49 protein-coding genes and 1 pseudogene (1 of these 50 cut by a window edge) are annotated in these 47,937 nt (G+C 41.0%); 17 read left to right on the top strand and 33 right to left on the bottom strand.

What is annotated here, in order from left to right; all coding sequences use genetic code 11:
* Positions 1-21 precede the first annotated feature (21 nt).
* From AC1DVK_RS11210 to AC1DVK_RS11195, 4 genes are all read right to left on the bottom strand, one after another.
* The gene (locus AC1DVK_RS11210) at positions 22-153 is read right to left on the bottom strand and encodes a hypothetical protein (protein ID WP_284149542.1); all 132 of its coding nucleotides are present in this window, start codon (positions 151-153) and stop codon (positions 22-24) included.
* Between the two features lie 54 nt (positions 154-207).
* Complete coding sequence (locus tag AC1DVK_RS11205; protein WP_284149542.1) at positions 208-339, bottom strand: hypothetical protein; 132 nt, start codon at positions 337-339, stop codon at positions 208-210.
* Positions 340-411: 72 nt separating this feature from the next.
* Positions 412-1,803, bottom strand: coding sequence for an MFS transporter (locus tag AC1DVK_RS11200; protein ID WP_477626499.1), 1,392 nt, complete (start codon positions 1,801-1,803; stop codon positions 412-414).
* A 70-nt stretch (positions 1,804-1,873) separates the two neighbouring features.
* Positions 1,874-2,011 carry a hypothetical protein gene (locus AC1DVK_RS11195; RefSeq protein WP_176431983.1) on the bottom strand — a complete coding sequence of 46 codons (138 nt, stop codon included), beginning with the start codon at positions 2,009-2,011 and terminating at the stop codon, positions 1,874-1,876.
* Positions 2,012-2,179: 168 nt separating this feature from the next.
* Here AC1DVK_RS11195 and AC1DVK_RS11190 point away from each other — a divergent pair, with 168 nt between their 5' ends.
* Positions 2,180-3,070: a helix-turn-helix domain-containing protein gene (locus tag AC1DVK_RS11190; protein WP_410864044.1), complete on the top strand. Its 891-nt coding sequence runs from the start codon at positions 2,180-2,182 to the stop codon at positions 3,068-3,070.
* 569 nt (positions 3,071-3,639) lie between these two features.
* Positions 3,640-4,803 carry an MFS transporter gene (locus tag AC1DVK_RS11185; RefSeq protein WP_410864046.1) on the top strand — a complete coding sequence of 388 codons (1,164 nt, stop codon included), beginning with the start codon at positions 3,640-3,642 and terminating at the stop codon, positions 4,801-4,803.
* Between the two features lie 62 nt (positions 4,804-4,865).
* Here the strand turns inward: AC1DVK_RS11185 and AC1DVK_RS11180 are convergent, their stop codons facing one another.
* The 6 genes from AC1DVK_RS11180 to AC1DVK_RS11155 form a co-directional block, all read right to left on the bottom strand.
* Positions 4,866-5,183, bottom strand: a complete 318-nt coding sequence (locus AC1DVK_RS11180; protein ID WP_477626498.1) for a hypothetical protein — start codon at positions 5,181-5,183, stop codon at positions 4,866-4,868.
* A gap of 117 nt (positions 5,184-5,300) precedes the next feature.
* Positions 5,301-5,942, bottom strand: coding sequence for a response regulator transcription factor (locus tag AC1DVK_RS11175; RefSeq protein WP_477626497.1), 642 nt, complete (start codon positions 5,940-5,942; stop codon positions 5,301-5,303).
* Positions 5,935-6,981, bottom strand: a complete 1,047-nt coding sequence (locus tag AC1DVK_RS11170) for a sensor histidine kinase (protein WP_061464569.1) — start codon at positions 6,979-6,981, stop codon at positions 5,935-5,937. The genes AC1DVK_RS11175 and AC1DVK_RS11170 overlap by 8 nt, the downstream gene beginning before the upstream one ends.
* Positions 6,978-7,724, bottom strand: coding sequence for a cell wall-active antibiotics response protein LiaF (gene liaF, locus AC1DVK_RS11165; RefSeq protein WP_477626496.1), 747 nt, complete (start codon positions 7,722-7,724; stop codon positions 6,978-6,980). The genes AC1DVK_RS11170 and liaF overlap by 4 nt, the downstream gene beginning before the upstream one ends.
* A gap of 157 nt (positions 7,725-7,881) precedes the next feature.
* Complete coding sequence (locus AC1DVK_RS11160; RefSeq protein ID WP_317778071.1) at positions 7,882-8,517, bottom strand: PspA/IM30 family protein; 636 nt, start codon at positions 8,515-8,517, stop codon at positions 7,882-7,884.
* Between the two features lie 19 nt (positions 8,518-8,536).
* A complete protein-coding gene (locus tag AC1DVK_RS11155) occupies positions 8,537-8,881 on the bottom strand; it encodes a lmo0954 family membrane protein (protein WP_061464572.1) in 345 nt (114 codons plus the stop codon).
* 172 nt (positions 8,882-9,053) lie between these two features.
* On the opposite strand from AC1DVK_RS11155, the gene AC1DVK_RS11150 reads away from it, so the two are divergent.
* Positions 9,054-9,278: a hypothetical protein gene (locus AC1DVK_RS11150; RefSeq protein WP_477626495.1), complete on the top strand. Its 225-nt coding sequence runs from the start codon at positions 9,054-9,056 to the stop codon at positions 9,276-9,278.
* Positions 9,279-9,392: 114 nt separating this feature from the next.
* Here AC1DVK_RS11150 and AC1DVK_RS11145 read toward each other — a convergent pair whose 3' ends face one another.
* Positions 9,393-10,007, bottom strand: a complete 615-nt coding sequence (locus AC1DVK_RS11145; protein WP_061464573.1) for a TetR/AcrR family transcriptional regulator — start codon at positions 10,005-10,007, stop codon at positions 9,393-9,395.
* Positions 10,008-10,183: 176 nt separating this feature from the next.
* Between AC1DVK_RS11145 and kynU the strand changes: the two genes are divergently transcribed.
* From kynU to AC1DVK_RS11120, 5 genes are all read left to right on the top strand, one after another.
* Positions 10,184-11,461, top strand: a complete 1,278-nt coding sequence (gene kynU, locus AC1DVK_RS11140) for a kynureninase (RefSeq protein ID WP_477626494.1) — start codon at positions 10,184-10,186, stop codon at positions 11,459-11,461.
* A gap of 123 nt (positions 11,462-11,584) precedes the next feature.
* Positions 11,585-13,006 carry an amino acid permease gene (locus tag AC1DVK_RS11135; RefSeq protein WP_410864057.1) on the top strand — a complete coding sequence of 474 codons (1,422 nt, stop codon included), beginning with the start codon at positions 11,585-11,587 and terminating at the stop codon, positions 13,004-13,006.
* Positions 13,007-13,061: 55 nt separating this feature from the next.
* Positions 13,062-13,907 carry a tryptophan 2,3-dioxygenase gene (gene kynA, locus AC1DVK_RS11130; RefSeq protein WP_410864060.1) on the top strand — a complete coding sequence of 282 codons (846 nt, stop codon included), beginning with the start codon at positions 13,062-13,064 and terminating at the stop codon, positions 13,905-13,907.
* A 17-nt stretch (positions 13,908-13,924) separates the two neighbouring features.
* Positions 13,925-14,551, top strand: coding sequence for an arylformamidase (gene kynB, locus AC1DVK_RS11125; RefSeq protein WP_061464576.1), 627 nt, complete (start codon positions 13,925-13,927; stop codon positions 14,549-14,551).
* A 201-nt stretch (positions 14,552-14,752) separates the two neighbouring features.
* Positions 14,753-15,385, top strand: a complete 633-nt coding sequence (locus tag AC1DVK_RS11120; protein WP_289337150.1) for a LysE family translocator — start codon at positions 14,753-14,755, stop codon at positions 15,383-15,385.
* A 69-nt stretch (positions 15,386-15,454) separates the two neighbouring features.
* Here AC1DVK_RS11120 and AC1DVK_RS11115 read toward each other — a convergent pair whose 3' ends face one another.
* Positions 15,455-15,661 carry a hypothetical protein gene (locus AC1DVK_RS11115; protein ID WP_477626493.1) on the bottom strand — a complete coding sequence of 69 codons (207 nt, stop codon included), beginning with the start codon at positions 15,659-15,661 and terminating at the stop codon, positions 15,455-15,457.
* Between the two features lie 160 nt (positions 15,662-15,821).
* Between AC1DVK_RS11115 and AC1DVK_RS11110 the strand changes: the two genes are divergently transcribed.
* The gene (locus AC1DVK_RS11110) at positions 15,822-16,157 is read left to right on the top strand and encodes a hypothetical protein (protein ID WP_410862037.1); all 336 of its coding nucleotides are present in this window, start codon (positions 15,822-15,824) and stop codon (positions 16,155-16,157) included.
* Positions 16,158-16,294: 137 nt separating this feature from the next.
* Here AC1DVK_RS11110 and AC1DVK_RS11105 read toward each other — a convergent pair whose 3' ends face one another.
* Positions 16,295-17,146 carry an MBL fold metallo-hydrolase gene (locus tag AC1DVK_RS11105; protein WP_477626492.1) on the bottom strand — a complete coding sequence of 284 codons (852 nt, stop codon included), beginning with the start codon at positions 17,144-17,146 and terminating at the stop codon, positions 16,295-16,297.
* A gap of 161 nt (positions 17,147-17,307) precedes the next feature.
* Entirely contained in the window at positions 17,308-18,744 is a 1,437-nt protein-coding gene (locus tag AC1DVK_RS11100; protein WP_477626491.1) for a phospholipase D-like domain-containing protein, read from the bottom strand.
* Positions 18,745-19,017: 273 nt separating this feature from the next.
* Between AC1DVK_RS11100 and AC1DVK_RS11095 the strand changes: the two genes are divergently transcribed.
* On the top strand, positions 19,018-19,464 hold the full coding sequence (locus AC1DVK_RS11095) for a hypothetical protein (protein ID WP_477626490.1): 447 nt from the start codon (positions 19,018-19,020) through the stop codon (positions 19,462-19,464).
* A gap of 613 nt (positions 19,465-20,077) precedes the next feature.
* Here the strand turns inward: AC1DVK_RS11095 and AC1DVK_RS11090 are convergent.
* From AC1DVK_RS11090 to AC1DVK_RS11065, 6 genes are all read right to left on the bottom strand, one after another.
* The gene (locus tag AC1DVK_RS11090; RefSeq protein ID WP_410862042.1) at positions 20,078-20,641 is read right to left on the bottom strand and encodes a peptidoglycan-binding domain-containing protein; all 564 of its coding nucleotides are present in this window, start codon (positions 20,639-20,641) and stop codon (positions 20,078-20,080) included.
* 545 nt (positions 20,642-21,186) lie between these two features.
* Complete coding sequence (locus AC1DVK_RS11085) at positions 21,187-21,336, bottom strand: FbpB family small basic protein (protein WP_377384702.1); 150 nt, start codon at positions 21,334-21,336, stop codon at positions 21,187-21,189.
* Entirely contained in the window at positions 21,329-21,496 is a 168-nt protein-coding gene (locus tag AC1DVK_RS11080; RefSeq protein WP_081108896.1) for a Fur-regulated basic protein FbpA, read from the bottom strand. The genes AC1DVK_RS11085 and AC1DVK_RS11080 overlap by 8 nt, the downstream gene beginning before the upstream one ends.
* A gap of 480 nt (positions 21,497-21,976) precedes the next feature.
* Positions 21,977-22,579, bottom strand: coding sequence for a nitroreductase family protein (locus AC1DVK_RS11075; RefSeq protein ID WP_477626489.1), 603 nt, complete (start codon positions 22,577-22,579; stop codon positions 21,977-21,979).
* Between the two features lie 69 nt (positions 22,580-22,648).
* Entirely contained in the window at positions 22,649-23,299 is a 651-nt protein-coding gene (locus tag AC1DVK_RS11070; protein ID WP_477626488.1) for a DsbA family oxidoreductase, read from the bottom strand.
* 275 nt (positions 23,300-23,574) lie between these two features.
* On the bottom strand, positions 23,575-26,610 hold the full coding sequence (locus AC1DVK_RS11065; RefSeq protein WP_477626487.1) for an efflux RND transporter permease subunit: 3,036 nt from the start codon (positions 26,608-26,610) through the stop codon (positions 23,575-23,577).
* Between the two features lie 796 nt (positions 26,611-27,406).
* On the opposite strand from AC1DVK_RS11065, the pseudogene AC1DVK_RS11060 reads away from it, so the two are divergent.
* Positions 27,407-27,585, top strand: a pseudogene (locus AC1DVK_RS11060) (IS5/IS1182 family transposase); the annotation flags it as partial.
* Between the two features lie 61 nt (positions 27,586-27,646).
* Here AC1DVK_RS11060 and AC1DVK_RS11055 read toward each other — a convergent pair.
* Positions 27,647-28,345 (bottom strand): polysaccharide deacetylase family protein, encoded by a 699-nt coding sequence (locus AC1DVK_RS11055; protein WP_477626486.1) that lies wholly within the window; start codon positions 28,343-28,345, stop codon positions 27,647-27,649.
* Positions 28,346-28,447: 102 nt separating this feature from the next.
* Positions 28,448-28,897: an ASCH domain-containing protein gene (locus tag AC1DVK_RS11050; protein ID WP_477626485.1), complete on the bottom strand. Its 450-nt coding sequence runs from the start codon at positions 28,895-28,897 to the stop codon at positions 28,448-28,450.
* Positions 28,898-29,307: 410 nt separating this feature from the next.
* Here AC1DVK_RS11050 and AC1DVK_RS11045 point away from each other — a divergent pair, with 410 nt between their 5' ends.
* Positions 29,308-31,314 carry a serine hydrolase gene (locus AC1DVK_RS11045; RefSeq protein ID WP_477626484.1) on the top strand — a complete coding sequence of 669 codons (2,007 nt, stop codon included), beginning with the start codon at positions 29,308-29,310 and terminating at the stop codon, positions 31,312-31,314.
* 155 nt (positions 31,315-31,469) lie between these two features.
* Here AC1DVK_RS11045 and AC1DVK_RS11040 read toward each other — a convergent pair whose 3' ends face one another.
* The 6 genes from AC1DVK_RS11040 to kdgD all read right to left on the bottom strand — a co-directional run bounded on the left by AC1DVK_RS11040 (position 31,470) and on the right by kdgD (position 37,144).
* A complete protein-coding gene (locus AC1DVK_RS11040) occupies positions 31,470-31,949 on the bottom strand; it encodes a VOC family protein (RefSeq protein ID WP_410862028.1) in 480 nt (159 codons plus the stop codon).
* Between the two features lie 63 nt (positions 31,950-32,012).
* Complete coding sequence (locus AC1DVK_RS11035) at positions 32,013-32,324, bottom strand: hypothetical protein (protein ID WP_477626483.1); 312 nt, start codon at positions 32,322-32,324, stop codon at positions 32,013-32,015.
* A gap of 149 nt (positions 32,325-32,473) precedes the next feature.
* Positions 32,474-32,926 (bottom strand): GNAT family N-acetyltransferase, encoded by a 453-nt coding sequence (locus AC1DVK_RS11030; protein WP_410862026.1) that lies wholly within the window; start codon positions 32,924-32,926, stop codon positions 32,474-32,476.
* A gap of 180 nt (positions 32,927-33,106) precedes the next feature.
* Positions 33,107-34,642, bottom strand: a complete 1,536-nt coding sequence (garD, locus tag AC1DVK_RS11025; protein ID WP_477626482.1) for a galactarate dehydratase — start codon at positions 34,640-34,642, stop codon at positions 33,107-33,109.
* Positions 34,643-34,730: 88 nt separating this feature from the next.
* Positions 34,731-36,194, bottom strand: coding sequence for an alpha-ketoglutaric semialdehyde dehydrogenase GucD (gucD, locus tag AC1DVK_RS11020; RefSeq protein ID WP_477626481.1), 1,464 nt, complete (start codon positions 36,192-36,194; stop codon positions 34,731-34,733).
* 17 nt (positions 36,195-36,211) lie between these two features.
* The gene (gene kdgD / locus AC1DVK_RS11015; protein ID WP_477626480.1) at positions 36,212-37,144 is read right to left on the bottom strand and encodes a 5-dehydro-4-deoxyglucarate dehydratase; all 933 of its coding nucleotides are present in this window, start codon (positions 37,142-37,144) and stop codon (positions 36,212-36,214) included.
* A gap of 314 nt (positions 37,145-37,458) precedes the next feature.
* Here kdgD and AC1DVK_RS11010 point away from each other — a divergent pair, with 314 nt between their 5' ends.
* The 3 genes from AC1DVK_RS11010 (at position 37,459) to AC1DVK_RS11000 (ending at position 41,073) form a co-directional block, all read left to right on the top strand.
* On the top strand, positions 37,459-38,820 hold the full coding sequence (locus AC1DVK_RS11010) for an MFS transporter (protein WP_477626479.1): 1,362 nt from the start codon (positions 37,459-37,461) through the stop codon (positions 38,818-38,820).
* A 31-nt stretch (positions 38,821-38,851) separates the two neighbouring features.
* On the top strand, positions 38,852-40,210 hold the full coding sequence (gene gudD / locus AC1DVK_RS11005) for a glucarate dehydratase (RefSeq protein ID WP_477626478.1): 1,359 nt from the start codon (positions 38,852-38,854) through the stop codon (positions 40,208-40,210).
* A gap of 161 nt (positions 40,211-40,371) precedes the next feature.
* A complete protein-coding gene (locus AC1DVK_RS11000; RefSeq protein WP_089364082.1) occupies positions 40,372-41,073 on the top strand; it encodes a FadR/GntR family transcriptional regulator in 702 nt (233 codons plus the stop codon).
* 122 nt (positions 41,074-41,195) lie between these two features.
* On the opposite strand, the gene AC1DVK_RS10995 is transcribed toward AC1DVK_RS11000, so the two are convergent.
* The gene (locus AC1DVK_RS10995; protein WP_477626477.1) at positions 41,196-41,420 is read right to left on the bottom strand and encodes a hypothetical protein; all 225 of its coding nucleotides are present in this window, start codon (positions 41,418-41,420) and stop codon (positions 41,196-41,198) included.
* Positions 41,421-41,450: 30 nt separating this feature from the next.
* The gene (locus AC1DVK_RS10990) at positions 41,451-42,209 is read right to left on the bottom strand and encodes an SDR family oxidoreductase (protein ID WP_410862021.1); all 759 of its coding nucleotides are present in this window, start codon (positions 42,207-42,209) and stop codon (positions 41,451-41,453) included.
* A gap of 194 nt (positions 42,210-42,403) precedes the next feature.
* Here AC1DVK_RS10990 and AC1DVK_RS10985 point away from each other — a divergent pair, with 194 nt between their 5' ends.
* Positions 42,404-43,027: a TetR/AcrR family transcriptional regulator gene (locus AC1DVK_RS10985; protein ID WP_284469857.1), complete on the top strand. Its 624-nt coding sequence runs from the start codon at positions 42,404-42,406 to the stop codon at positions 43,025-43,027.
* A gap of 99 nt (positions 43,028-43,126) precedes the next feature.
* Here the strand turns inward: AC1DVK_RS10985 and AC1DVK_RS10980 are convergent, their stop codons facing one another.
* On the bottom strand, positions 43,127-43,816 hold the full coding sequence (locus AC1DVK_RS10980; RefSeq protein ID WP_477626476.1) for an alpha/beta fold hydrolase: 690 nt from the start codon (positions 43,814-43,816) through the stop codon (positions 43,127-43,129).
* A 194-nt stretch (positions 43,817-44,010) separates the two neighbouring features.
* A complete protein-coding gene (locus AC1DVK_RS10975) occupies positions 44,011-44,913 on the bottom strand; it encodes a LysR family transcriptional regulator (RefSeq protein ID WP_089364087.1) in 903 nt (300 codons plus the stop codon).
* A 122-nt stretch (positions 44,914-45,035) separates the two neighbouring features.
* On the opposite strand from AC1DVK_RS10975, the gene AC1DVK_RS10970 reads away from it, so the two are divergent.
* Positions 45,036-47,039, top strand: coding sequence for a YhgE/Pip family protein (locus AC1DVK_RS10970; protein ID WP_477626475.1), 2,004 nt, complete (start codon positions 45,036-45,038; stop codon positions 47,037-47,039).
* A 267-nt stretch (positions 47,040-47,306) separates the two neighbouring features.
* Here the strand turns inward: AC1DVK_RS10970 and AC1DVK_RS10965 are convergent, their stop codons facing one another.
* Positions 47,307-47,937, bottom strand: the end of a protein-coding gene (locus AC1DVK_RS10965; protein ID WP_477626503.1) for a DHA2 family efflux MFS transporter permease subunit. It continues 818 nt past the right edge of the window; the window shows 631 of its 1,449 coding nt (coding positions 819-1,449); its start codon lies beyond the right edge, outside the window; it ends in the stop codon at positions 47,307-47,309.

Below are 47,937 nucleotides of genomic sequence, written 5' to 3'. Positions count from 1 at the left end.
CTGTAACTCCCAGGCTCCCATCTATTTTTCTGTGTCCAACGTATTGAAACGGAACGCATGAAATGCACTCCCCACTTCCAGTTCTTTAGCTTCGATTACTTCCAGGTTTTCCACTAGCTTTTCCGCTTCTGTTTTTTCCACTTGCTTTGTCATATGTTCACCTCCTTAACATGTATGATGGATGGCCTGTAACTCCCAGGCTCTTATCTATTTTTCTGTGTCTAACGTATTGAAACGGAACGCATGAAATGCACTCCCCACTTCCAGCTCTTTAGCTTCGATTACTTCCAGGTTTTCCACTAGCTTTTCCGCTTCTGTTTTTTCCACTTGCTTTGTCATATGTTTCACCTCCTTAAAATCACTTCAAAGCTGACTCTTCTAAGGTATATTTCACTTTCAGATAAACGGGAATTAGACTTCTTCTTTCAAAGACAATTTTATATTGTTTTTTAGAAGCCTTTTATCATAAACGACTGTTCCTATAGCCACCAAATATAACCCTATACAAATGATCAACACGTATGAAAATCCAACCTGGGAAAAGTCACCTTTGTCAGTTCCATAGTCCAGAAAAGTGTTGAATACCCCCGCAGCGAAAGCTCCGGTTCCAAACTGTACCATCTGGAATAACCCCATATAAACCCCTGTTTCTTCCTCGGGAACGGACAACATAGCAATTTTATTTTGTGTGGGCATGGAAATGACACCAGCCAATCCAAAAAGGAGAAAAGCAAATATAAAGAAAATTAAGCTGCCATTAAACATTGTCAATGTAAGATTTACCATTCCAATTATGGAAATCGAAATAGATAAAAGTAAAAGGTTTCTATTGTCTTTTAAATCTGCAAGTTTACCAGCATACCCAGATAATAAAACCGCCAGTATCGAATCTGCCATAATGATATAGCCAACAATATCTGGTTGAATATTGTGTATATCCCGCATGTAACTTGGAATGTAAAGCACTATTACATTTGTGATCATAAATAGAACGAATATTCTCACAATCGAAGAGATAAAAATGGTGTTTTTTATTGCCTTTCTTGGAAGCAAAGAAGTATTTCCTTGGTTTGCCCGTTCATAAAATACAAATAAAATTAAACTCAATATTGTAACAGCAATAGAAAGCGACCGTTTCACTACACCAATATCATCATTGAATATAAATTGAAAACTGATTACCATAACTAGTAAAGCCAAACTGTTTTTTAAAGGTAAATGAAGGTTTGCCGTGATTCTTTTTTTGGATTTGGGAGTTACCATTAGTACAAGAATTAAGGATATGCAGCTTATGATAATCAATATTCCAAATATCATTTGCCAAGGGTAATATTTTATTACCAAACCACCAACAGCTGGTCCAATAAGTGAGGCGGTCGCTAAAACTCCGGAAAACCATCCAAAAGCCCAGCCTAATTTATTATCCTTAAAACTTTGCCTGATCAATAATACCTGGGCAGGTACTACCATTGCATCTGCAATTGCCTGAAGTGTCTGATACAGCAAAAACAAATTCCAATTATTTGTGGTTCCACTAAGAATGGTAGATGTGATAAATAGCGACAGGCCAAATATCAACAATTTTCTTGCGCCTAAAACATCGGCCACTTTACCAAAAAGCGGAATGAGAAATGCGAAAAAAGAGAAGAAAAGAATATTTCTAATTTGAAGTGTGGAATAAGAAATATCAAAAAAGTCTACAAGATTAGGGAATGCAATCGTCAGCATGGACGTAGACATCACACTAGCTATAACACATGAAGAAATGGTTATAATCAATAATTGATCCTTATTTAATTTCATATATATAATCCTTTTTTATTTATTTTATTTAAATTCCCCTTTAGTCATCTTCCTTTTTTGATATTGATATTTAACCTTTTTCATGCTGATTCGGTAGATCATTTATTGCAGGCAGATCATCTACAGCCAATTTGACGCCTGAATCGAATTGTAAAACAAATGCTAGCACTAATAGAATGGAGAACCCAGATACTAATATTTTTTTCATATACCTTAACCTCCTGATATTGATTGATACAGCTAGTATAAACCATCCAAATATGGTACATTTTTCTTGTATAGCCACTACAGAGTATTTTTTTCGATATTTAGTTGGTGTTTCCAATGAAATACATAAAAAAATATAAAAGTATTTATATTTTTAGGAGTTGATAAAATGGATGCAAGCATTCCTTTTAAACTTGGAAATGTACTCTACAATTTAAGAAAAAGATCAGGTATAACACAAAAAGTTATGGCAGAGGGTATCATTACTCAAGCACAACTAAGCAACATAGAGAAGGGGAAGGTCATTCCATTAGCGACTACTTTATATGAACTCTCATTACGTTTAGGCATCAGCATTGAAGATATCCTTTTAGAAACTTATTCAGACCGAATGGAATATAGTGAGGAAGTGAAATCTCAAGTCAGGGTTTCCATTAGAAATAGAGAGTATCGGCAGGTAAAACGGATTCTCGAAGCAGAACAGTACCATGCAGATTTCCAGTCACCTATCAATAAACAATTCATCCTCTGGCATTTGGGGATAGTAGCCTATTATTGTGATAATGATATATTGAAATCCCTGGATTTTTTAGATCGAGCATTAGACTTATCTACCCATTTTCAAATTTTATCTGCTCAAAAAATAGAAATTTTGAATAGCAAAGCCATTATTTATAACGAAATAACTGAATATAAAAAGTCAATTGCCTCTTATATAGATGCCCTTAAGCAATTTCAACAACTTCCAAAAACTTCAATGAATTATAGAATTAAAGTCCGGATTCATTACGGATTGACAAAATCCTTACATAAGGACGCACAATATTATGAATCTATAAAAATTTGCTCTGACGCCATTCAAATTTTAACGCGGGAAGAATCTATGTACCTATTGGGAGAAGTATTATATCAACGTGCCCAATCCTTTCAGTCATTGAACAACATGGAAAGTGCCACAAAAGGGTATGAAGAAGCAAGGAATATATTCTTATTGCAGCAGAATTACGAGTTTGAAAAAGTCGTTCAGGAAAGACTGCATGAGATAAAGAAATCTCTATAATGACTGAAGAATTTACACAGCAAAACAATGCTGTACTTTTTTGGTTAGTATAATGTTCATGTGTTCGGCTTGGAACGTAAAAAAAGAGTCCGTAACATTATTACCGATAATCAAGCACGAGAGCTAGGGAAAGCGGTTATGGCATAACGAAAGGAAAGCATTCCATCCAAACTGGAAATTCATATCATAAAAAGGACTTTTATATTTTCAATCCAAAATAGCCAAGATTTATCGAGGTAGATAAAAATCAATGACCCGAATTAAAAAATCACCAGAAACCACCTTCTTCAAACCATTCAAATAGGCCTCATGAACAAGACTAGCAGAAACCTACCTTATTCAAGCTGGAAAGCGAAGGATAGCATAGGGGGTTCCCTATCTAAATTCCTCGATGTCACGAATTTTGAAACGCATCATACCCACATGGTTCCAGAACCTCTCAGAACGAACCCTATCTGTCTATTTCCATCCATAAAGTTGAAACTTTTTTTTCAAATTCTGTCATCAATGTTACAATAACAAGGTTGAAATCAATCAATCTATAGAACATGTGAGGTATCATTCAATTTATGAAAGCATTACGATTATTAAAAAGTTTTAACTTTTTATATTTTGGACTGCTTGCCATTTTCATTCCGTTTCTCCCAGTCTACCTGGCTGATCAAGGTTTGCGTCCAGCCCAAATCGGATTCATCATCGGTACAGGAGGTTTTGTCACCCTCATCACCCAGCCTTTATGGGGAATGATCAGCGATAAAACGAGGACAATACGAAAAGTCCTGTTGTTACTCATCTTTTTCTCGAGCGTAATCGGTTATTTTCTCTATGACTCAAGCAGCTATCTGCAGCTTATCCTGTTTGCCATGCTCCTATATTTCTTTTTGATGCCGATCGATCCCCTGACGGAAAGCCTCAACTTCACGATTGCAGAGAAATCTGGGATCAGTTACGGTTCCATCCGGACATATGGTGCATTGGGCTATGCGGTCATATCGCTGATCACAGGCTACGTTATGTCCTATTTCGGAGCAAACAGCCTGGCTTTCCTTTTTGCCGGCATAGGTTTGATCAGTTTCATCATCAGCTGGATGATGCCTGATGCACCCGTTTCGGGGAAACCTGTCACCTTAAGCAGCCTTAAGCATTTTTTCAGCAATAAAGAGACGCTTCTCTTCCTGTTATTGGTCTTTATCTGTGCTGTTCCAGCAAGGATGAACGATACTTTCCTCGGGGTGTACATCAGGGAACTTGGAGGGAGTGCCAAGCTTGTAGGCTTGACCTGGTTCTTAGCGGCAGGAAGTGAAATCGTCGTATTCGCCCTAAGCTTCTGGTGGCTGCGCAAAGGTAAGGAAATCATCATCATTTCGTTTGCAGCAGCGTTTTTCTTTATCCGTTATTTCGTCTCTGCGTGGATAACCGATCCACATCTATTAGCTTATTTGCAAGTCATGCAGCTATTGACTTTCCCGATCTTCTACTCGGCTGCCATCCAATATCTTTATCGGATCGTTCCCGTTGAGTGGCGTGCCACAGGCCAAACCGTACTGGCACTGTTATTCTTCGGGGTTTCGGGAATCATTGCTTCTTATATAGGCGGAGCCATATATGGGGCTTTTGGGGGCAAGACCCTTTACCTGTTCATCTCCTCCATCTCCTTTATAGGAATGATATTTGCCTTCGTTCTTTATCGGATATATGGCAAGAGGCTCGATACTGCAGAGGAAGCTGTATAATCTTGAAAAACTGCATAAAAAAGAGCATGTTTTGATCAAAACATGCTCTTTTTTATATTCCGTTAGCGAAATAAGGGGGCAACCGTTAACATTAGCACCGAGAAGCAAAGCAGGATTGTCGTTGTCCTGTTTGAGAGTTTTACTTGTTTGCCATTTTTATAGAACCCTGAAAATTGAAGCCGGTCTTTATAGAGTACATAAAGTAATGGGAAAATTGCCATAGCAACAATCCATCCGCCTGCGGTATTCTCAACGGTTATACCAAAAATCGCATAGATTGAATTAATGATGAGCCCCATTATCATTCCAATCACGAAAATAATGGTGATTATACGCAATAATTCTAAGATCACTCTTAACATCATTTCACCTGCTTTCATCCTGCTTTTCCGTTATCCGTAAAAAAAGGCTGCAATCAGCAACCTTGAAAAAACTTTATAGGATGGGACACTTCCCTAAATATAACAAACTCTCATCTTTTGGTAAATAGACGCTCTTTACTCTTCTTCTTGAACGAGCGAATGCTTAAATGCGTAAATCACCGCTTGCGTACGGTCCTGTACCGCAAGCTTGCTTAATATATTGCTGACATGCACTTTGGCTGTTTTTAGGGCTATGTATAGTTCATCGGCAATTTCCTGATTCGTTTTCCCTTGTGTCATCAGCAGCAAAATTTCCATTTCGCGGTTTGTCAATTGATCATGAAGCTGGGTGATCTTTGGGCGACGCAGCTTTTCCATCATTTTTCCCGTCACTTCCGGTTCAAGTACGCTTTGCCCTTGGAACGTTGAACGGACGGCTCTCGCAATCTCGCTGGCCTTTGATGTTTTTAACATATAGCTCGTCGCTCCGGCTTCCAATGCCGGGTACACTTTTTCATCATCAAGAAAACTTGTCACAATGATGATCTTTGCTTCTGGCCAACTCTCAATAATTCGTTTCGTCGCTTCTATGCCATCCATTTCCGGCATGACCAAATCCATCAAAATGATATCCGGGCGCAATTCCATTGCCAGTTCGACTGCTTTCAAGCCGTTGTCCGCTTCCCCGATCACTTCGATATCCGGCTGTGCGGATAAATAAGCCGATACCCCTATCCTTACCATTTCATGGTCATCGACAAATAATACTTTAATCATCATGATCACCTCCAGCATTTAATAATGGGATTTTCACTTCAAGTTTCGTTCCTTTATTCGGAACGCTTACAAGTTGCATCGTTCCGCCTAATTCCACAGCCCGTTCATGCATGTTTTGCAGACCATATGATCCCGTTTTCGACTCCTCTACGTTAAAACCGATGCCATCATCCGTTATCCGTAAAATGATCAGCCCGTCACGAACGATCAATAGCACTTCAAGCGAATTCGCTTTTGCATGTCTTAGTGTATTGGAAATCGATTCTTGTAAAATCCTAAACAGATGGTCTTCAATCCCCTTATCCAGAGTGACAGTTTCCATCTTCCAATTTATGTCCATCGTCACTTTTTGGGCCAATTCCTCCAGGAGCTCCTTCATCCCCGCCTGTAAAGATTTTCCCTTTAATGCAACGGGTCTCAAATGAAGTAATAAAGCCCTCATCTCAAGCTGGGATTGATGGATCATCTCTTCCACTATCTTGAATTGTTTCATTTCCGTTTTTTCCATATCTGATTGTGACTCGGTAATGGCCGACATGAACATCGAAGCGGCAAACAATTGCTGGCTTACCGAATCATGCAGTTCCCGCGCCAAACGGTTTCGTTCCTGGGAAACGATTTCCTGGATCTGTTTCTCCTGATCAATGGCCTTTTCATTCGCCATTTTTTGTGATAATTTGGTCTGCTCATTGATTTGCTTATGAATCAGTTGCATCCGTTCCACCATTTTAGCCATCTCTTGGACCGGATACGCCTCCTGTTGCGAAGGTAAGCGACCCTGTTCAAGTAAATATAGACCTTCATCCACCCTTTCCAGCTGCCTCTTCCAAAACAACCCCGAAACGACACCATAGAAAAGCCCTACCGTAATGACCAGACTTGGCAGGAATATGACGAAAGGCAATCCCATGACCACTTTCTCCCACAATACGCTCCAGTCGGATAAAGGAAAGATAAAGAAAACAGCCGCCGGCAAGGCAAGGGAAAGTACGAAAGAAACACCAAGGGCAGTCAATATCTGCCGTGTCATTATGCTCATACCCGCTTCACCTCTAAATCCCCAACTAAAATTGAAGTGATGATATGAACCTTGTGATCCGTTCCATTGAACCCTTCCGTTTGGTAGGAATAAATCTGATTAAAGACCTTGGATTCAGGCTTATTTTCAAAGATCCTCGCTCTGCCTGCAATGACCGAATGATGGACCCTGATTTCGATGCCATACGGTACAAGCACGGTAATATTGCCAATGATATTCCTGATGGAAATGACAGCATCGCCTTTCGGTAAAATCGTTTTGCTTAAATCGATAACCGTATCACCGACCCCGCCCTGAACATTCACCGAATTCCATTCATATACATGCTCGGCCGTTTGTTGATGACCGAAAAACTTATTTTTAAAAAGGTAATCTGTTTTCAGCAATTGTTCCTTATTGATCTTTTCTTCGTCCGAATCATCATTGGTTAAAATGGGACTGACCCAATCAGGATTCTTTTTGGACTGATAATATAAAAGCAAAAGATAAATGAGGATCGCCATAAGAAAAAATCTAAAGACGATCATATTCAAGACAGTGATGATAAGGGAAATCAGCCCTATAAAAAATAGGATTTTCCCGATTGACCGTTTTGTGAATTTCCTGCCTATATAGATACAACCTATTGAAAAAGCGAGGGAAAAAAGGAGACCCCCACCCGTAAATGAAATCTCTAAAAAAAGCAGGACGACTCCGATGAGAAGTATCCATCCCATATAGTCCGTCTTCATCTTGTTCAACATCGGTTCGCCTCCCCTGTATATGATCATGATATTCTTAAAAGGCACAGGAATCCGTGCCTTTTAAGAATACCATGAAATTATCACGTTCTGACAGCCTGTTTTCCCCCGCCCTCATTTCCTGGAAGTCAGGGGATAACGGCAATACTTTAAAATACCTTTACGCTTCTTTCTGTTCCAGTTCCTTTTCAAGCTGGACAATCCTGGCATCGATTGTATGCCGATTATAATCTGTATGGACTTGATGCTCGATGCGATCGATATAATGCTCCATTTCTTCAAACATCGCTACCGGTTTGGCGTCGGAAATGCCTCCGTCTAAAACCCGATTGATCCGGTTGTTTGCCCGGGCAATATTCTCCCTGCCCATCAGTTCCATCCGCTTTAGATGCATATCCTTGAGCTTATGCTTCATTTCTTCATACTTCCGCTCCAGTTCAGCCAACTGAACTTCTGCACTTTTATGCGCCTCCTTCAAACTTAGCGCACGATCTTCATAGTGCAGGCTTTCCTTGAAAGCAAATTCCATTAAATCGGTTTCTCCTGACTGCTTAGCAATTTCAGCCTGATGCTTACGTTTTTCAGCCAGATTTTGCGCTTGATTATATTCACGCGTAAACTCTTCTTTCAAAAGATATTGACGTTCAAGCAGCTTACCGACCTTTTCTGTCTCCTGCTCGCATTGACGTAAATATTGATTCAACATTCCAATTGGATTCTTTTGCTCCTTTTTATCCAACAAGTCGTGAAAATCCGCTGAAATCGTTTGTTTCATTCTTGAAAATAAATTACCCATTCCAATTCCATCCCTTCTATTAGTTCTTATTCAACTCTTTCCACTCTCTTTCAAAATTTGAGAATGGGTCCGTTTCTTTCGATACATTTTCATCATTTTCATTCCACTTTTTATAAACCAGGTAAAGAACATAAGCTGCAACCAGTCCTAATATCGCTGGGATATGGGAAATAGCAACTACAAGCACGATAAGGGAGATTGATCCCCAGGCAATCTTGGCTCCTGTGGATTCGGACTTCATGAACTGTTTGAACCCAAAGTATAGGATCGCCAAGCAAATCGCCAAGCTGATTAGTGGACCAACATTCGCTAGCAACATGAATAATGCGATCAGTCCTACAATAAATAAACCAAATTTCTTCATTGTTTTCGTCCTCCTTTCCATGTTTATATCTTATCTAGTTTTACGAGTTCGTATAATGAGCCTTAGCTATATTTTCTATTAAGACTTAAGGCGTAGTTGCTATAAGCCCACACTAACGAGAGTGTTTTGTTCCTGAATTTGAGAGATTTACTCGTGTTTGGGCGTTTTACCCGTGAGTTTGAGCGTTTTACTCATGAGTTTTGGCCTTTTACTCGTGAATTCAGCTAGTTTACTCGTGAGTTTTGGTGTTTTACTCGTGAGTTCAGCTAGTTTACTCGTGAGTTTTGGCCTTTTACTCGTGAATTCAGCTAGTTTACTCGTGAGTTTGGGTGTTTTACTCGTGAATTCAGCTAGTTTACTCGTGAGTTCGGACGGCTTAAAAGTGGTGGGAAGATGAAGTTTTCCGATAGGGGGTGTGCAGCGGGCGAGCCTTTAATATAAAATTAAATCTTCCGATTGTGGTAAAACCGGAAGATTGTTCGAACTGCCAAATATAGCATCATTAATATAATTACAAATACAAACCTTCGACGTAAACTGACGTGATGGTTTGAGCAATCTCGTCGACAGAACTTTGATGTTCGTTTCGGACAATTTCCCAAAGATACATTTCATTTGTGAAAAACCATCCTCTTGCCACAAGCTCATGGTTTAGTTCAGCCCTTGCCAGCCCATTTTGCTGTGCATATGCGACGTCCTTTGAAATTCGCTGAATGAACTTCATGCGGATCGCCTTCCATTTATTTGAGATGACAGTTGAAATCCCAATGGCCTGTTCGAAAACTTGCATCATATTGCGTTCAGCCTCTGCCATTTTCAAAAAAGCATTAGCTTGTTTATTTATGATATGTTTTGCTTCGTCCTTCGATTTTGGAAAGAAAGAGGTCTCCGCAATTTCATAAAATTGCTCCATGACATTCTCCATTAATACAATTAAAAGATCCTCTTTCCCTTTAAAATGAACATAGGCAGTTCCGTACCCCACGTTTGCCTTTTTGATCATTTGGGAAATAACTGCAGCTTGAAAACCTTCTTGAAGAAATACCTCCTTTGCCGCTTCTAATAACTTTTGACGTGTCATGATTGAGCGCAAATGTCGTTTATCCCCTACATTACCATTATCCATCCCGATTCCTCCCCTTATCTTCTAGCATAATGGATTTCTTTAAAAATAAAAAATATTTGCTGGAAATGTTTTTTTGACGTTTTTAATATTTTTAATTTTCTGAATTATGTTATTGACACTGTGTCATATTCTTTGGTACGATTCTCCTAGGATCAAACTAATATAGGAGGATGATTATGAATTCAAAATACACGTTGGATTACGCAAAACAAATGGATGAGAAAGATTCCCTTAAAGGTTTTCGAGAAGAATTTTATTTAAAGCCGAATTCCATCTATATGGATGGCAACTCATTGGGGCTTCTTTCTAAAAGAGCTGAACGCACTCTTTTGGAATCTTTGGAAGATTGGAAGGAACATGGGATTGATGGATGGACACAAGGGAATCACCCATGGTTTTTCATGGCAGAGGAATTGGGCGCCAAGATTGCCCAATTAGTGGGAGCTTCTCCTGAGGAAGTTATTGTAACCGGATCCACAACTGTTAACCTGCATCAACTTGTAGCTACTTTTTATAAGCCGGAAGGGAAACGCACAAAAATTTTAGCGGATGAACTAACCTTTCCGACTGATATTTATGCTCTTCAAAGTCAGCTGCGTACACATGGATACAATCCGGAAACCGATCTCATCCGCGTGAAAAGCCGCGATGGAAGATTCCTTGAAGAGGATGACATTATCGAAGCAATGACCGATGACATTGCTTTAATCATCTTGCCAACGGTCCTGTATCGCAGCGGTCAAATATTGGATATGAAACGATTAACTGATGAAGCTCATAAAAGAGGAATAGTAATCGGATTTGACGGCTGTCATTCCATCGGTGCCATCCCGCATTCATTCAGCGAATGGGATGTGGACTTTGCGTATTGGTGCAATTATAAGCATTTAAATGGCGGTCCTGGCGGTGTTGGCGGCCTATATGTAAATCGAAAACATTTTGGAACGATGCCTGGATTGGCTGGATGGTTCGGGTCCAAAAAAGATAAACAATTCGATATGGAACATACATTAACACCAGCTGAATCAGCAGGCGCGTATCAAATTGGAACGCCACATGTATTAAGTTGTGCACCATTGATTGGGTCTTTAGAAATTTTTATCGAAGCTGGCATTGAGAATATCCGGGAAAAATCCCTTAAAATTAATCAATATTTAATAGACTTAATTGAACACGAGCTGGAAGACATGGGATTTTTCATTGGAACCCCTAGAGAAGACATACGCCGCGGGGGTCATGTAAGCCTTGAGCATAAAGTAGCTGCACGGATTTGTAAGGCATTGAAAGAAAACGGTGTCATTCCGGATTTCCGAGCGCCAAACATCATTCGTCTTGCACCAGTTGCACTATATACTTCCTACGCAGAAGTTTGGGAAGTGGTACAAATACTCAAGAAAATCATGGCGGAAAAACAATATGAAAAATTCAAGAATGAACGAGAAGTGGTTGCATAACGCTAATACCCGCTTCCCTCGAATTTGTTAGTCGGTTAATATGGGCGGTCAGTCTACGCTTAAAGAGGTGTGAACTAACTGCCCGGGTAAGATAAAGTCTTTTGGGATAAAAGGGGATGAACTATGGAGAATAAACATACTCAATTGAATCTTAAAGATGATCCTGAGAAAGGATTAAAACGTAATCTGGAAACAAACCAGCTTTCCATGATCGCGATGGGCTGTGCCATCGGGACGGGACTATTCCTTGGCAGCGGGCTTGCCATTCAAGCGGCAGGGCCAAGTGTATTGCTCAGCTATGCACTCGGGGCGTTCATTGTCTTACTATTGATGGGCTGTTTAGCCGAAATGACGGTTGCCCATCCCACTTCCGGATCTTTTGGGGCCATTGCTGAAAAGTACATGACTCCAATGGCAGGCTATCTTGTCCGCTATTCTTATTGGATTGCCAATGTTTTGGCTGTTGGGGTTGAGGTAAGTGCAGTCAGCGTTTATATGAAGTATTGGTTTCCGACTGTGCCGGGAATCGTATGGATTTTATTGTTTGCAGGTATCCTGATTTATGTAAATGCTACTAGCGTGAATACATTCGCTACATTCGAGTATTGGTTCTCCTTCATTAAAATAAGTGCCATTGTTGGTTTTATCCTTCTTGGATCCTATGTACTATTCGGTTCATCCGAACGGCCGCATATAGGACCTGAGAACTTTGTAAATGAAGGCGGTTTTTTCCCATTCGGCGGGTGGGGAATGTGGGTAGCCGTATTTATTTCTTTATTCAGCTTTCTTGGAACTGAAATGATAGCGGTTACATCAGGGGAAGCAAAAGATCCGGATGCAGCTGTTCCAAAAGCATTAAAAGCGACGGTCTTCCGTTTATCGACTTTCTATGTGTTGACAATTGGGATCATGTTGATGATCGTTCCATGGAAAACAGCTGGAATCGAGGAAAGTCCATTCGTAAAAGTAATGGAAATCCTGAACATTCCAGGTGCATCCGGGATTATGAACTTTATTATTTTAACGGCTGCTTTATCTGCCATGAATGCTCAGCTCTATGCTTCGACACGTATGATGTTTTCATTAGCGCGCGGGAAACATGCACCTGGCTTTTTAGGAAAGCTAAACAAAAGGGGTGTTCCTGCAAAAGCACTTGCTGTCTCTACCACTGGGATTTTCATTGCTGCAGGCGTACATTCGTTACTTCCTGGTTCTTCCTATGCCTTGATGATGGGGATTTCCATGTTCGGTGCTATGTTCACATGGCTTATGATCTTCATTTCTCATTTGTTTTTCAGGGTGAAATGGGAGAAAACAGGCGGACGCAAGTTACCGGTAAGGATGATGGGTTTTCCCTATTTAACGATACTAGGAGCCGTTCTTCTATTTAGCTTAATGATTACGACATGGTTTACAGATTTCAAAATCATGCTTCAATTCGGGATACCTTGGTTACTATTTTTAACTGTTGCTTATTTTGTTTCAAAAAGAAGAAATATTAACCATAATGTAATGGAAGAATCTCTGGAAAAGAAGATAGAATAGTATGACGGAATAAATAGTTTTTTGCGAAAAGTGAGGAGATTGCGGAATGAAAAATATGGATAACAATGAACAAACAATAACGGGAATAGAAAAAGAAATTCAAACCGATTTTCAAAAATCGATGTCTTACGGAGATTATCTCCACCTTGATAAAATTTTAACTAGTCAGCATAGATGCTCCGATCATCATGATGAAATGCTATTCATCATTATCCATCAAGCGAGTGAGCTATGGATGAAGCTCATTTTACATGAGTTGACAGCAGCAACTGAGTCCATCCGCCAAAACAGGTTGGAACCTTCATTTAAAATGCTGTCGCGCGTTTCGAGGATCCAGCAGCAATTGATCCAGTCATGGAATGTCCTTTCAACCTTGACACCGGCTGAATACATGGAGTTCAGGGATAAACTGGGGCAATCTTCCGGATTCCAATCTTATCAGAATCGTTTGATTGAATTTGCGCTAGGAAACAAAAATGTCCATACACTATCAGTCTATCAGCACCAAACGGATTTATTCGAGCAAATGCAGCAGGCCCTTCATGAGCCAAGTATTTATGATGCGGCGATTAATGCCCTTGTGGCGCGTGGATTACCCATTGATCAAGAAGCCATCAGCAGGGATTGGTCACAAAAATACGAACCAAATGCCAGTGTAGAAGAGGCATGGCTGACAGTTTACCGCGATGTCGAACAATATTGGGACTTATATGAGCTGGGCGAGAAGTTAGTGGACATCGGCCATCAACAGCAATTATGGCGTTTTAATCATATGACCACAGTGGAAAGAATTATTGGTAATAAACAAGGTACTGGCGGATCATCAGGTGTAACGTATTTAAAAAGAGCTCTAGACCAACACTTTTTCCCAGAACTATGGAGCCTAAGAACGAAGCTATAAGAGATGGAGGTAAATGCATGGGAACATGGATTGATATTTCACAACGTCTGGATGAAAACGTTGCAGTCTGGCCTGGAGATACCCCTTTCTCATACAAAGTCAATTGGAGTAAAGAAGAGAGTGGATCTGTCAATGTAGGACAAATCAATATGAGTATCCACACTGGTACCCATATTGATGCACCTTTTCATTTTGATAACAATGGAAAAAGAGTGATTGAACTGGATCTCGATTTATATATGGGATATGCCCGAGTCATCCATTTGCCAAACAAGACAAGCATCGGTATCAATGAATTATCCAATCTGGGTCTACAAGGCGTGACGCGACTGTTAATTCGGACTGACGCTTGGAAGGATAGACGTGTGTTTCCACAAACTATTCCACATATCCAACCAGAATTAGCGGCATATCTTTCAGAACTCGGCGTTCGTCTTATTGGTCTTGATTTGCCATCCGTAGATCCATTGGATAGTAAAGAACTGTCTGCCCATCATGAGCTTGCCGGTCATGGAATTCATATTTTGGAAGGGCTTGTATTAGACGATATAGGGCAAGGGAATTATGAATTGGCAGCCCTCCCGCTTCCATTAGTTGAAGCAGATGGAAGTCCGGTGCGTGCTGTATTGAAAAAATTGCCCTAACAAAGTTTACCAAAAAACAAGCCAGATCAAAAAATGATCTGGCTTGTTTTTTTGTTTCATTAAACACCGTATTTATTAGTCAAGCCGATTTCCCTTCTCCCCCTTTATTGAGATAATCATGACTTTCTAATTTATCTCCCTAAACCAAGTTCATTTATGTTATAATTTTCAGAATTCACCGTTCAGAATGGAGGTCCGAATATGGAAAACTTTTATTGGTTCATCGTCATGTGCATTCTTCTCATCATTTTACCTGGTCCGGATACGGCGATAACCACAAGGAATACCGTTACCGTGGGGACGGCGGGAGGTTTTAAAACGATGTTCGGTACGTGCTGTGCGCTTTTTATTCATACATCAGCTGCCGTATTTGGACTATCGGCAATCATTGTGAAATCCGCTTTATTATTTTCCACCTTCAAATATGTCGGTGCCGTTTACTTGGTATATCTAGGCTTCAAGACTTTATGGGGATTAAGGAATAGGCAAGTGGCTGCAGCGGCAGAAACGTCAGTTAAAGGTAAGTACGAAAACCAGTCTTGCTTTAAGCAAGGGTTCCTTACCAATCTGTTGAACCCTAAAGTGGCCGTTTTCTTCTTAACATTTCTGCCTCAGTTCGTGAATCCTGGCAAGGATACGTTTTTACCGTTCCTGATCATGGGCATAACATATACCGTTTTAACTGCAATGTGGTTTGTATTTTATATCTATCTGCTGAACCAGATTAGTGCTTTTATGAAAAAGCCGAGAACTCAAGCGATTTTCGAGGGAATAACAGGGACGGTATTGATTGGTTTTGGGATAAAGCTAGCTCTGGAAAAAGCTCATAATTAATCTATTAAGCCCCCACAATGAACTGTACCCTAATTGTTAGACACCATCTAACTGTTGGAGGTGCGGTTTTTATTTTAGGCTGTTTTCACATACTTTTTTGCTATTTACCAGGTAGTGAGTTGTGGTTGATTTCCCCTCCAGATACTCGCTTTCCTTGGTGCGGGCGGTGAGCCTCCTCGGTGTAAACGCCTGTGGGGTCTCACCTGTCCCGCTGCTCCCGCAGGAGTCTCGCACTTCCGCTCCAATCAACCTTAAATAGTTTCGTTTTAAAAACAACAATCTTTACGAAAAGAGCCTTATTTTAAAAAGTAGAAAAAGGCTGGCCCTTGATTCTGGTGAAGATGAAGGGATTGTACCTTTAAGTTATGGCGCAATTACAAAAACCATAATTTGATGTTTTTAAATTCTAGATATTCCTGTAAGCAAGGAGATACACATGAAAACTATTGAGGTTAAGAAAACAAAAGAGCTCGGAGTGGGTTCACTTTCTTTCGCCCTATGTTTAATCGGAATATTATTTACCTTTCGATTTGGAAATAATTTTTGTATTGGAGATAGTATTCTAAATAATATCGGACTGAGCGCATGGTCAAATGGAGAAACAGGCATTCATTATACAAAGATCTATTCAGCTATATTTTTCATCCCTTCTTTTATTATTGGTCATATTCAGCCCGATAATAGAGGAGCAAGAGCAGGGGGGATTATATCAGGGTTCCTATCAGTTCTTATCATACTATTACTCATAACAACTATTATCTCTTTTTTGTAAAATCAGCTTATTGAGGACTGTTTATTCCACATAGGAATAAGGTCAAATTAAAGGGTATGAGCCCAGTTGAACACCGAACCCATACCCTACCCGCGGAACTTTTTGTGTACACTTCAATTGGCTTTTCATTTCATTGGTCACTCAACGTATCCATTTACAAAAAATCCAATCGTTTCGAGCTCCTCTTCAGTTAAATCCCGTTTTAACCCTTTAGCCAATTCCTGCTCCATTAATGCTCGATTTCCCCGATGGTCGACCACGGTTCTCGCACATTCCTTCATTAGCTTAAGCTCCGCCTCCATTTCCAATCTCGTGCAGGGTAGATCATGATGGGAGAGTATATATGTATCGGCATCATAGGCTTCAATTTTCTTAACGAGCAGCGAGGCCTGTTCAGCCGTATAATTCCATTTTTCGGCATAAAGATTGGCATAAAAGCAGTCTCCCAGAAATAATGTTTTTTCCTCTGGAACATATATGATGCAGGAGTCGTTGGCATGATCGCCGCCAACATGTTCGATTACACATGTTACATTGCCGAGATCGATTGTCACCTTTTTTTCAAAGATAATATCGGGCAGGGGCAGGGAAATCTTTCTATTTGTCCCATGTTCCAATTTAATTGCATCTGCGCAAAAGGAAATCTCCGTCCCTTCTTCGACCCGTTGATCAAGGGCCTGATCTTCCCATGAAAGTAGCTGCATATCTTTAATATTGTTGTATGTTTTTTCATGACAAATGACCGGAATCCCGATATTCTCCAGTCCGAATACATGGTCCCAGTGGGAATGGGTAAGTACAAGGAAATTCCCGTTTAGATCATTCCGTAGCAATTCGTCCTTAAAGAGCTGTGCATGCTGGACGGAGTTACCGGCATCGATGATGAGCGTTTTCTTGGTTCCGGAAACGGCAGCAAGTACCGGCCGATCCGTTTCCTGGACTGGAGGCAGGTAGACGATATGTTTCGATAGATGCTGTAAGGTTTGCATGTTTCTGTTCTCCTTCGGATAATGGATGATATCTCCAAGATTGTTTAGCTTTCCTCAATTATAGCAAATTGCACATTTGTTAATTAGTCAATGATCCATTTAAACGGATTTCCTCCGTAAAAAGACAACAATCGCTGAGATTGCTGTCTTTTTGTCATCATTCAAATGAACCTCTTCCAATATACCGTTATTTTCGAAAGGGCATTTAAAAAGGTCGCTTTAAAGAAAGATTTTTCCTTTTTCTGATCTTCAGGTGGTTCTATATATCTTTTATTTTCCGCGACGAGTGTACTACCCGAGATTTTTGACTCGATGGCCCCTATCAATTGCGTTGCAAAATTTTCACTATCAATTATCACCATCGATTCTGTATTTAAAAAGGCAGATCGCGAATCCAGATTGAAGGAACCGACTGCACTTAATCGCTGATCATATACAGCCGATTTACCATGCAATGAATGAAGCTTTGAATATTCATATAGCTTTGCCCCTGTCTTGACGATACTATCCCTAAGTGCTAAGTAACCGGAAAAAGCGATCACATTCGGGGTTGATGTCACCGAGTTGGTAAGTATGGTCCAATCAGCTTTTGAATTCATATTCTTTGGTACATATTCCTTCATGGGACCTGTAGGAACAATATAGGGACTCTGGATAAATACCGACTTATTGGCGTTCGCAGCAATATCCACTAGAGATCTCCACACAAATGGGTGTTTATTGAAACGTTCGATTGGATTATAAATGAAGGACACTTTTTTTGTAGGTGTTGTAGACTTGCTCCAATCGATGGACGGATTAACGAAATCGGCATTTTTTTGCATAGCTTTGCTGTATTGATTTAGTAATGTATCTCTGACGCTTTTTCCTTGTGCCTTTTGCCTTTTCGAAAGGTCCGCAAAGACTTTGCTCGTATACGGATGAGTCCATAATTCATGTATATAAGCCTTCATTTCAACGATTACACTATCTTTCTCCTGTTCAGCATTGAAAATGAGTACATCCCGGTCATAGACATAATTCTTGGGCGCGTTTGCGTTTTTTGCTAAATACTTATCGGCGATATTCCTGCCTCCGATGATGCCTAACTTTCCATCTGTAGTGATCATCTTGTCATGGAGGCGGTTATGCCAGGTCCAGGGCTTAAATGGCTTAAAGGTTTCGTAGTACCTTAATTCAATGTTTTCATCCGATGCCAGGGCATAACGGACACCGCTTAATTGACCTCTAAGTCCATGAGAAATTCCATCCAGAAGGATTCTAACCTTGACACCGCGGTCAGCAGCTTCGAACAAGGCTCCAAGAATAAGTTCACATGATTTTCCTTTTCCAAAAGCGTAGTAGGCAATATCTATTGAGTGCTGTGCTTCCTGGATCATTCGCATGCGGGCGAGTCCCGATTCATAACCATCTTCGAGAAGCAGGACACGATCCACGGTGGAATCCTTCTCTCCCAAATATGCACTTATATGTTTAATCGGCCTATCTTCTTCTTTTTCCTTGAGGAAGTAGAAAAGGACCACTGCCGTCACCACTACATACAGGAAATATAATAGAAGAACGAGCAGAAATCCTTTAATCATCGTTTGTGCAGTCATGGCACTCTCCCCCTTTACCCGATATTTTATTACTATTCGTAATAAGTACGGACTCTATTCAACATCTTCAAACTTAAATAAATCCTCCGAAGAATAAACCCTCTGGCTTGTTAGCCGGAGGGCTTATTTCATTTCCTAGAGTGACCATTTTACCTGTCTTAGGACTGAAAGGATGATCCAGGGTGGAACTTGGAGCAATTATTTTTCTTTTAAATGTGACAAAGTGGTGAACATGTTAGCAGCTGCATACTATTATATAGAAGGAGGGATTTTATGCTTAAACAACCTGATGGAATAAGCATCTTCAATTACTGTTTTGCCTTAGGTGTGTCAGAGGTATTCTTTTTATCCAGCTTTTATCTTTCCATTCTTGAAGTTTCATTATTTGCTATTGCCTTACCATTTTCCGCTTTATTTCTAATATTCTCCCTGTACCTGTTCCTCCGAACGCACAAATCCGTAAAGAATTTACCCAATCATGAAGAACGAAGAAGGGAAATTCATGCGTTCTATCATCAGTCTTTCGGGATTTTCACGATCATTTTTTCCGTCCTACTTTTTACTGCTTTAGCCTATATTCCCTTACTGGAAAACGGAGGGCATTTCTATCTTCTTTATTGTGTACCGATGGCATTACTTTGTTTAATTCCTTCGATTATATCTTATAAAGGAATGAAATTATTCAAACTGGAAACTGACAGGAATTTAACGAAAATCTAAACTGATTTTACATGGCCCCAAAGTGGATTTGCTTGGAATCCATAAGCTTTAGGGGTTTTTTTATGATTCCATCGCTAGAAAATGTAGTGTCAGCTTATTTTATATGTATAAATCATCACCTTGATAGAACATCCATCATTGAATCTTCGTTATGCTCTTTCCATGTTTTTTAGTTGAATGTATAGGTAAAATGAGGATATAATAAAGATAACTAACATATATAAAAAAAAGACACTGGTTAAACCAGCGTCTTAATGAACAGCAAACTGCATAAAGAGCAGCGGCTTTCTGTGGTAAGTCAGTAGCTACTCAATCATGAAAGTAACCCTTTTCCTACATACATCTGGCCGGATGGTATGGAGGGGGTTACTTTTTTAATGTAACCGCGATTACTGCGACGATTAAAGAGGCGAATGAAATCATTAGCATCAGTCCGTCCATAATAGAAATCACCAGCGACACCCCCTTTCTGAAAAGGAGTGACCGCTGCCCACTATACCAAATTGCTGTTCATTTCTTATTATATCTGTATTTACTTGTTATTTATAGCAAAATATAGATGCATAAAAATTCTCCCACTTAAAGTGAGAGAATTTTTTGCATGAATATCCCTTTATTCTTCCACTACACGGCCATCTTTATAAATGTGGAACCACCCAATCGTTCCTGAGCCGCCTTGATCCATCCAATCTTTATTTGCTGCTTTATATGTGTAATATGATTTTCTTTTGCCATCTTTCAGCAACCTGCCATCACCGCTGAAAACGATATTGTTACCCAGCTTTTTTTTACCTAACGCGATCGCGTCTTTCTCTGTAAACTGTTTTCTTTCTACTTTATTTTCGTCTAAAGCTGCCCATGTCAACGGGCCAACGATACCATCCGAGGCCAAATTATGATCCACCTGAAACTCTCTTACGACATTTTGTGTTTGGGTACCAAAAATCCCATCAACGCCTACAATATATTTAACATCTTTAAGGCTTTGCTGTAGATCCCTTACATAACTAGAACGGGAGCCTTTCCGGAGGGTCGGGCGCGTTTCCGCTTTCGTTTCGATTTTCTCGGTTTGATTGTCTTTTGATGCTGCGTGGGTAATTGAGGTTCCCATTCCTAGAGGGGCCATCATCAATGCAACGGCTGGAAAAATGACCAATAATTTTTTCTTCAACGTCATATAACCTCCATTCAAATATACACTCCTGCAGAATCTGACTTTCTTTCCTTTGGAGCCCATTCATTATAACGTAAGAGGTCATTCAATTGACGTTTTATTACTTTAATTATAAAAAATGGTAAATAATATCCACGGTGTGCATTTCAAAAAGTCAGCATATGATGGAAACCCCGATTCTTGAATAAAACCAAAATAATCCCCTAAAGGGGATTATTTCAGACTGTAGACAAACTCGATGAAAATCGAGTTTGTCTATTTTTTATGAGTTGTACAATTTGGACGTTGATTTGAACGTAAGGCACTCGCTTTCCGCGGGCGGTCGGCCCTCGGCTTTCGCCTTTGGTGTCTCCCCTAGACGCACTTTTCTAAGCAGGAGTCTCGAACACCCGCTCCAATCAACTTTGTCTTGCCTTTTAGATGGAACACTTTTGCCTACAATCTTTTTTGTTTTAAAATAGGAGTATTAAAACTTGAGGTGATGACGATGCTTTCGAAACATCATTCTATTCAGCGAGATCAACTTGAAATGATTACTTTTTACCTAGTCATGATTGTACTTGCTTACTTCCCTTTTTTTCATTGATGGCTTTTTGATCAATTTTTGTATAGATGCGTTCCACTTCAATTTTGTCATGCAGCAGAAGTTCCCGGTTTTCTTTTAGCAGTTCATCATAAGATTTCTTTCTCCTAGACATTTTTTAATTCACCTCTCAAGTGATTGAATTCCTTTTGCAGGACAACAACCGGAAGCTCGTATAGTTGTTTATTATATTTTTTAAAAATCCCGAATTTTAGAAGTTCTTGTATAAGTTCCTCTTTTTTTGTTTCTCCCTTTGTACTTAATTGGGTAATCATCAAGGACCCTCCTTAACAAAAATGCTGACTTTTGGTATTTGGGGTTGCCTAGCATCCCACTTGAAGAGTCTCCTCTTCTTCCTATTGCTTCCCCATATAAGGGCATGCTCTGCAAAGTCTTCACATTTCCTTAATCCGTATGTAGGGCTTTCCTGGTGCATTTTCAATACTCGATCAAATACACCAAAACCACATTGCTATTACCTAATTCACTATAGTTGAAAACGATTCTCATTGTCAATTATATACCTCTGCTAATTATATGAAGGATGAACATCAGGAACGGATATTTCCATAAAGGGGTAATCCCTTCCCCTTCCCTATAGCTGTAATGCGGCTGGAACTTTAACATTCAGCTTCAAAAAAAAGCCCGTTTTCACTCATTAAGAGTAAACAGGCTTTTTGTAGGTATACTATCCCAAACATGTACTAGCTTGAACTGCTTTTCAAGGTTCTTTATGAATATCTTAAATCTTTGTATTAATAAAATTTCACAATATCTTCAAATGCCAGGAACGTCTTTTCTCCTGGTTGTTCATTGGGCTCACCAAATGGCATTTGAGCTATCAATGACCATTCCCCTGGAATATCCCAAGTTTTCTTCACTTCTTCATCAATGATCGGATTATAGTGTTGTATTGATGACCCAATGCCTTCCGCTGATAAAGTCATCCATATTGCATACTGCAACATAGCACTTCCTTGATGGGACCAATATGGAAACTGTTCTTTATATGATGGTGCTTTTTCTTGCATTTGCTTTATCGTTTCTTGATTTTCAAAGAATAGGATTGTGCCCACTCCATCACGAAATCCTTGTAATCGTTCGACAGTTGCTGCAAAGCTCTCTTCTGGAATGCGCGAACGAAGTGTTTCTTTTACGATATCCCAAAACTTTTCATGTTCGTCATTCATCACTACCACCACTCGTCCACTTTGCATATTAAATGAAGTTGGTGCATGTAAAGCGGTTTTTAAAACTTCATTAATTCTTTCTTTCGTAATATTTTCATTCTTTTTCACCTTACGGATCGAACGGCGATTGATGATTGCTTCTTTTAAATTTGTTGTAGTTGCTGACATTTTGATTCCTCCAAATTATGTTTAATTTAATAGGATAGATTGATATTTATTTAATAGCTCAGAACGTTATTAGCAATTCCCCTTACTATCGCAATGCAAGCCATCAAATTCATTCCGTTTATTTTTTGCTGCTTCCTTCTCTATTACTTGCGCTAACCTTTCTTTGCTAGCGAGTCCTTGGATCACTTCATCACCAATGATAAATGTTGGAACAGCCCTAATATCCGCTTCTTCATAGGCATGTTTTAGTGCTTCTTGATGCACTTCACGATACTTACGTGACACTAACGCTTCTCTAAAAGCATCCTCGGGAAGTTCAACTTCACCTGCTAATTTTGTCAATACTTCAATATCTTCAATATTTTGTTCCTCTTGAAAAAATGCTGTAAAAACTCTGTCATGGAACTCATTTCCTTTTCCGTGCTCCTTTGCAAACTGGCACCCTTCGAACGCCAAATGTGTATATGGGTGCGGAGAAACACGGGGTAGACGCATCTCAATTCCTAGTTTTTTCGCAACAGGAAGAATATAAGAATCCCATGAGCTCAACTTATCAGGTTCTTTCCATGGATCAATTTTCGAATATGGACTAGGACGCAGTTCAAATGGCATCCACTCCACTTCTACATCTTTTTCCTTCACGATTTCATCTAAAGGACCTTTGCCCAAAAAACAAAATGGACATATAAAATCAGAATACGCTTTAATTTTCACTGTCATATTATTCCCTCACCTTTTATCATTAGCTCCCATTTGTAACCAAGTCAGTTACAATAGAGAGTAAAAAAATATAAATATAGAATGCATTGGATCTAGTAGTACGTATCGATTGCTGCTTGCAATTGTACTGTTATGTGTTCCACCTTGCTGTAATCATTTTAGTTACAGGTTGTATATAAGTCAAGCATTATTTTAAAAAAACTTTAAATCGAAATGCAAAAAAAAGTTTGCAGAGGAAGTGAATCTTTCTCTGCAAACTTTTTTATTAAGCACCCTTACATCTCAATGTGTTCATTAACGGGTTCTCTCTTTTTCCTTCTCTGTTTTTTAGACTTTTTAAAGTATAGCAATTCGTATATACATGGAATGACGATGAGTGTGAGCAGTGTTGATACAGCTAGCCCGCCAATGACAACGATGGCTAAGCTTTGTGAAACAAGACTTCCCGTTTCCGCCTTTTTATATAAAAGAGGCAGCATGGCGCAAATGGTTGCTACAGCCGTCATAATGATCGGACGGAATCTCGTAGCTGTCGCTTCAACGATCGCATCTCGGATAATCATTTTTTCTTCGTTTTGCTTGACTCGATCGAGAAGCACAATAGCGTTTGTCACCACAATTCCAATTAACATGAGCGCACCCAACAGTGCTGTAATATCCACTGGAATTCGACTGATCACCAATCCTAACACCGCTCCGATAGCAGCGAACGGCAATGAAAATAAAATGGCGATCGGTGCTTTAATTGATTTAAAGGTTAAAACCATGATCAGAAAGACGATGCCTATCGAAATTAACATCGTAAGGAACAAATCGGTAAAATCATCTGCTTGCTGGGCACTGGCTCCTCCAACATAAATGTCTACATCTTTCGGAATATCAAGGCCCTTGGTCTCCTTGTCTCCAAATATCTCAAGATTTATTTTGCTGGCAATATCAGAAAGTTTGGCAGGATCGACCGTTGCCGTTAATTGAAGATACGTTTCTCCGTCTTTATGGAACTGGGTTGTTGCACTCTCCTCGCTCTTTAAAGAAGCAACTTTTGATACCGGGACTAAACCGCCATCTGTCATTATAGGTATATTCTTTAAATCCTTTGGTTTTTTAGGATCTAAGATTGGTTCAAGGACTACAGGTGTCTGCTTATCCGCAAGCGTGATATTGCCGATTGGGGTTTTATTAAGCATGATACCAAGTTGTTGACCTATTTGTTCTGTGTTGCCTTTAGCCGGATCTACCTTGAATGAATAAATGGTTTTCTTTTCGTCCTGGTTCGTTGTAACATCTTCAATCCCTTTAATATCTTGAATTTTTCCTTTGATCTTATTAGCTGTCAGCTCCAAATCTTCCGCACTGCTGCCAATTACATCTATCGTAATGTTCGTCTTTGAAGCCCCCATCATAAATGAAGAGGCGGTGGTCGTAAGTTTCGCACCAGGATAGTTTTCTTTTTGCTTTTCGATTTCCTCCAAGATGGTATCTATGTTTGCTTTATCCTTCACTAAGAGACCGAATGTAGCTTCTGTAGGTGATGTGACTGCGCCGTATTGAGCACTTTCGGCAGAGTTTCCTAATTGCATGAACACATTATCCACATCACTCATATCCTGCATTTTCTCTTCGAGTTCTATCGCCTTTTCTTTTACTTTATCAAAGGGCTGATCATTTGGATAAGTCAACGTCACTGAGACATAATCAGCTGAAGAATTGTCAATCGCCCCTTTTGGCATGGCAAAATATGTACCAATGGAACCGACAAACAACAGCAACGCAACAATCAGAACAACCCATTTATGGTTTAATGACCAGGTAACCAGCTTGGTAAAACGCTTAGCTGGTCGATGTTTTGGCAGCTTCGCTCTTTTCAGCAATCCCGCACTCATTAAAGGAACAACCGTTAATGCGACAATTAAAGATGCCAGCAATGAATAAGTGACCGTTAAAGCGAAAGGAAGCAGAAACTCTTGAAGCCCTCCGTTCAATAAGGCTACAGGCAAGAAAACGGCTACAGTAGTAAGGGTTGAAGCTGTTATCGCCACTCCTACCTCTTTTATTGCCTCCATCACCAATTGGATGGAAATCTTCTCCTGCTGCATTTTCCGGAAAATATTTTCAATAACAACAATACTATCGTCCACTAAGCGCCCAATGGCTACAGCGACACCGCCTAGCGTTAAAATATTCAGCGTCACTCCCGACAATGACAGCAGGAATAACGTAAAGCCAAGAGATAGCGGTATGGACACGATTGTAATAAATGTAGACCGTATATTTCGTAAAAAGACCATGATCACAATGGTGGCAAATAGGGCACCAAGCAGCACTTCTTTTACCATCGTCTGAACGGAAGTCTCCACCATATCAGCTGTAGATAAATAGATGGTCGATTTCTGGTCACTATATTTTTCATTGATTTCTTTTGTTGTTTTTTCAACCTCTTTACTGATTGTGACAGCATTTGATTGGCTGTCCTTGATAATGCTAATATCAATGCTTTCTTTTCCATTGAAACGACTGATGAGATTACCATCTTTCGCTTCATCAACTTTCGCTATCTCTCCAAGTGTGACATTTGGAGTGACCTTTAACCCTTTTAATTTTTCAATACTTGTTAAATCCCCGATAACCTTAATGTTACTAGCCTTCCCATCGATCACTTTTTCGCCTACGGCTAGAGCTGTATTCTGACCGTTAAGGACACTCATGACATCTTGGATTGAAACTTTCTTTTTAGCCAATTGTTCATTATCCACTTTGACTGAAAGAACAGATTGGGAAATTCCAAATGTCTGTACATCCGAAACTCCTTTAATATCTTTATACAGAGGCTCTAATTCCTTCTTCGTCAAGTCTATATTTTCAGCTGTTAATCCGTCCTTAAAAGTAACAGCTATAAATGAAATGGGAATCATTGATGTATTTAGCTGTGTAACAGTCGGTTTTGCCATGCTTTGTGGCAATGCTACATTGTCTAAAGCCTCTTTAACATCAAGTTTTGCTTGTTTCATATCCGATCCGGATTCAAAGGATAGATCTACTTTTGAAAACCCATCTCCCGTTGTGGAGTATATTGAGCTCTTTCCCTTAACTCCAGTGACTGCTCTTTCAATCGGATCTGTAACTTGTGTTTCCATCGTTTTCGAATCGGTGCCCTGCCCCATCGTGATAATCGTAACTTGTGGATTATCAGCAGATGGTAAAAATTCCATCGGCAGTTTGAAATAACTAACAACACCTATCAACAAAATAAATATGGTTACCAATGATACGGCAGCCTTGTTCTTAAACGACCACTTAGTAAAAAATTCCACGCACACATCTCCCCTGATTGTAAATTAAAGAACATAATTCCATTTTTAATATTACCATATATTACTAGTTAAAGAGTATAAAAATTATAACTTTTTACCCAGGGATTTGCGAGACATGGCAGGGCCTTTCGCTCCACATAAAAAAGGGCTGCCGCAGCAACCTCAATTATCAAAACTTTATTACTTGTAACCTTTTAAAAAAAGCATAATGATCGCCAATATGATAAGACAGATAAATAATAAAGGTCCGATGCCTGAACTATATACGAAGTATACAGTGATATTGCGGAAAGCCATCACAACAAGGAATAGGAGTAACAGGATCCCTAAAATAATGATCAGAGCGGTATTTTTATTCCGATACAACGTAACCAGCCCCATTTTTAAAGCTTTATTTGCACGAAAGCATGCCCCACAACATCATTCCGTTAAGAAACAATATGCCGCCAACATTTTGTACTATTCAGTATTTCGTTAAATACCTTTTTAGTAGCGAGAAAATAAAAAAGGGTTGTACAATTTAAACCTTGATTAGAACGTAGGGCACTCGCTTTCCTCGGGCGGTCCGCCCTCGGCTTGCGCCTGCGGGGTCTTCCCTAGACACGCTTTTCCCGCAGGAGTCTCGAACACCCGCTCCAATCACTTTGTTTTAACATTTAGATGGAACCCCTTTTGCTAGAGGATTAAAACTTGAGGACATAAGGATGCTTTTTAAACATGATTCTATTAAGCGAGATCAAATTGAAATGATTACTTTAGATCAACTGATCCAGCGAACCATTTGGTTCGTAAAATGGAGGCCGCCATTGTGTTGGGGACAATTGTAACACTTGGAAATACGCATGATAGTCACATCTTAGAGCCACTTGTTGGACAAGTAATTGAAAAAGTTGGAAACCAGAGGCTGCTGCTGCAGATGCAGCTTATAAAACACCGGCGATTACAAGCTATCTATTTGGTCATAAAATAACACCGGGCAGGGAATTTCAAAAGGGTTGCCGCAGCAACCCTTTTTCCCGAAATTGTAAAAATGAACCTACAACTCTTGAAGTTCATTGACCGTTAAAAACGTATACCCTTCGTTCGTTAACTCTTGTATTATCCCTTCAATCGCTTGAAGTTCTTTACCCGTATCATCATACATCGGATGCATTAGGATGATCGAACCTGGTTTTATATTTCCCTTCACATACTTCACTTTATCAGAATCTGAAGTGTAATAGCTATCTGGTTCCAGATTCCAGGTAATGGTTTCTCTATCATTTTTATTTAAGTAATATGGCAAGCCAACGATCTTTTTCCCATTTGGTGGCCGAACGTCAATTTCACCCTTATATCCGGAGTTTTGAATTAATTTATCCGTTTTCTCGATTTCCGCTTTGATATAGGAGGGCGATTTAAAAACCATTCGCCTGTGGGAATACGTGTGATTCCCAATCTGGTGTCCGGCTTCCGCTATTTTCCCAGCTTCCTCTGGGTACTTTTCGATTTCGTTACCAATCAGGAAGAATGTAGCTTTTACATCGTATTTATCCAATAACGGCAGGATCTGATTTACATTCTTCGATGGACCATCATCAAAAGTCAAAGCGACCACTTTTTGATCCGTCTCTACCTTATCGGTTAATCCTCCGAATACCTGATATGTTCTCGAATTCATCAATTTATACGTACCCAGCAATAGGAGGCAAACAACCAGGATTCCCACCCCAATGAATCTCAGTTTCTTTTTCATGACTATGACCTATCTTTCTAAAAGCTTTTAAATTCATGACTTATTATAGCAAATCACTGAACGAAAAAACTTATTGCTCTCTTCCGAACGAACCGTACACATTCACTTTACATGGATCAATTCAAAACGCTCACACACCAGCAGCATATCTTCTTTAAAGGTTTGGCCTATTTTGTCCAATACTTCTTTCAACCATTTTTCATGTGCATCCCACCAGTATGTATATGTTCGATCTCCTTCCCCTTCTGCAATCGCAAACTCTGCACTCACTTCATTCATCGGCAATACTTCGACCTTCACTGTTTGGATGATGGCTAAGGGCACATCTTCGCTACTTAAAATAATGCTGTAATCACCCACGGATGGTAATGGTTCATTTTCCTCTTCATAAAAAACATAACCAGAGCAAGTAGCCGTTTTTATCCCATCCATCACTAATTGAGCCAAATGATCGGGATCAGCCCCGAATTGCCACGCACTGACTGACTGAGGTTTTTCTTCACCTTTCCCTTGCCAAAATTCATTCCAATATAATTCCGCTTTAACATTCATTCTATGATCTCTCCATTCTATTTTGTCCCATTTAAAGGCTGAACCGCTGCTTTTAAGAGAAATGCAGAAATGATCAGGTCACGCATGATTCGCCTCTTCATGTTCTCAACTAAGTCCCCATTCTAAATCGCCTAATATCGGATTTACCAGTTTCATAATGTCATATGATACTTCAAACCCCTTGGAGTAACTGGATCAAAACAAAAATCCCCCTAAAAAACATGTTACATTACTTAGCTGTTATTACTAATGTTGTAACAACTTTTGATAAAAGAGTGACAAAAGGTAACTTGTGTAAATGACAAGCGATTTGTGATACTCGGTTAGATCCATTCATGATGCAGCCTTAAGGTCAATCAGGAATGGGAGATGACTAGGAAATTAAATCGATTAATAAAGGAGAAAAAAACATGAAAACGAAAACACGTAATTTGGGGCTTGCCTGTCTATTATTATCTGCCACCACTTTTACTGCTTGCACCGCAATTAACAATGTCCCAACCGAATCAGTAGAATCTCAAAAACCAGCAAAAAAGATAAGTACGAACGGCCCCCAAGATGCTAAAGAAGTAGAATCGTTCATGAATTCGGTGCTTGTCGATAAGATGGGGAAATACAATGTGAATGGCTCCAATTTTGTAGTTGTCAAAGATGGGAAGGTCCTGTTAAACAAAGGCTATGGTTATGCTGATAAGGATAAGAAAATACCAGTGGATAAGGATACCGTCTTTCAAATCGCTTCCGTTTCAAAGACCTTTACAGGCTTGGCAGCGATGCAGCTTGCTGATAAAGGCGCGATTGATCTGAACCATGATATTCATGAATATTTAGATGGCTTGAAAGTACCCAATAAAACAGGAACTCCACTGACCATGTTTAATTTGCTTACCTATACAAGTGGTGTAGATCTGCCTGATATTACTACGTATACCTCACCTGACTATATAAACCAGGAAATTCCGATGAAAGAGTTTCTTAAAGAGCATATGCCGACTGTAGTTCGAACACCTGGAGAATCATATACCTATGATAATTTTGCCTTTTTATTGGCTGGCTATGCGATAGAAAACGTAAGCGGCCTTAGATTCGATCAATATATGGAAAAGAATATATTCAAGCCATTGGAAATGAGCTCGACAAGTACCCGTTTCACCCCTGAACTGCTCGATAGGATGGCTGTACACTATGATGATAAAGGCACGCCACATCCAACTTCCGGTCATGCACCGACAGATGGGCCACAGGGCAGCATTCTTTCTACGGGAGATGATATGGCTAAGTATTTAACCATGTTTCAGCAGCAAGGTAAATTTAAAGGGAAGGAAATTATCAGTGAAAAATCGTTAGAGCAAATGCAATCCTATCAGGTGTTTGCAGATAAGACTCTGCCCATGACAACTGTCGGAGGATTCGAAGGATTCTTCAACGATTTAATGAATGGTCACCATGTAATTCTAAAAGGCGGAAGCATGCCTGGACATCAATCGTTAATTGCATTATTGCCGAAGAGCAATACCGCCTTTTACATGTCGTATAACAATGATTCCATGATGAGTATAGAAGTATTTGAAGAGTTTATGGATCACTATTTCCCAGAAAAAAAGAAGCCAAAGAAATCCACTTACACGCCTTTAAGCAGTAAAGAAGCCGCTAAATATGTTGGATTATACCAGAACACCCGCTTCCATTTCTTAAAATACAGGTTCACCTATAAGAACGGTAGCTTGTTGCTGGAGGCAGGGCCCTCAGGCAAGCACACCTTGAAGATGGTTCATCCCCTGTTGTTTGAAGATGAAGCTGGAAATAAATTAGCGTTCAAGAAAGATCATCAGAATCGGATTAAATACTTCTATTACACAAGTTCAACAGGTCTGGATTTTATTGCCGATGCACAAAAAATGCCTACAAAGAAGCCTTTCTCAGATGTACCGCATGACAGTTTGTATAAGACACACATCGACAATCTGTATGCATTCGACATATTCAAGACTCAACCAGACAACCGCTTCCATCCGGAAGGTATCATGACACAGGGAGAGTTTGCAGATTTACTACTTCGTGCACATGGTTGGTTTGGTTTTCCCGATGATATTGAGAAGAATAAAGCGAAAATAATTTCCGGCATTCCTAATTATAACCGCAATACTGTCATTACAAGACAAACAGCAGCAGTCATGATTCAAAATCTAAAGCAAATCCAACCCGCTCCAAAGGTCAAAATAACTGGAAAAACCGATAAATGGGCGATTGAAGCTACTCAAGCGCTTGTATCACAAGGAATTATTGATCCCGATATTAAACCCAAGGCAGATGGTTCTATAGATTTCCGTTCAAAGCAGCCTTTACTTCGTCAAGAAGCTAGTGCATTGCTTGATAAGGCATTTGGTTACTATACACTGCCCCTCAAAATCAAGTAACCAAATGGCCCCACAGAAATACTGCCAGCACCTAGTCTTAAATGGATTCTCAATCAAATAATCTGCCAAAAGCCATGAATATCAAATAGGTAAGCATGGCTTTTGATTTACCTTAACAATAACAAGAAAAACATGTAGCTCTCACAACCGTCAATTCAGCTGTCATTCGCTTTTTTCGCTTCTGTATTCATTTGTTCCCAATCACTTAAATACATACGTTTCATGATTTTTTTAGGATTTTCCAGTTTACTAATAAATTCTAAACTGTTGCCGTCTGGATCATTAAAGTGAATTTTAGCGTGCGCATATTCCCCATGAGGCATGACGAAAGGTTCAATTGGTGCAAATCCAAAAGCCTCTCTTGGCGAATAGCCTCTATCTTCAAGCCATACGACTGAGCTCTTTAAATCTTCCAATGATACTTCAAAAGCTATATGCCTGATGGAAGGATGATACTCAACCTCCACTTTTTCCGTTTCCCAAAGCCCCAACCAACTTTTATCCTTTTCAATCCATAGAAAAGCCAGGTTGTCTTCAACCTTATGATCCAACTGCAAACCAAGCCCTTCATAGAATTCAATGGAACGATTCAAATCACGAACCGGTAAATGTGCTTCATATAAACCTCTTATCATTCAATACACCCCTTTTTTCGTCAGATCGAAACCATCCTGATTCAATCCCTTTATCCTATTGTTCTACGGGGCAAATTCAATTTCACCCGTTACTAACAAAGTGATGACGATAACCCAAAATATAAAGAAAGACGAAGAAAAAACCAAAGAAATAATAGGAATCACTCTTTTCTCCGTTTTCTTCAAAATACCTATGATAGAAAGGACAATACCGGTAATCGTAAGGAAAAATGTTATATAATCATCAGCCAGGCTCCCGATATTTGCAACTCTAATAGGTGTAACAAAAACTATAAAAAAGCAAATAACTCCAATGACGAATGAAATAAAACTAATTACACCGTACCTCTTCTGAATAAATGCATCGTTTTCCATCAATCCACCCTTTCATGATCGTAATTTAAATAGTTTTTCTCCATAAAAATTATCTCACAAACAATTTTAACATATAATACCAATCGGTAGTTGTGCACAAAAAAGGTTGCCGCAGCAACCTTCCCGATGACAGGATAAAAAACGTTGAATTAAAGCTTCATTTTCATACCCTCATGAGTAGCTTTGAATCCTAAACGTTCATAAAAGCGCAGCGTTTCTTCCCGCTTTTTATCTGTCGTCAGCTGAATGATATGGCACCCCCGCTCCTTTGCACGCTCAATCGCATATAGAATCAACTTGCTTCCTATTCCTTTCCCCCGCTCTGAAGATGCAGTCCGAACCCCTTCTATCGTAGCTCTCCAACCTCCTTGATGGGTAATATAAGGAGTGAACGTGATTTGCTGCACCCCAACGATATCCTCACCAAGACATGCTACGATCAATTCATTATTCCCATCTGCATCAATGGATGCAAATGCTTTTAGATAGCTTTCAGGAAGGGGATTTTCATAGCGTTCCCTTTCCCTCCCCAATACATCATCCGCCAGCATCCGTACTATTTCACTTAAGTCTTTTCCTGTCGCATTCCTGAATGTGACCATAATATCCCTCCTGTTCAGTATCGCCCTTTTTTTCGTCATGATGGAAACCAATCTTTCATTAATAACTTCAACTAAAAGTTAGGCGGTCCTCTTTTCTGGAGGAAAAATAATGCAACTGTAAAAATTGGACCAACAAAAAAAGGCCCCCTTTAAAAGGAAGTCCTTCTTAGTAAATCATTATTAGGTAATTGGCGCAGGATTGAAAAGTACCAAGTCATTATGCAGGCCCCAATGCTCTGCCCAGGTTTTCTTTTTACCGCTGGCCACTTCCAAAATGAGGTGAAATATTTCCCACCCGACATCCTCTATGGTTGCCTCACCTGTAGCGATAGTTCCTGCATTTATATCAATGAGATCTTTCCATTGCTCGGTCAATGTATTTCGTGTAGATACTTTGATGACGGAAGCCATTGCCAGATTATAAGGTGTGCCCCTTCCAGTTGTAAAAACTTGAAGGTGCATGCCGGAAGCGAGCTGCAGCGTTCCGCAAACAAAGTCACTAGCTGGTGTAGCTGCAAAAATCAGCCCTTTTTCTGTTGCTTTTTCACCCGGAGCCAGTACGCCTGAAATGGGGCTCCCTCCAGATTTGGCAATGGAGCCTAATGATTTTTCCACTACATTGGCCAATCCGCCTTTTTTGTTTCCTGGTGACGGATTGGCACTTCGATCGGCATCACCTAAAGCAAGGTAGTTATCATACCAGTCCATTTCCTTTATTAACGCTCTCCCCACTTCTTCATTCACTGCACGGGGCGTCAATAGATGAATCGCATCCCGCACTTCTGTGACTTCAGAGAATAAAACGGTTGCCCCTGCCCTAACTAACAGATCTGTAGCATATCCTACTGCAGGGTTAGCTGTCACACCAGAAAATGCATCACTTCCTCCACACTGCGTACCGATGACCAATTCGGAAACCGGAAACGTCTCCCGCTGCCTGCGGTTCAACTTGATTAAACGTTCCTCGGCCATTTCCATAATGGATTGGACCATTCCCGCAAATCCCTGCTGATCCTGAAGTGAAATGATATCTGAATCGTCCCCGCTCGGATTTATTCTCATTGGAGACAGTTTTTCACACCCCAATCCAACTACCAAGGCTTCCCCGCCGAAATTCGGGTGTTTCGCAAGGTTCTGTATCGTGCGAATGGGAATAACCGCTTCAGGTGCATTGATTGCGACGCCGCACCCATAGTTGTGATTGATGGCGACAACATCATCAACATTGGGATACTTCGGGAGAAGCTCTTTTTTTATCCGGTTCACGACGAAATCCAGCACGCCCACTACACATTGAACGCTTGTTGTTATGCCTAATATATTCTTGGTTCCAATACTGCCATCTTCATTGCGGAATCCTTGGAATGTATATCCTTCAAGCGGGGGTAAAGTATTGGGAATATCATTTGCTACCGGCAATTCCTTTAAATCCGGAGAAGCCGGAAGCATCACCAGTGTCTCGTCAATCCAGCAGCCCTTACTGATTGATTCAGCCGCATAACCGATAACTTCCCCATAGCGGATGATGGCTTCATTCTCGACTATATCCATTAAAGCCACTTTGTGGCCTTGTGGCACTCTTTCTTTCAATTCAAGCCCACAAGGGAAAACGGTTCCTTGATCCAAGCCCCCCGTATTAACCACAATGGCGACATTGTCCATCCTATTAACCTTAATATAAAGCGGTACCTCCGTCAGCTGCGTTTTTGTATCCACTTTACCACTCCTTCATTCTAAAAAAGCTAACAACATCACTAAAAATACACGAGATCGGTTCTTCAGCTAACATATCTGTTTCAGACACTTATTTTACAAACACCGTTTTAATGGATGTAAAAAACTCTTTTGCTGCTTCTCCTTGTTCCCTGGAGTGGGAGCTGGAGTTTTTCATGCCCCCAAATGGTGCCTGCAATTCAACGCCTGCGCTCTCAGCGTTGACCCTGATCAATCCGGCTTCCATATCGTTAACAAATGAAAGCAAATGTTGGATATTGGCAGTAAAAATCGAAGCACTCAGGCCGTATTCGACACTGTTCGCAAGTTGCAGGGCTTCTTCGACTGATTCAGCTTTCAATAAAGCAATCACCGGACCAAAAATTTCTTCCTGTACGATTGCCATATCTGACGTGCAGTTATCAAAGATCGTAGGCTCTACATAAAAGCCATTAGCCTGAGTGCCTTCTTCAGCACGCTTTCCGCCAGTTAGAAGTGTAGCGCCTTCCTCGACTCCTTTTTCGATATAGGAAAGAACCGTTTTTAATTGATTTTCGCTAGCGCATGGTCCCATCCATGTCCCGCTGTCCAATCCATCCCCGATGGAAATGCCTTTCGTTTCTTTCACCAGCAACTGCTTGAACTCTTCATAAACTTCAGCTGCAACGATGACACGGCTTGTCGCGGTACATTTTTGCCCCGTCGAACGAAACGCGCCTGTAATGACTGCTTCTACAGCCAGATTAAGATCCGCATCCGCTGCAACGATTACCGGGTTTTTCCCGCCCATTTCAAGCTGGTATTTCGCTCCTCGTGCTAACGCCGCTTGTCCAATCCTTTTTCCAACGCCGTTTGAGCCGGTAAAGGTAATTCCGTTTACATCTTCGTGATCGGCGATGCCCTGCCCGATGACACTGCCCGGCCCTGTGACCATATTGATAACACCCTCAGGTAAACCAGCTTCTTCAAAACACTCCATGATCTTCGCACAGGTGATGGCCGTCTCTGTGGCTGGCTTCACCACAATCGTATTCCCATAAACGAGAGCAGGAGCCATCTTCCAGATCGGGATGGCGATTGGGAAATTCCAAGGTGTAATGACGCCCACTACACCAAGCGGGACGCGCGTCGTGAACATAAGCGCTGAACTGTCGGTGGATGGAATGACATCCCCCACTTTACGCATTCCTTCTCCTGCATAGTATTTCAGGATCGCAATACCGCGTGCCGTTTCCCCTTTTGTTTCTGCAAAGGTCTTACCCATTTCACGTGTTGCACATTCTGCGATTTCATCAATCCGCTTTTCAAGAATATGGGCTACTTTATATAGATACTCCCCGCGCTCTGAACCAGCTAGTTTGCGCCATTTGTCTTTCGCCTTTTTCGCCGCTTCTACTGCACGATTCAAGTCATCCCCGTTAGATTTTTGTACATATCCGACAATGGCCTGTTTATCGGCTGGGTTTAAACTTTTTTCAACTTCTTTTGAAATGGAAGCAACCCATTCACCGTTAATATAGTTAAGATACGTTTTTGTTTGAACTGTAGTTATCATATATAATCCCGCCCTTATTAGATTGATTGAATTGGTGTTTCTTTTGGAAAACGATCTAAAGCATTCTCTAATATCGTTTGCATTGCTGCATAATGGTCTTTTTCCACCGGAAGAATCGGTAATCTGACTGTTTGGCCAACCGGCATTCCCATAATCTCCATACCTGCTTTAATGAGAGAAACGGCATACCCTTTTCGCTGACGGCGGATATTGTTGATTGGCATGATGACCTGTTGGTAAATTTCTTTGACCGTTTCTTGATCTCCGCTCAGAATGCCATTATAGAATTTCCGTGAGATGTGCGGGATGTAATTGGATATCGCCGATGAGTAAGAGTCAAAGCCAAGTGGAACGTAGGCCGACATGGTAACTTCCGCAAGCGGCATTCCGTTCAGCCAGCCAAAACGGTTTCCGAAGGTTTGTGTAAGGAGTCCATTCAACTCCATATTGCCTAGACCGTCTTTGACACCGACCACCTGCGGGACCTCCGCAAGTGCTTCCAAAGTTGGTATTGAAAGTGAAACATTATCACGCTGATATACTATGGAATTTAAGTCTGTACTCTCTGCGATAGCTTTGAAATAAGCCGCCAGACCTGCCTGTTCTCCAGTAACAAGATATGGAGGTAATATTAAATATCCGTCTGCCCCTCTATCCGCTGATATTCTTGCAAGTTCCAGGGAAGTTTGAATATTTCCTCCTACACCTGTGTATACAGGGACTTTTCCACCCGTTACGGATACGGCCACTTCTACCATCAATTCATATTCCTCTTTACTTAACGATGGATACTCTGCTGCCGCACATGCCACGAAAATAGCCTCGAGTCCCTCATCTATTAGAAATTGGATATTTTGTGCGAGTGCTTGTTCATCAAGCTTATTACTTGTTGTGAATGGTGCCACGGGAAATCCGAGAATCCCTTTAGGTGCCTTGCGAATTTTATTCATTATCTATTCCTCCTTGCTTATTATTGTTTTATTGTAAGACAAATACACCGTCTGGTCAATCGTATATTTTTTATTTTCTGAAAAGTCAATCATCACCTCATCCCTCAATAATTTCGCTTCTAATATATACAAAAAAACAAGATAATTAAGGAGCTAAAAATGAAAAACGATATAAAAAAAAGACATTGACAAACAATTATATTTGTCTTACCATTGGACAAAACTAAATATTAAGAATTTTCACAAAGGAGGAAACAGCTAACATTGTAAGCGGTATCAATAAAAAAATAAAATACTTTTAAGGGAGTGAGTATATGAACGCTGGAGAAAAAGTTTTTCAAGAATCTCCTATATTGCCGAATGCTCAGAAAAAAACACGGACACGATGGTTTATTGTATTTATGCTCTTTCTGGTTACCGCTCTGAATTATGCAGATCGTGCGACGCTATCAATCGCAGGTACGGACATGTCTGGTCAGCTTGGTCTCGATTCAGTCATGATGGGCTATGTTTTCTCCGCTTTTGCATGGTCCTACGTAGCTGGACAAATTCCGGGTGGATGGCTTTTGGACCGTTTTGGCTCAAAAAAAGTTTACTTTTGGAGTATCACGCTATGGTCTACCTTTACGCTTTTACAAGGATTTATCGGATTTTTCGGTTCTGCCGGAACGGCTGTCATGATATTGTTCGGACTGCGTTTTTTAGTTGGATTGGCAGAGGCTCCTTCCTTCCCGGCCAACAGCCGCATCGTTGCTACCTGGTTCCCAAGCCATGAACGCGGAACCGCAGCTGCCACTTTCAATTCAGCCCAGTATTTTGCAACCGTTCTCTTTGCACCGATCATGGGTTACATTACGTATAAATTTGGTTGGGAATACGTCTTCTTCTTTATGGGCGCCTTGGGAATCATCGTCGCTTTCTTCTGGATGAAAACGATATATGGCCCAAAGGAACATCCGCGCATCAACAAAGCTGAGCTTGAATATATCGAAGCAGGCGGCGCTTTGATCAATATGGATCAAACCACTGCAAATAAAGAGGAAAAGAAAGGCGTCAACTGGAATCATATTAAGCAGCTTTTATCAAACCGTATGCTGTTAGGTGTTTATCTCGGACAATATTGCATTACAACGTTAACGTACTTTTTCCTTACATGGTTTCCTGTGTACCTTGTACAAGAAAGAGGCATGACCATTCTTCAAGTTGGGCTCGTCGCTTCCCTTCCAGCCATTTGTGGGTTTTTTGGCGGCATTCTCGGAGGGACATTCTCGGATTTCTTGTTACGGAAGGGATTCTCATTGACTGTCGCCCGAAAATTGCCAATCGTTGTTGGGATGCTTCTATCGATGAGCTTGGTAGCTGCAAACTATGTAGAGACGGAATGGGTGGTCATATTCGTTATGGCCCTAGCGTTTTTCGGTAAAGGATTTGGGGCACTCGGCTGGGCGGTAGTGGCCGATACCTCACCAAAGGAAATGTCCGGTGTCAGTGGCGGGCTTTTCAACACATTCGGTAACATTGCAGGCATTACAACACCGATCATCATCGGATACATCATTGCCACGACAGGATCATTTAATGGGGCGCTAGTCTTCGTATGTGCCAATGCTCTTGTCGCAATCTGCAGCTATTTATTCCTTGTTGGTGAAATTAAACGTGTAGAGTTAAAATCATAGTTAACTAAATATTCTGTCAGGGGGAAGAAATATGAACAATCAAATGCTTAAGGGTCATGTAAAAGTCGGCACACCGGTCATTTCAGAAATGAGCGTTATTCCAGTTGCAGGCCATGACGGCATGCTGCTGAACTTGAGCGGTGCCCATGCTCCTTATTTCACCCGGAACATTGTCATTCTGAAAGACAATGCGGGTAATACTGGTGTAGGTGAAGTTCCTGGAGGCGAAAAGATTCGCCAAACACTCGAAGATGCCAAACAATTGGTTGTCGGCCAGTCCATTGGGACATACAACAACATTCTGAATACCATCCGTAAGCAGTTCGCGGACCGGGATGCGGGAGGGCGCGGGCTTCAGACGTTCGATCTCCGTATAGCCATCCATGCCGTAACAGCATTGGAAGCGGCACTTCTAGATTTAGTCGGCCAATATTTAGGTGTTCCAGTTGCAGCCCTTCTCGGCGAAGGACAGCAGCGTGATAAGGTGGAAATGCTGGGCTACTTATTTTATGTAGGTGACCGCAATAAAACGGACCTTGGTTATTTAAGTGAGCCTGAAGCGGAAGATGACTGGATTCGCCTCCGTCATGAGGAAGCGATCACACCTGAAGCGATTGTCCGCTTGGCAGAAGCCGCCCACTCTCGCTATGGATTCAATGATTTTAAACTGAAAGGCGGGGTTTTGCGCGGGGAAGAAGAAATCGAAGCGGTGACGGCACTTGCGGAGCGCTTCCCTGAAGCCAGGATCACCCTTGACCCAAATGGCGGCTGGCTGCTTAAGGATGCGATTGAACTTTGCCGGGATCAACATCATGTTTTAGCCTATGCGGAAGATCCATGCGGAGCGGAAAATGGTTTTTCCGCCCGGGAAATCATGACGGAATTCAGGCGCGCAACGGGCCTTCCCACCGCTACTAATATGATTGCAACGGACTGGAGGCAAATGGGGCACTCCATTCAGCTTCAATCCGTGGACATCCCTCTTGCCGATCCGCATTTTTGGACGATGCAAGGCTCCGTCCGTGTCGCTCAAATGTGCAATGACTGGGGATTGACATGGGGATCACACTCGAATAATCACTTTGACATTTCGCTTGCCATGTTTACACACGTTGCTGCAGCCGCACCAGGAAAAGTCACTGCAATCGATACCCACTGGATTTGGCAGGATGGGCAGCGTTTGACGAAAGAACCTTTTAAAATTGTCGGCGGAATGGTCGATGTACCTTCCAAGCCCGGACTTGGAATTGAAGTCGATATGGAACAAATCGAGAAGGCACATCAGCTTTATAAACAAAAAGGACTTGGTGCCCGTGATGATTCAATGGCGATGCAATACCTGATTTCAGGATGGGAGTTCAATCCAAAATCACCTTGCCTTGTCAGATGATTTTTTCCAACAATGCGTGCGTCTCTCTCTTTAGAGCGGCGCATTTTACTTTTTTTGGGGTATAGATCTTCTCTTCCTCACATGCAAATAAGTGTATTATATTATATAATTAGTCTTACAGTATAAATACATATAGGGTTTAACAGAAAAGGGGTTACACAATGGAAGAATCGTCAAAGAAATTAGGCGTACAATCGGTACATCGCAACACTCTTTCACAACAAGTCGTGGATCAAATCGTGCATCTGCTCGTCACCGGACAAATGAAAGCGGGCGACAAACTGCCTCCTGAAATGGAACTTATGAAAGAACTTGAAGTAAGCCGGCCTGTTTTACGGGAGGCACTCAGTGCACTTGATACACTAGGAGTCATTACACGGAAAACACGTGAAGGAACCTTTTTTAACGATAAAATCGGTACACATCCATTCTCTGTCATGCTGGCGCTGGCTACGAATAATTTACCAGCGATCATCGAAGCGCGAATGGCATTGGAGTTGGGACTGGTAACAATGGCTGCCGAGAAAATCACAGACGAACAGCTGGAGAAACTGCAAGTTACGATTGACACGATTGCCAATAGTGAAGACAACAATTATGGAGAGGCCGATAAAGAATTCCACAAGATCATTGCTTTAAGTGCAAACAATCCCATTATTGAAGGCATGATCGATTCGTTATTGATTACCCATAATAAAATAAATAGCCTGATACAATTCAGGGAACGGGAACTGACTGTAAAGTATCATAAAGCCATCTATGCGGCACTTGCAGCGCATGATCCACATGAAGCATTCAGTCAAATGTACAAGCACCTTGATTACGTCCGTCAGAAAGTCCTTCAATATTCTCACGCAAATTAATATATCGTTTGTGGAAGATGGAAGTAATCGCAGCAAACTAATGGATCACTCAATGATTCAATTTCATAGGAAAGTGGATTTTTCAGGGAACCTATTTTGCTTCCAAGATTTCAGAGTTCAACTTATCTTTTAAATCCAATTGATAGCATCATTTTTTTTAAAAAACTGGATAGTAGTTGAACTATCCAGCCCCCGCTTATCCACTTTCGATTGAAATGAAAATGTTCCCCGATGAAGTCGAAACCTTCCTCTTGCAAATTGTTGGCTGACCACAATCCCCATCCAAAGCTCCACTCAAAAAAAAGTGCATCCCTGCTTACTAGCAGGAATGCATGTATCAGTCCCAAGTTCTGACCATCCTCTTTTTAATTTACTGCTTAATATGCACTCCAACCAGCATCTGCGGTGATGACAGTACCATTTACAAAGCTTGAATCGTCAGAAGCAAGGAACAATGCCACTTTAGCAATTTCTTCAGGTTTGCCATTGCGTGGATTGATCGCCATCCCCAGTTGTTGGCGAGAGGCGCCAAACTTATTGATATTCGTCATGCTGGAACCAATATTGGTTTCAACTCCACCTGGTGCTATTGCATTACAGCGAATGCCTTTTTCTGCATACATGAAGCCCGTGTTTTTTGTGAATCCCACCACCGCATGTTTAGAGGCAGTGTATGCTGCGCCAGCTCGGGCACCATATAAACCGCCAGCAGAAGCAATATTGATGATCACTCCTTTTTGTTTTTCTAAAAAGATTGGTAAAACCTTTCTAGTCGAACGCATGACGCTTGTCGTGTTAATGGCAAAAATCCGATCCCATCCAGAATCCTCAATATCCCCGGCAGGTTCCATGCCATCCATGATACCCGCGTTATTCACCAAAATATCCACTGTACCATACGTACTAACCGTAGTATCGATCAAATGTTGAATATCATCCTCCACCGCTACGTTCGTTTTAATGGCAAAGGCCATTCCGCCATTCTCTTTTATTTCCTCTACCGTTGCGTTCGCACCATCAAGATTTAAATCCGATACGACGACTTTAGCCCCTTCTCTAGCATAATCTATAGCAATTTGTTTCCCCATACCTGATGCTGCGCCTGTCACTACTGCAACCTTGTCCTGTAATTTCATTTAAACTCCCCCATTCATCTATTCTATTGAAGTGATGCCTATTGTACAGATGTTCATTAACTATCTTCCTTTATAGTATAATTAGTTAGTAGGCTTATACAATCAGCAAATGCTTACCTTGATGTTGAACAATGAACATAAAGGGTCATTTTTGTTCATCAATAGGACAATAACGAACAAAGGGTGAAGAAAAAATGTCTAATAATAACACTGGGATTGATAGAAGGATCAGGAAATCAAAAAAGGCTTTAAAAGAGTCCCTCATATCAATAATGCAAAATAAGGATTTTAGGGACATATCGATTACAGAAATAGTAGAAATCGCCGACGTTAATCGGGGTACATTTTATAAACATTATCAGTACAAAGAGGAACTGCTTGAAGAAGTCATGGAGGATGTCATAGCCGATTTGATCATATCTTACAGGGAACCTTATAAAAATGTCGATACGTTCACCATAAATGAACTAACGGCTTCAGTAATCAAAATATTTGAACATGTAGCTAACTATGCAAACATTTATACCCTCATTTTAAAGTCGAATGCATGGCCTAAACTTCTTGATAGAATTTGTAATGAATTAAAGAAACTCCCTTTAAAGGACCTAGAAGATTATCAGCCGAACCCGAAGATCAATACAGAGCTTGCCTCCAGCTACCAAGCATATGCGATTTTAGGCATGATCATCGAATGGGTCAACACTGGATTCAAGTATAGCGCTGACTATATGGCTGAACAATTGCTGGAAATCATCGGCAACAAACCAGTAAACGCCGTTTATAAAATAAACCATACATTTAAAGATGCCAGGCAGTAATAAGAGGGCTGCATCGGCAACCCTCCCTCAAATGCTATTTGGATGCACTTTAATCATTGACAGATTAAAGCTTCTATATTTAATAAGTATTTTGGAAGTTCATGAAATAAGAAAACTCTTCACGGCAGCTAAGAAGGCTGGTAAATTATCTTCATGCACAAAATGCCCGGCATCCTCTATCGTCACCAATTCGCAATTAGGAATAAGCTCGGAAACTTCCTGCAATTTGTTTTGGGGAATATGACTCGACCCACCGCCTACAACAAGAGTTGGCATGATAATGTCCGTAAGACGCGCCCACCATTCGGGATTGGGTTCATTCAGTTGCCTTAGAATCGAAGGCACAACCTGCCAATCAAACGGTAGAGGGCCAGAAGGTTTGGAAGGAACTTCGATTGGTCTATCCGAAAAAGGAGGAGGAGTGTCTTCGACAATCAACCTTTCAATCCTCGATGGAAATGCTTGTGAGAAAAGATAGGAAACTGTTCCCCCCATGGAATGCCCTATTAGCGAAAACCTTCCCAAATTCATAGCATTCGCAAAATGAAGCAAATCATTGCACATCAATTCAAAACTGTATGTATTAGTTCTCGCACTCCCACCGTGGCCTCGTTGATCTAATGCTAATACGCGATAATTTTCCCCCAATACGGCAGCCGCCTGATCCCATGAACCTGCACTTTTCCCCAGCGCATGAAGGGCAACAAGCGGTGGTGCAGAAGGTTCCCCACTCTCGCGATATTGAAAAGTGAGTCCATTCAAATCAATTTGATTAACCCGCATTTCCATCTCCATTCATCTCCTAGGATGGGATTCATAAACCCACCTATATAATTTCGATGCCTATTTTAAAAACCTCCTGAAATTTTATGTCCGCTCATATCAAATTATACTTTTTACCGAAGCAATCGCCTTTATCGTTATTATTTCGGCCTTCAACCCATTTATTCCTTCCTTTACCGATTATATCGGCGTTCAGCCCATCACTCGTCCTTCAGCCTAGCGGAGTTGACGGCGGAGAAATAATCCATGACAAATAAACGAAATTGCCTGGCTACCGGGGTGAAGTAGCGTTTTTCTGACCAGCCAAGCCCTATGGTTCTTTGACAGGCGGGTTCGGTTATCCTGATTTTATGGGATAATGATCCGGTTTGGTGGAGCCATGTCAATTCTGATACGAAGGCAATGCCCAACCCTTTCCTGACAAGGTCCGAGATGACAGCAGGTTCATCGCCTTCGAATGCGATGTGCTGGACAAATCCTGCTTCGAGGCAAAATTGGTCGGTTAGGCTGCGGAATCCGAAGCCTGTGTTCATACTGATGAATGGTTCATCTTTCACTTCATGAAGTTGGATGCTTTCCCTGCCAGCCAGCCGGTGATTGGGAGGCACGATCAGATATATTTCTTCGGTGATCAGCGGTTCCCACTTTAGGTCGGGGCCTTCTATCGGAACGGATGATATGCAATAATCGATTTCCCCTTCAATTAGAAGCTGTTTCATGGATGATATGGATTTTAGGAATTGTTGAAAACGTACATCCGGATATTTAGATAAAAATGTGCCCAATAAATCAGGCAGGACCCTAGGGATGGTAACGGCCAAGGTGATGTTCTTTTGGTCTTGATCCATTAATTCCACAATTTCGCGCCTTCCCTCATTCAGTTCCGCAAAAGCCCGTTCGACCCTGTTCAAGAATATTCGTCCGGCTGCATTGAGCTTGATTTTCCGGTGTTCCCTATCGAATAGCGGGACTCCCAAATCCTCTTCAAGCCGGGATATGGTTTTACTGAGCGACGGCTGAGCAATCTTAAGTAGTTCCGCAGCCTTCGTCATATGTTCCAGTCGTGCTACTGTTTGAAAGTACTGCAGCTGTAATATTTCCATTTCTCCACTCTCTTCACATAGATTTAAATCTATTATTACATAATCATTTATGTATTATACAGTATCTAAAAAAGCCATTATGATGAAATAATCTCATTTTGTTAGAAAGGGCAGGATCAATAATGAAAGGTTTACAACTTATACTTCAAGATATAAAAGCAATGTGGAAACATAAACACGGGAGAATCGCCTTGATTTTCCTTTTGATCGTTCCATTGATTTACTCTGGTTTCTTCTTGGCAGGATATTGGAACCCATATGGACAGATGGATCAGCTCCCTGTAGCAGTGGTCAATCTCGATAATGGTTCGGAAATGGACCATAAGCCAATCGAAGCTGGAAATGATTTCGTTAAACAATTGAAGAAGCAGAAAGAATTGGACTTTCACTTTGTATCAGCAAAGGAGGCTAATAAGGGTCTTAAAGAAGGGGCCTATTATATGGTTGTCACGATTCCGGATGATTTTTCGGAAAATGTCACGACTTTAATGGATGAAAAACCGGAAACGGCTAAACTTTTGTATACTGTCAATCCAGGTAAAAACTTCGTTGCCTCACAGATCAGCACAACTGCTGTTGAAAAGATGACTACAAAGATCAACGCAAGCATTACGAAAGTATATTCTGAAGGCATCCTTTCAAAATTCCACGATATTTCTAAAGGCTTGAAGGATGCCGGGGATGGAGCGGATGAGCTTCATCAAGGAACGGCGGATGCGAAAAGCGGCAGTGAGAACTTGTCCGATGGCATTCAGGACTTGAATACTGGCGCCCAGCAGCTGAAAACAGGGAGCACAAAGCTATTGGATGGACAAGAAACCTTAGCCGATGGTGCGGAAGGATTAACATCAGGTTCCCGGAACCTGTATTCCGGCATGAAGCAGCTATCGGAAGGACATCAATCATTGGAAAATGCTTTGAATGAAGTAAATCAGGGGGTTAAGAACTGGTCAGCCGGAAATGCAAAACTGATGCAAGGGCAAGAAGAGGCGGCTGATACAGCAAATACTCTTAAGAAACAATTGGATGCCTATATGAAAAGTCATCCTGATGCAATAAAGGACCAAGACTTCAAGCAAATCCTGGCCCTATCTGAAGGATTATCCAAATCAGCCACCACTTTAAATGCCGGACAAAAACAACTTGGCGAAGGTGCTGCTAAAGTGGCGGATGGACAAGACACCATTCTAACCGGGATGAAAACCTTTGGTGATAAGATGGCACAAGCTACCTCTGGTGCTAAGCAATTAAACGAGGGATCTGAACAATTAGCGAATGGATTATTTAAATGGAAAAATGGTTTCTCCACTTTAAATAACGGAATTGATTCGTTAGCCGGCGGAAGCAGCCAGCTAGCCAGTGGATCGACGGAACTTCAAGACGGACTGGCTTCACTGGAAACGGGATCAAGCAAGTTATCCACCAAGCTTAATGAAGCAGCCGATAAAACGGCCAGTCTTCAGTACGGCGATTCGACCACTTCGATGTTCTCTGAACCCGTGCAATTGGTTCAATCCAATCTATCGGAAGTTCCTAACTATGGGACCGGGATTGCCCCTTATTTTCTGTCACTGGCCTTTTATGTAGGTGGTATCATGGCTTCCAATATTTTACAGCTTGGCCGCAGGCAGAATCTAAAGGTTACCGGAACCGTTCATTTCATGAATAAATTAGGGCTGGTATATGTAATCGGCATGATTCAAGCACTTCTAGTGGATGCGGTCGTCCTTTTTGGATTCCATTTACATGTGGCAAGTGTCCCAGTATTCATTCTGTCGAGCATCATCGTTTCATTCACCTTCATGACGTTCATCCTTATGTTGGTGACCGTATTCGGAGTGGTTGGCAAATTCGCAGCAGTGACCCTTCTCGTGTTCCAATTGGCTACTTGCGGCGGAACATTCCCTGGCGAACTCGGCATGCCATTATTAATGAAAATCGGTTCATATTTACCTATGGCCCACTCACTAAAAGAGCTGCAAGAGGTCATCTCATTAGGAGGCTGGGAAAACTTGCGGACGCAGATATGGATCTTACTTGCCTATCTAATTACTGCAGCGATCATTGGCTGGATAGCCAGTCATATCCAGCATGCAAAGGTAACTTCAAAAGAAGTGACTTCTTGATATAAAGCGCAGTCTCATTTTAATGGCACTTTCCTTATGTAAGTCCAGCTGAAGGATGAACAGCAATATGAAGTGAAACCACTGAATATGGGTAAAAACGCGAATAAAAAGGTTGATCGTTCCTCCAAATTAATCTGGTTTGAGTCGAATTACATTGGCTGTCGGTCGAAATATTCCGTCCCAGCCCGAAAAAGCTTAAGTGAGATAAAGTAAAAGCCCCTATGCGTCTGATTATTCAGGTGGCATAGGGGCTTTTTGGTTGTGTCTTTAAGCGGTTTGATTCTTTTTCACGGCTGGTTTTTCTTCAGCCGGCCATGCACGCTTGATGAATAATGACAGAATCAGTGCCACAGCAACAATGAAGGTCGATACAAAGAAGGAGAAGTTAATTCCATCCAGCATCGCCTGCATTCCGACTTGGGCCTGCATTTTTTCCATCACCTCAGCAGTGGGCTGGCTTGTTAATTTGCTCATCGCTTTGGTCATTAAGCTCTCACCGGAAGAAGCTGCATGGTTGGACATGACCGTAACAAGCAATGCAGTACCGATAGCACCGGAGACTTGGTTAAGTGTGTTATTCATCGCTGTACCATGCGGGTTCATTCGGGCTGGCAGCGAGTTCAATCCGTTTGTCATGATTGGCATCATTGCCATGGAAAGCCCGAATGCACGAATGGAAAACAGAATCACAATGTGTGAATAAGATGTATCCATTGTAAATTTACTGAAGAAATACGTTGTGACAACGGTGATAAATAAACCGGTTGAAGCAAGCACACGAGCACCGAACTTATCGAAGAGCTTACCTGTGACCGGTGACATAAGGGCCATTAATAGTGCTCCAGGAAGCATCAGCAAGCCGGAATCAAATGGTGAAATGCCACGGACTGTTTGTGTA

This window comes from Peribacillus sp. P4_B1 (assembly GCF_056402395.1).
Note: the sequence above shows the minus strand (reverse complement) of the source record. Positions and strands in the feature narration are given on the sequence as shown.

Bases quoted from the DNA above. Each gene is read 5' to 3' on its own strand.
- AC1DVK_RS11210 (WP_284149542.1), bottom strand. From the start codon at position 153: ATGACAAAGCAAGTGGAAAAAACAGAAGCGGAAAAGCTAGTGGAAAAC.
- AC1DVK_RS11205 (WP_284149542.1), bottom strand. From the start codon at position 339: ATGACAAAGCAAGTGGAAAAAACAGAAGCGGAAAAGCTAGTGGAAAAC.
- AC1DVK_RS11200 (WP_477626499.1), bottom strand. From the start codon at position 1,803: ATGAAATTAAATAAGGATCAATTATTGATTATAACCATTTCTTCATGT.
- AC1DVK_RS11195 (WP_176431983.1), bottom strand. From the start codon at position 2,011: ATGAAAAAAATATTAGTATCTGGGTTCTCCATTCTATTAGTGCTAGCA.
- AC1DVK_RS11190 (WP_410864044.1), top strand. From the start codon at position 2,180: ATGGATGCAAGCATTCCTTTTAAACTTGGAAATGTACTCTACAATTTA.
- AC1DVK_RS11185 (WP_410864046.1), top strand. From the start codon at position 3,640: ATGAAAGCATTACGATTATTAAAAAGTTTTAACTTTTTATATTTTGGA.
- AC1DVK_RS11180 (WP_477626498.1), bottom strand. From the start codon at position 5,183: ATGAAAGCAGGTGAAATGATGTTAAGAGTGATCTTAGAATTATTGCGT.
- AC1DVK_RS11175 (WP_477626497.1), bottom strand. From the start codon at position 5,942: ATGATTAAAGTATTATTTGTCGATGACCATGAAATGGTAAGGATAGGG.
- AC1DVK_RS11170 (WP_061464569.1), bottom strand. From the start codon at position 6,981: ATGAGCATAATGACACGGCAGATATTGACTGCCCTTGGTGTTTCTTTC.
- liaF (WP_477626496.1), bottom strand. From the start codon at position 7,724: ATGTTGAACAAGATGAAGACGGACTATATGGGATGGATACTTCTCATC.
- AC1DVK_RS11160 (WP_317778071.1), bottom strand. From the start codon at position 8,517: ATGGGTAATTTATTTTCAAGAATGAAACAAACGATTTCAGCGGATTTT.
- AC1DVK_RS11155 (WP_061464572.1), bottom strand. From the start codon at position 8,881: ATGAAGAAATTTGGTTTATTTATTGTAGGACTGATCGCATTATTCATG.
- AC1DVK_RS11145 (WP_061464573.1), bottom strand. From the start codon at position 10,007: ATGGATAATGGTAATGTAGGGGATAAACGACATTTGCGCTCAATCATG.
- kynU (WP_477626494.1), top strand. From the start codon at position 10,184: ATGAATTCAAAATACACGTTGGATTACGCAAAACAAATGGATGAGAAA.
- AC1DVK_RS11135 (WP_410864057.1), top strand. From the start codon at position 11,585: ATGGAGAATAAACATACTCAATTGAATCTTAAAGATGATCCTGAGAAA.
- kynA (WP_410864060.1), top strand. From the start codon at position 13,062: ATGGATAACAATGAACAAACAATAACGGGAATAGAAAAAGAAATTCAA.
- kynB (WP_061464576.1), top strand. From the start codon at position 13,925: ATGGGAACATGGATTGATATTTCACAACGTCTGGATGAAAACGTTGCA.
- AC1DVK_RS11120 (WP_289337150.1), top strand. From the start codon at position 14,753: ATGGAAAACTTTTATTGGTTCATCGTCATGTGCATTCTTCTCATCATT.
- AC1DVK_RS11110 (WP_410862037.1), top strand. From the start codon at position 15,822: ATGAAAACTATTGAGGTTAAGAAAACAAAAGAGCTCGGAGTGGGTTCA.
- AC1DVK_RS11105 (WP_477626492.1), bottom strand. From the start codon at position 17,146: ATGCAAACCTTACAGCATCTATCGAAACATATCGTCTACCTGCCTCCA.
- AC1DVK_RS11100 (WP_477626491.1), bottom strand. From the start codon at position 18,744: ATGACTGCACAAACGATGATTAAAGGATTTCTGCTCGTTCTTCTATTA.
- AC1DVK_RS11095 (WP_477626490.1), top strand. From the start codon at position 19,018: ATGCTTAAACAACCTGATGGAATAAGCATCTTCAATTACTGTTTTGCC.
- AC1DVK_RS11090 (WP_410862042.1), bottom strand. From the start codon at position 20,641: ATGACGTTGAAGAAAAAATTATTGGTCATTTTTCCAGCCGTTGCATTG.
- AC1DVK_RS11085 (WP_377384702.1), bottom strand. From the start codon at position 21,336: ATGTCTAGGAGAAAGAAATCTTATGATGAACTGCTAAAAGAAAACCGG.
- AC1DVK_RS11080 (WP_081108896.1), bottom strand. From the start codon at position 21,496: ATGATTACCCAATTAAGTACAAAGGGAGAAACAAAAAAAGAGGAACTT.
- AC1DVK_RS11075 (WP_477626489.1), bottom strand. From the start codon at position 22,579: ATGTCAGCAACTACAACAAATTTAAAAGAAGCAATCATCAATCGCCGT.
- AC1DVK_RS11070 (WP_477626488.1), bottom strand. From the start codon at position 23,299: ATGACAGTGAAAATTAAAGCGTATTCTGATTTTATATGTCCATTTTGT.
- AC1DVK_RS11055 (WP_477626486.1), bottom strand. From the start codon at position 28,345: ATGAAAAAGAAACTGAGATTCATTGGGGTGGGAATCCTGGTTGTTTGC.
- AC1DVK_RS11050 (WP_477626485.1), bottom strand. From the start codon at position 28,897: ATGAATGTTAAAGCGGAATTATATTGGAATGAATTTTGGCAAGGGAAA.
- AC1DVK_RS11045 (WP_477626484.1), top strand. From the start codon at position 29,308: ATGAAAACGAAAACACGTAATTTGGGGCTTGCCTGTCTATTATTATCT.
- AC1DVK_RS11040 (WP_410862028.1), bottom strand. From the start codon at position 31,949: ATGATAAGAGGTTTATATGAAGCACATTTACCGGTTCGTGATTTGAAT.
- AC1DVK_RS11035 (WP_477626483.1), bottom strand. From the start codon at position 32,324: ATGGAAAACGATGCATTTATTCAGAAGAGGTACGGTGTAATTAGTTTT.
- AC1DVK_RS11030 (WP_410862026.1), bottom strand. From the start codon at position 32,926: ATGGTCACATTCAGGAATGCGACAGGAAAAGACTTAAGTGAAATAGTA.
- gucD (WP_477626481.1), bottom strand. From the start codon at position 36,194: ATGATAACTACAGTTCAAACAAAAACGTATCTTAACTATATTAACGGT.
- kdgD (WP_477626480.1), bottom strand. From the start codon at position 37,144: ATGAATAAAATTCGCAAGGCACCTAAAGGGATTCTCGGATTTCCCGTG.
- AC1DVK_RS11010 (WP_477626479.1), top strand. From the start codon at position 37,459: ATGAACGCTGGAGAAAAAGTTTTTCAAGAATCTCCTATATTGCCGAAT.
- gudD (WP_477626478.1), top strand. From the start codon at position 38,852: ATGAACAATCAAATGCTTAAGGGTCATGTAAAAGTCGGCACACCGGTC.
- AC1DVK_RS11000 (WP_089364082.1), top strand. From the start codon at position 40,372: ATGGAAGAATCGTCAAAGAAATTAGGCGTACAATCGGTACATCGCAAC.
- AC1DVK_RS10990 (WP_410862021.1), bottom strand. From the start codon at position 42,209: ATGAAATTACAGGACAAGGTTGCAGTAGTGACAGGCGCAGCATCAGGT.
- AC1DVK_RS10985 (WP_284469857.1), top strand. From the start codon at position 42,404: ATGTCTAATAATAACACTGGGATTGATAGAAGGATCAGGAAATCAAAA.
- AC1DVK_RS10980 (WP_477626476.1), bottom strand. From the start codon at position 43,816: ATGGAAATGCGGGTTAATCAAATTGATTTGAATGGACTCACTTTTCAA.
- AC1DVK_RS10975 (WP_089364087.1), bottom strand. From the start codon at position 44,913: ATGGAAATATTACAGCTGCAGTACTTTCAAACAGTAGCACGACTGGAA.
- AC1DVK_RS10970 (WP_477626475.1), top strand. From the start codon at position 45,036: ATGAAAGGTTTACAACTTATACTTCAAGATATAAAAGCAATGTGGAAA.